Origin of the sequence: Mycobacterium sp. IS-2888, from assembly GCF_001954215.1 — a bacterium.
Lineage (GTDB): Bacteria > Actinomycetota > Actinomycetes > Mycobacteriales > Mycobacteriaceae > Mycobacterium.
Genome location: NZ_MBET01000094.1, coordinates 54,921 through 112,591 on the forward strand (window position 1 = coordinate 54,921; position 57,671 = coordinate 112,591).

Annotated in this window: 55 protein-coding genes and 1 pseudogene (1 of these 56 only partly in view); 42 read left to right on the forward strand and 14 right to left on the reverse strand. The window is 67.7% G+C overall.

The genetic code is table 11. The features are described 5' to 3' along the window. The 6 genes from mmaA2 to A5745_RS17185 form a co-directional block, all read right to left on the reverse strand. A protein-coding gene (mmaA2, locus tag A5745_RS17160; protein ID WP_076061428.1) for a cyclopropane mycolic acid synthase MmaA2 crosses the window boundary here: on the reverse strand, positions 1-286 show its start. It extends 581 nt beyond the left edge of the window; 286 of the gene's 867 nt are visible here — the first part of the coding sequence; it begins with the start codon at positions 284-286; the stop codon falls past the left edge of the window. A gap of 26 nt (positions 287-312) precedes the next feature. Beyond that, entirely contained in the window at positions 313-1,173 is an 861-nt protein-coding gene (locus A5745_RS17165) for a cyclopropane mycolic acid synthase family methyltransferase (RefSeq protein WP_076061430.1), read from the reverse strand. A gap of 92 nt (positions 1,174-1,265) precedes the next feature. Beyond that, the gene (locus tag A5745_RS17170) at positions 1,266-2,195 is read right to left on the reverse strand and encodes an alpha/beta fold hydrolase (protein ID WP_076117581.1); all 930 of its coding nucleotides are present in this window, start codon (positions 2,193-2,195) and stop codon (positions 1,266-1,268) included. A gap of 10 nt (positions 2,196-2,205) precedes the next feature. Continuing rightward, positions 2,206-3,552 (reverse strand): AarF/ABC1/UbiB kinase family protein, encoded by a 1,347-nt coding sequence (locus A5745_RS17175; RefSeq protein ID WP_139329664.1) that lies wholly within the window; start codon positions 3,550-3,552, stop codon positions 2,206-2,208. A gap of 53 nt (positions 3,553-3,605) precedes the next feature. Continuing rightward, positions 3,606-4,199, reverse strand: a complete 594-nt coding sequence (locus tag A5745_RS17180) for a DinB family protein (protein WP_076061433.1) — start codon at positions 4,197-4,199, stop codon at positions 3,606-3,608. A 2-nt stretch (positions 4,200-4,201) separates the two neighbouring features. After that, positions 4,202-4,732: a DinB family protein gene (locus tag A5745_RS17185; RefSeq protein ID WP_076117584.1), complete on the reverse strand. Its 531-nt coding sequence runs from the start codon at positions 4,730-4,732 to the stop codon at positions 4,202-4,204. An 81-nt stretch (positions 4,733-4,813) separates the two neighbouring features. Here A5745_RS17185 and A5745_RS17190 point away from each other — a divergent pair, with 81 nt between their 5' ends. From A5745_RS17190 to rplL, 5 genes and pseudogenes are all read left to right on the forward strand, one after another. Next, positions 4,814-8,992, forward strand: a complete 4,179-nt coding sequence (locus A5745_RS17190) for an NEW3 domain-containing protein (protein WP_076117587.1) — start codon at positions 4,814-4,816, stop codon at positions 8,990-8,992. Then, complete coding sequence (locus tag A5745_RS17195) at positions 8,941-9,606, forward strand: malonyl CoA-ACP transacylase (protein WP_139329665.1); 666 nt, start codon at positions 8,941-8,943, stop codon at positions 9,604-9,606. The genes A5745_RS17190 and A5745_RS17195 overlap by 52 nt, the downstream gene beginning before the upstream one ends. A gap of 6 nt (positions 9,607-9,612) precedes the next feature. Next, positions 9,613-10,521: an ROK family protein gene (locus A5745_RS17200; protein WP_076117591.1), complete on the forward strand. Its 909-nt coding sequence runs from the start codon at positions 9,613-9,615 to the stop codon at positions 10,519-10,521. Positions 10,522-10,754: 233 nt separating this feature from the next. Next, a pseudogene (rplJ, locus tag A5745_RS17205) lies at positions 10,755-11,288 on the forward strand (50S ribosomal protein L10); the annotation flags it as partial. Between the two features lie 214 nt (positions 11,289-11,502). Continuing rightward, complete coding sequence (gene rplL / locus A5745_RS17210; RefSeq protein ID WP_076061444.1) at positions 11,503-11,895, forward strand: 50S ribosomal protein L7/L12; 393 nt, start codon at positions 11,503-11,505, stop codon at positions 11,893-11,895. Between the two features lie 54 nt (positions 11,896-11,949). On the opposite strand, the gene A5745_RS17215 is transcribed toward rplL, so the two are convergent. Continuing rightward, on the reverse strand, positions 11,950-12,627 hold the full coding sequence (locus A5745_RS17215) for a TetR/AcrR family transcriptional regulator (protein ID WP_076061446.1): 678 nt from the start codon (positions 12,625-12,627) through the stop codon (positions 11,950-11,952). Positions 12,628-12,698: 71 nt separating this feature from the next. On the opposite strand from A5745_RS17215, the gene A5745_RS17220 reads away from it, so the two are divergent. From A5745_RS17220 to A5745_RS17260, 9 genes are all read left to right on the forward strand, one after another. Continuing rightward, positions 12,699-14,213, forward strand: coding sequence for a carotenoid oxygenase family protein (locus tag A5745_RS17220; RefSeq protein ID WP_076117597.1), 1,515 nt, complete (start codon positions 12,699-12,701; stop codon positions 14,211-14,213). 171 nt (positions 14,214-14,384) lie between these two features. Then, positions 14,385-15,395: an ABC transporter ATP-binding protein gene (locus tag A5745_RS17225; RefSeq protein ID WP_076061450.1), complete on the forward strand. Its 1,011-nt coding sequence runs from the start codon at positions 14,385-14,387 to the stop codon at positions 15,393-15,395. Positions 15,396-15,850: 455 nt separating this feature from the next. Then, positions 15,851-19,348: a DNA-directed RNA polymerase subunit beta gene (locus A5745_RS17230; protein WP_139329666.1), complete on the forward strand. Its 3,498-nt coding sequence runs from the start codon at positions 15,851-15,853 to the stop codon at positions 19,346-19,348. Between the two features lie 35 nt (positions 19,349-19,383). Then, positions 19,384-23,334 (forward strand): DNA-directed RNA polymerase subunit beta', encoded by a 3,951-nt coding sequence (locus tag A5745_RS17235; RefSeq protein WP_076061454.1) that lies wholly within the window; start codon positions 19,384-19,386, stop codon positions 23,332-23,334. Positions 23,335-23,470: 136 nt separating this feature from the next. After that, on the forward strand, positions 23,471-24,223 hold the full coding sequence (locus A5745_RS17240; RefSeq protein ID WP_076117599.1) for a deoxyribonuclease IV: 753 nt from the start codon (positions 23,471-23,473) through the stop codon (positions 24,221-24,223). A gap of 62 nt (positions 24,224-24,285) precedes the next feature. Beyond that, on the forward strand, positions 24,286-25,914 hold the full coding sequence (locus tag A5745_RS17245) for an acyl-CoA dehydrogenase family protein (protein WP_076117867.1): 1,629 nt from the start codon (positions 24,286-24,288) through the stop codon (positions 25,912-25,914). Beyond that, positions 25,911-26,849, forward strand: coding sequence for a crotonase/enoyl-CoA hydratase family protein (locus tag A5745_RS17250; protein WP_076061458.1), 939 nt, complete (start codon positions 25,911-25,913; stop codon positions 26,847-26,849). Before A5745_RS17245 ends, A5745_RS17250 begins: the two co-directional genes overlap by 4 nt. A 2-nt stretch (positions 26,850-26,851) precedes the next feature. Continuing rightward, complete coding sequence (locus A5745_RS17255) at positions 26,852-27,574, forward strand: PaaX family transcriptional regulator C-terminal domain-containing protein (RefSeq protein WP_076117601.1); 723 nt, start codon at positions 26,852-26,854, stop codon at positions 27,572-27,574. Next, positions 27,571-28,338, forward strand: coding sequence for a crotonase/enoyl-CoA hydratase family protein (locus A5745_RS17260; protein ID WP_076117604.1), 768 nt, complete (start codon positions 27,571-27,573; stop codon positions 28,336-28,338). Before A5745_RS17255 ends, A5745_RS17260 begins: the two co-directional genes overlap by 4 nt. Before the next feature lie 23 nt (positions 28,339-28,361). Here the strand turns inward: A5745_RS17260 and A5745_RS17265 are convergent, their stop codons facing one another. Together A5745_RS17265 and A5745_RS17270 are read right to left on the reverse strand one after the other, a co-directional pair. Then, a complete protein-coding gene (locus A5745_RS17265; RefSeq protein ID WP_076117869.1) occupies positions 28,362-28,844 on the reverse strand; it encodes a DUF3060 domain-containing protein in 483 nt (160 codons plus the stop codon). Positions 28,845-28,864: 20 nt separating this feature from the next. Continuing rightward, positions 28,865-29,233 carry a DUF3060 domain-containing protein gene (locus tag A5745_RS17270; protein WP_076061463.1) on the reverse strand — a complete coding sequence of 123 codons (369 nt, stop codon included), beginning with the start codon at positions 29,231-29,233 and terminating at the stop codon, positions 28,865-28,867. A 190-nt stretch (positions 29,234-29,423) separates the two neighbouring features. On the opposite strand from A5745_RS17270, the gene A5745_RS17275 reads away from it, so the two are divergent. The 9 genes from A5745_RS17275 (at position 29,424) to A5745_RS17315 (ending at position 38,542) form a co-directional block, all read left to right on the forward strand. After that, on the forward strand, positions 29,424-30,071 hold the full coding sequence (locus A5745_RS17275; RefSeq protein WP_076061465.1) for a TetR/AcrR family transcriptional regulator: 648 nt from the start codon (positions 29,424-29,426) through the stop codon (positions 30,069-30,071). A 186-nt stretch (positions 30,072-30,257) separates the two neighbouring features. Further along, positions 30,258-30,632, forward strand: coding sequence for a 30S ribosomal protein S12 (rpsL, locus tag A5745_RS17280; RefSeq protein WP_003879423.1), 375 nt, complete (start codon positions 30,258-30,260; stop codon positions 30,630-30,632). Beyond that, a complete protein-coding gene (gene rpsG / locus A5745_RS17285) occupies positions 30,632-31,102 on the forward strand; it encodes a 30S ribosomal protein S7 (protein WP_076061467.1) in 471 nt (156 codons plus the stop codon). The genes rpsL and rpsG overlap by 1 nt, the downstream gene beginning before the upstream one ends. Positions 31,103-31,193: 91 nt before the next feature. Further along, positions 31,194-33,299, forward strand: coding sequence for an elongation factor G (gene fusA / locus A5745_RS17290; RefSeq protein ID WP_076061468.1), 2,106 nt, complete (start codon positions 31,194-31,196; stop codon positions 33,297-33,299). Between the two features lie 95 nt (positions 33,300-33,394). Beyond that, positions 33,395-34,585 carry an elongation factor Tu gene (tuf, locus tag A5745_RS17295; RefSeq protein WP_076061470.1) on the forward strand — a complete coding sequence of 397 codons (1,191 nt, stop codon included), beginning with the start codon at positions 33,395-33,397 and terminating at the stop codon, positions 34,583-34,585. Between the two features lie 181 nt (positions 34,586-34,766). Next, a complete protein-coding gene (locus tag A5745_RS25255) occupies positions 34,767-35,540 on the forward strand; it encodes a PE family protein (RefSeq protein WP_083662963.1) in 774 nt (257 codons plus the stop codon). Between the two features lie 90 nt (positions 35,541-35,630). Beyond that, entirely contained in the window at positions 35,631-36,449 is an 819-nt protein-coding gene (locus A5745_RS17305; RefSeq protein ID WP_076061472.1) for an SHOCT domain-containing protein, read from the forward strand. Between the two features lie 49 nt (positions 36,450-36,498). Further along, positions 36,499-37,326, forward strand: coding sequence for a mycofactocin-coupled SDR family oxidoreductase (locus A5745_RS17310; protein WP_076117606.1), 828 nt, complete (start codon positions 36,499-36,501; stop codon positions 37,324-37,326). 25 nt (positions 37,327-37,351) lie between these two features. Continuing rightward, positions 37,352-38,542: an NAD(P)/FAD-dependent oxidoreductase gene (locus A5745_RS17315; RefSeq protein WP_076117608.1), complete on the forward strand. Its 1,191-nt coding sequence runs from the start codon at positions 37,352-37,354 to the stop codon at positions 38,540-38,542. On the opposite strand, the gene A5745_RS17320 is transcribed toward A5745_RS17315, so the two are convergent. The 4 genes from A5745_RS17320 to mftR all read right to left on the reverse strand — a co-directional run bounded on the left by A5745_RS17320 (position 38,539) and on the right by mftR (position 42,026). Beyond that, entirely contained in the window at positions 38,539-39,801 is a 1,263-nt protein-coding gene (locus A5745_RS17320) for a VOC family protein (RefSeq protein ID WP_076117611.1), read from the reverse strand. The two genes, A5745_RS17315 and A5745_RS17320, sit on opposite strands and share 4 nt — an antisense overlap. Further along, positions 39,798-40,316, reverse strand: coding sequence for an RNA polymerase sigma factor (locus A5745_RS17325; RefSeq protein WP_076117871.1), 519 nt, complete (start codon positions 40,314-40,316; stop codon positions 39,798-39,800). The genes A5745_RS17320 and A5745_RS17325 overlap by 4 nt, the downstream gene beginning before the upstream one ends. Positions 40,317-40,383: 67 nt before the next feature. Then, the gene (locus A5745_RS17330) at positions 40,384-41,433 is read right to left on the reverse strand and encodes a DUF2332 domain-containing protein (protein ID WP_076117613.1); all 1,050 of its coding nucleotides are present in this window, start codon (positions 41,431-41,433) and stop codon (positions 40,384-40,386) included. Continuing rightward, entirely contained in the window at positions 41,430-42,026 is a 597-nt protein-coding gene (gene mftR / locus A5745_RS17335) for a mycofactocin system transcriptional regulator (RefSeq protein ID WP_175879846.1), read from the reverse strand. The genes A5745_RS17330 and mftR overlap by 4 nt, the downstream gene beginning before the upstream one ends. 98 nt (positions 42,027-42,124) lie before the next feature. Between mftR and mftA the strand changes: the two genes are divergently transcribed. From mftA to mftG, 7 genes are all read left to right on the forward strand, one after another. Beyond that, a complete protein-coding gene (gene mftA / locus A5745_RS24460) occupies positions 42,125-42,214 on the forward strand; it encodes a mycofactocin precursor MftA (RefSeq protein ID WP_076061738.1) in 90 nt (29 codons plus the stop codon). A gap of 5 nt (positions 42,215-42,219) precedes the next feature. After that, positions 42,220-42,492: a mycofactocin biosynthesis chaperone MftB gene (gene mftB, locus A5745_RS17345; protein ID WP_175879847.1), complete on the forward strand. Its 273-nt coding sequence runs from the start codon at positions 42,220-42,222 to the stop codon at positions 42,490-42,492. Further along, entirely contained in the window at positions 42,489-43,682 is a 1,194-nt protein-coding gene (gene mftC / locus A5745_RS17350) for a mycofactocin radical SAM maturase (protein WP_076061482.1), read from the forward strand. Before mftB ends, mftC begins: the two co-directional genes overlap by 4 nt. 1 nt (position 43,683) lies before the next feature. Then, positions 43,684-44,880, forward strand: a complete 1,197-nt coding sequence (mftD, locus tag A5745_RS17355; protein ID WP_076117617.1) for a pre-mycofactocin synthase MftD — start codon at positions 43,684-43,686, stop codon at positions 44,878-44,880. Between the two features lie 153 nt (positions 44,881-45,033). Then, entirely contained in the window at positions 45,034-45,765 is a 732-nt protein-coding gene (gene mftE, locus A5745_RS17360; protein ID WP_076117619.1) for a mycofactocin biosynthesis peptidyl-dipeptidase MftE, read from the forward strand. Further along, on the forward strand, positions 45,762-47,171 hold the full coding sequence (gene mftF / locus A5745_RS17365) for a mycofactocin biosynthesis glycosyltransferase MftF (protein ID WP_076061488.1): 1,410 nt from the start codon (positions 45,762-45,764) through the stop codon (positions 47,169-47,171). The genes mftE and mftF overlap by 4 nt, the downstream gene beginning before the upstream one ends. Before the next feature lie 19 nt (positions 47,172-47,190). Further along, positions 47,191-48,630, forward strand: a complete 1,440-nt coding sequence (mftG, locus tag A5745_RS17370; RefSeq protein WP_076117621.1) for a mycofactocin system GMC family oxidoreductase MftG — start codon at positions 47,191-47,193, stop codon at positions 48,628-48,630. 659 nt (positions 48,631-49,289) lie between these two features. On the opposite strand, the gene A5745_RS17380 is transcribed toward mftG, so the two are convergent. Then, positions 49,290-50,894 carry an MFS transporter gene (locus tag A5745_RS17380; RefSeq protein ID WP_076117625.1) on the reverse strand — a complete coding sequence of 535 codons (1,605 nt, stop codon included), beginning with the start codon at positions 50,892-50,894 and terminating at the stop codon, positions 49,290-49,292. Positions 50,895-51,048: 154 nt separating this feature from the next. Between A5745_RS17380 and A5745_RS17385 the strand changes: the two genes are divergently transcribed. The 12 genes from A5745_RS17385 to rpsQ all read left to right on the forward strand — a co-directional run bounded on the left by A5745_RS17385 (position 51,049) and on the right by rpsQ (position 57,637). Further along, on the forward strand, positions 51,049-51,660 hold the full coding sequence (locus A5745_RS17385; RefSeq protein ID WP_256385487.1) for a TetR/AcrR family transcriptional regulator: 612 nt from the start codon (positions 51,049-51,051) through the stop codon (positions 51,658-51,660). A gap of 392 nt (positions 51,661-52,052) precedes the next feature. Then, a complete protein-coding gene (gene rpsJ / locus A5745_RS17395; RefSeq protein WP_003873519.1) occupies positions 52,053-52,358 on the forward strand; it encodes a 30S ribosomal protein S10 in 306 nt (101 codons plus the stop codon). Positions 52,359-52,372: 14 nt separating this feature from the next. Continuing rightward, complete coding sequence (gene rplC, locus A5745_RS17400; protein WP_076061497.1) at positions 52,373-53,026, forward strand: 50S ribosomal protein L3; 654 nt, start codon at positions 52,373-52,375, stop codon at positions 53,024-53,026. Continuing rightward, on the forward strand, positions 53,026-53,688 hold the full coding sequence (gene rplD / locus A5745_RS17405) for a 50S ribosomal protein L4 (protein WP_076061499.1): 663 nt from the start codon (positions 53,026-53,028) through the stop codon (positions 53,686-53,688). The genes rplC and rplD overlap by 1 nt, the downstream gene beginning before the upstream one ends. Further along, a complete protein-coding gene (gene rplW / locus A5745_RS17410; RefSeq protein ID WP_076061501.1) occupies positions 53,689-53,991 on the forward strand; it encodes a 50S ribosomal protein L23 in 303 nt (100 codons plus the stop codon). It begins immediately after the preceding gene. A gap of 29 nt (positions 53,992-54,020) precedes the next feature. Beyond that, entirely contained in the window at positions 54,021-54,863 is an 843-nt protein-coding gene (gene rplB, locus A5745_RS17415) for a 50S ribosomal protein L2 (protein WP_076061503.1), read from the forward strand. A 12-nt stretch (positions 54,864-54,875) separates the two neighbouring features. Further along, positions 54,876-55,157 (forward strand): 30S ribosomal protein S19, encoded by a 282-nt coding sequence (gene rpsS / locus A5745_RS17420; protein ID WP_007167837.1) that lies wholly within the window; start codon positions 54,876-54,878, stop codon positions 55,155-55,157. After that, positions 55,154-55,762 carry a 50S ribosomal protein L22 gene (gene rplV / locus A5745_RS17425; protein ID WP_076117627.1) on the forward strand — a complete coding sequence of 203 codons (609 nt, stop codon included), beginning with the start codon at positions 55,154-55,156 and terminating at the stop codon, positions 55,760-55,762. The genes rpsS and rplV overlap by 4 nt, the downstream gene beginning before the upstream one ends. Further along, on the forward strand, positions 55,762-56,589 hold the full coding sequence (rpsC, locus tag A5745_RS17430; protein WP_076061507.1) for a 30S ribosomal protein S3: 828 nt from the start codon (positions 55,762-55,764) through the stop codon (positions 56,587-56,589). The genes rplV and rpsC overlap by 1 nt, the downstream gene beginning before the upstream one ends. Before the next feature lie 3 nt (positions 56,590-56,592). Beyond that, positions 56,593-57,009, forward strand: coding sequence for a 50S ribosomal protein L16 (gene rplP, locus A5745_RS17435; RefSeq protein ID WP_076061509.1), 417 nt, complete (start codon positions 56,593-56,595; stop codon positions 57,007-57,009). After that, on the forward strand, positions 57,009-57,242 hold the full coding sequence (rpmC, locus tag A5745_RS17440; protein ID WP_076061511.1) for a 50S ribosomal protein L29: 234 nt from the start codon (positions 57,009-57,011) through the stop codon (positions 57,240-57,242). Before rplP ends, rpmC begins: the two co-directional genes overlap by 1 nt. Next, the gene (gene rpsQ / locus A5745_RS17445) at positions 57,239-57,637 is read left to right on the forward strand and encodes a 30S ribosomal protein S17 (protein ID WP_139329667.1); all 399 of its coding nucleotides are present in this window, start codon (positions 57,239-57,241) and stop codon (positions 57,635-57,637) included. The genes rpmC and rpsQ overlap by 4 nt, the downstream gene beginning before the upstream one ends. Positions 57,638-57,671: the final 34 nt, after the last annotated feature.

Below are 57,671 nucleotides of genomic sequence, written 5' to 3' on the forward strand. Positions count from 1 at the left end.
ACAGCGTCAAGCCGACGACATTCACGTCGTAGCGCTCGATGGCCCGCCGCATGGTGGCGCCCCAGCCGCAGCCGACGTCGAGCAACGTCATGCCCGGCCGCAGGCCCAGCTTGCCCAGCGCCAGGTCGATCTTGGCGATCTGAGCCTCTTCCAGCGTCATGTCCTCGCGCTCGAAGTACGCGCAGCTGTAGGTCTGCGTCGGGTCTAGGAACAAGCGGAAAAAGTCGTCAGAGAGGTCGTAGTGCGCCTGCACGTCGGCAAAGTGCGGCGTCAGTTTCTCGGCCATGGCGTGGTGCGTCCCCCGGCTAATCGTTACTTGGTGAGCGTGTACTGCGCGACGTTCGAGATCCCTTTGCGGAAAAGGTCCGCGCAGCCGGTCAGGTAGCGCATGAAGCGGTTGTAGACCTCTTCGGACTGGATGGCGATGGCGCGTTCGCGATTGGCCTGCAGATTGGCCGCCCACGTGTCCAGAGTCCGCGCGTAATGCTGCTGGAGATATTGGATCTTCTCGATCGTGAAACCGCTCTCTTGCGCCAGGTCGACGATGTCGCGTTCGCCGCACATCTGGCCGCCGGGAAAGATTTCCGTGCCGAGGAAGTGGAAGAAACGCAGGTCCGTCATCGTGATCGGGATGCCGCGCTCCTTCCACTGCGACTGCGGATACGTGAAAATGCTGTGCATCAGCATCCGGCTGTCCCCCGGAAGGGTCTTGTAGGCCCAATCCCAGAACGCGGGCCAGCGTTCCTTCTTGAACGCGTCGAAGGCCTCGAAGCTCATGATCCGATCGGCTTGGCCGTCAAACTCTTCCCAGCCCTGTAGCCGCGCCTCGGCGTGGCGCGTCGTGGGGATTTCGGCCAGCCGGGCCTTGCTGCGCTCGTAGTGATTGCGGCTCAGCGTGAGCCCGATGACATTGACGTCGTACTTCTCGACCGCGCGGACCAGCGCTCCGCCCCAGCCGCAACCTACGTCGAGCAGCGTCATGCCGGGTTCGAGGTTCAGCTTGTCCAGCGCAAGGTCCAGCTTGGCGAGCTGCGCCTCTTCCAGCGTCATGTCGTCGTTTTCGAAGTAGGCGCAGGTGTACACCATGTTGGGGTCGAGGAAGAGCGCGAAGAAGTCGTCAGAAATGTCGTAGGTTGCTTGCGACTCTTCGTAATACGGCTTCAGCTCCGCCATTAACAGACATCCTCCCGACGCCAACGGTATCAACCCTGTGAGACGTGTGTGAAATTCGGCAGGGATACCCTAAACGCCGCCCTGTCCGGGATTTAGCGGGCCTCGGCGAAGTTACTAGTCAGCACGCTGATCAGCGGATCCCACAGTTGCTGAGGCAGGTCGTGGCCCATGCCGTCGAACAAGATTAGCCGAGCGCCGCTGATGGCGCGCGCGATCGCCCGGCCACCAAAGGGCCGCATCAGCTTGTCGGAGCGGCCGTGGACCACCACCGTCGGCGCGGCGATGCGGCGGTCGTAGGGCGCCAGGCTGCCGCTGCCCAGGATCGCCGCGAAATGGCGGGCGATGCCCTGCGGGTAGTAGTTGCGGTCGTACCCCTCGGCCGCGTCGGCGCGAACCTGCTCTTCGGGCATGCGATAGCGGGGGCTGCCGATGATATTGCTGACGCGCACCGCGTTGTCGATGATCACGTCGCGCGGCGCGTTCCGCGGTGGACCCTTGAGGAGCGCGAGCAAAGCGCTCGGGGCCGGCGGCGGCAGGAACGGTGAGTTGTTGCTGGAGAACAGGATTCCCAACGTTTTCGTCCGCGTCGGGAAGCGTGCCGCGAAAACCTGGGCGATCATGCCGCCCATCGATGCCCCGACGATGTGGGCGTGCTCGAGACCCAGGTGATCGAGCAGCGCGGCGGCGTCGTCGGCCATGTCCTCCAGCGTGTATGCCGCGTTGCTGCGCAGGCCGAGCCAGGACCGGGCCAGCCGCGTCACCAGCGGCTGCCCGGAGCTGCGGTGCTCGGTCTTGCTGGACAGGCCGACGTCGCGGTTGTCATAGCGGATCACCCGCAGGCCCTGCCCAACGAGCTTCTCGCAGAACGCCGTTCGCCACAGCAACAGTTGCGCGCCCAGGCCCATGATCAGCAGCACGGGCGGGTCGGCAAGGTCGCCCATGTCTTCGTAGTAGAGCTTCACCTCGCCCGGGGCGTCGCGCGAGGTGGCCCCCGCTATCGCGTAGCCGCTGCGGATCTGCACTAGACCGCCCCTATACCTCGACGTCGGTCTGGTGCTCGCGGCTGACCTCGACCATGAAGTTCGCGAAGTATCCCGTCAGCTGCGGATCCGACATCATCTGCCACTTGGGTGCGAGCAGCTTCATGTACCGCTCGACGTAGAGGAACTGCTTGCCGATCAGGACCAGCTCCCGGGGCAGCTTGACGTCGTAGGCGTCGGCCAGGGCGGAGAGCTGGCGGCCGATGTCGGCATAGGACAACTCACCCAGGGTCTGCATGGTCAGCGGCGTGGCGAAGCGCTCCAGGTCCTTCGCGGCCTGGGCTTCGGGCTTCATGGTGCCGACGGCGCCCATCAGCACGACGATCTTGCCTGCCGCGGCGTGGTCCTTCTTCACCAGCAGCGCGTACACGAGTTCGCGCAGCAGCCAGCGGGTGCGCGGGTCGATGCGGCCCATGATCCCGAAGTCGAAGAAGACGATGCGGCCCTGGTCGTCGACGTAGAGGTTGCCCGCGTGCAGGTCGCCGTGGAACAGCCCGTGCCGCAGACCGCCCTCGAACAGGCTGAATAGCAACGCTTTAACCAGCTCGGTGCCGTCGAACCCGGCCTTGCGGATGGCGGCGGCGTTATCGATGCGGATGCCGTGCACCCGCTCCATCGTCAGCACCCGGTCGGTGGTCAGGTCCCAGTACACCTGGGGGACCCGGATGTTGCGGCCCAGCGGTGAGGCGTGCAGGTGGGACACCCAGGCCTCCATCGACTGCGCCTCCAGGCGGAAGTTCAGCTCCTCGGCCAGGTTGTCGGAAAAGTCGGCGACGACGTCTTGGGCGGACAACCGCCGGCCGAGCTTCGCCAGCTCCACCGTCTGCGCGAAGCGCTTCAGGATCTGTAGGTCCGCGGCGACGCGGCGGCGGATGCCCGGCCGCTGGATCTTGACGACGACGTCTTCGCCGCTGTGCAGGGTCGCGTAGTGCACCTGGGCGATGGACGCCGACGCGAACGGTTCTTCCTCGAAGCTGGCGAACAGCTCCGACGGCTGGGCGCCGAGCTCCTCGGCGAACAGCTTGTGCACCTCGTCCTTGTCGGCCGGTGGCACGCGGTCGAGCAGGTCGCGGAATTCGCGGGACAGCGACTCGCCGAACGCACCGGGGCTGGACGCGATGATCTGCCCGAACTTCACGTACGTCGGCCCCAGATCGGCAAAGGTCTGCGGGAGCTGCTTGATCACCTTCTGCTGCCACGGACCCCTGCCCGGCAGCTTGGTGACGACGCGAGCCGCGGTGCGGGTGACCTGCCAACCGGTGGCTGCCACCCGGGCCGCTTCGACCGGCAAGGGCACCCGGTCGAGCCTGGCCACCTCGCGGTGTTTGGTAGAACTCATTCCAGCAGTCTGCCAAACCGGCGGTGTCAAGTCGCAATTCGGTGTGAGGACACTCACTTTGCTTTCCAGGGCTGTACCCAGCCCTCGATCTGCCAGTTCTCCAGGCCGGCGATCAATTCGTACATGGTGGCGCCGTCGATGGTCTCCCGGATGATGTCGGCGTGCCCGGCGTGCCGGGCCAGCTCGTTGATCACGTGCAGGATCACCCAGCGCACCGACCATGCCGGCTGGTTTTTGGGGAACCACGGGATGTCTCGGGGAACGGGCACCGCCGCGTCGAGATCCGCGGTTTCCGCCAGCCGCAGCGATTTCTCGTTCTGCGCTTCGAACGCGCGCAGCAGCCCGTCCAGCGTCTCGTCGGGCCGCATCACGTGCTGCTCGCCGAACTCCTGGGCGATCTGCTCGAACGGGCGAGTGTCCTTCGGCGGCTCCTCCGGCGCGGCGGCGACGCGCGCCATCCAAGTGCGTTGCATCGCGGTTGCGTGCTTGACCAGCCCGCCGATCGACAGCGCACTGACCGTGGGTGCGGACCGGGCCTGCTCGTCGGTCAGGCCGTACGACACGGCGAAGTACGCGCTTTGGTGAAACGCCAAGTATTCGCGCAGGGCGCTGCGTTCGTCGGCGACGGGCGGGGCAAGTGCGGGCATTCTCAATCCTCCTGAATGGTGTGGCTGTGCAGGTAGAGGTCTCGGAGGCAGGCGATTTCGGCACCATGGTGGATCGCTTCTCGATTGATGTGCAACACCAGCTCGCTCAGCGGATAGTCGGCGTAGGGCCCTTCGGCCGGGCCGCAGCGGCGGGTCAGATCGGTGTCCGACAACGACCGCACGCCGCTGATCCACGCCGCGTACGTCTCGTCAAGTTGCCGCAGGGCGGTGGCGGCGTCGGTGGCATAGTGCCAACTCTGGTAGTCGGCGGACGGTCCACCGAAATGATGATGGGCACGCATGGCGAAAACGCCGACAATGACGTGTGCCATGCGCCACGCGATCGTGGTGAACGGTACGGGGCTGGGCGCCGGGAAGGCGAAATCTATCGACCCATCGGGATGCACGGTCCAGCAGTTGGGCACCGGCTGCCAGAAGTACTCGTCGTCGGTCAGCCCGTCCAGGCGTGGGCGCAGCTGGTTGCGCCAGTGCCAGTCGAGCTGGTCGGCCAGTTGGGTGGTCAGATCTGCCATGGCACCGAGCTTTCCACCAGCCGGTGACAGTCGTCCCTACGCGACGGCGATTTCGCGGCGCCGGCCGCGTAAAGTGCGGACATGCAGGTGATTTCGGCGGAGCCGACGGAGCTTTTCGTCGGGCCGCCGGACGCGCCGTCGCAACTGGTGCGTGTCGGCCTCGCCGGGGTGGCCGTGCCGACGCGGGTCCGCATCGACGGCGACGGTCTGCGGGGGGAGGCGGTCGCCGACGCCGGCGCCGAGTTCGTCGAGGTTCCGGTCACCGTCGACCGTCCGGTCGTCGGTCAGCGTCGCGCCGCGCGCGTGCACGCCGGCGGCGCGGGCACGCCGTTCGAGTTTGTCGTCGCCGAGCCCGGCTGGACGATGTACATGATCAGCCACTTCCACTACGACCCGGTGTGGTGGAACACGCAGGGCGCCTATACCAGCGAGTGGGCCGCGGACCCGCCGGACCGGCAGGCCAACGCCTTCGAGCTGGTGCACGCGCATCTGGAGATGGCGCGCCGCGAGCCCGAATACAAGTTCGTGCTGGCCGAGGTGGATTACCTCAAGCCGTACTGGGACACCCGGCCAGAGGACCGCGCCGATTTGCGCCGCTTCCTCGCCGAGGGCCGCGTCGAGGTGATGGGCGGCACCTACAACGAACCCAACACCAACCTCACCGGGCCGGAAACGACGATCCGGAATCTGGTGCACGGCATAGGTTTTCAGCGCGAGGTGCTCGGCGCCGATCCGGCCACCGCTTGGCAGCTCGACGTGTTCGGCCACGATCCGCAATTTCCCGGTATGGCCGCCGACGCCGGGCTGACGTCCAGTTCGTGGGCCCGCGGGCCGCACCATCAGTGGGGCCCGACCCACTCCGGCGGTGTCGAAGGCATGCAGTTCTGCAGTGAGTTCGAGTGGATCGCGCCGTCGGGTCGCGGCCTGCTGACCCACTACATGCCCGCGCACTACGGCGCGGGCTGGGGGATGGACTCGTCGACCAGCCTGCAGGAGGCGCAGGACGCGACGTACCGGTTGTTCCGTCAGCTCAAGAAGGTCGCGCTGACCCGCAATGTGCTGTTGCCGGTGGGCACCGACTACACCCCGCCGAACAAGTGGGTCACCGCGATCCACCGCGACTGGGCCCGGCGCTACACCTGGCCGCGATTCGTGTGCGCGCTGCCGCGGGAGTTCTTCGCGGCGGTGCGCGCCGAACTCGCCGAGCGGGGGTGTGCGCCGTCGCCGCAGACCCGCGACATGAACCCGATCTATACCGGCAAGGACGTGTCGTACATCGACACCAAACAAGCCAACCGGGCCGCCGAGAACGCCGTCCTGGACGCCGAGCGCTTCGCGGTGTTCGCCGCGCTGATGACCGGCGCCGAGTACCCGCAGGCGGCCCTGGCGAAGGCGTGGGTGCAGTTGGCCTACGGCGCGCACCATGACGCGATCACCGGGTCGGAATCCGACCAGGTGTACCTGGACCTGCTGACCGGCTGGCGCGACGCGTGGGAGCTGGGCCGCGCGGCCCGCGACAACTCGCTGGCGTTGCTGTCCGGCGCGATCGATACCGGCGGACGTTCGGTCGTGGTGTGGAATCCGCTGACACACCAGCGCACCGACATCGTCACCGCCCGGCTCGATTCGCCGGTCGCGGCGGGGGTGCGGGTGCTGGGTCCCGGCGGCGAGGAGTCGCCCGCGCACGTCGAGGACGACGGCCGCTCGGTCACCTGGCTGGCCAGCGATGTGCCTTCGCTGGGCTGGCGGGCTTATCGGCTGGTGCCTGGCGGCGAAGTGGCCGGCTGGGAACCCGTGCCCGGATCCGAGATCGCCAACGAGCACTACCGGCTGGCGGTCGACGCGGCGCGCGGCGGGGCGGTCTCCTCCCTGGTTCAGGACGGTCGCCAGCTGATCGCGGCCGGCCGGGTGGGCAACGAACTTGCCGTCTACGAGGAATACCCGGCGCACCCGACGCAGGGCGAGGGCCCGTGGCACCTCCTGCCCAAGGGGCCGGTGGTGTGCTCGTCGGAATCGCCCGCGCGCGTGCGGGCCTACGCCGGCCCGCTCGGTCAGCGGCTGGTGGTGCGCGGCGGTATCGGCACCCTGCTGCGCTACACCCAAACCATCACCCTGTGGCGGGGCGTCGCGCGGGTGGACTGCCGCACCACCATCGACGAGTTCACCGGGGAAGACCGCTTGTTGCGCCTGCGCTGGCCGTGCCCGGTTCCCGGCGCCATGCCGGTCAGCGAGGTGGGTGACGCCGTCATCGGGCGGGGTTTCGCCCTGCTGCACGACGGGTCGCAGTCGGTGGACACCGCGCGCTACCTGTGGACGCTGGACAACCCGGCCCACGGCTGGTTCGGGCTTTCGTCGGCGGCCCGGGTCCGGGTTTCGAACTCGGCCGTGCGGGCGGTAGCCGTGGCCGAGGTGGTGTCGCCGGCCGAGTCGACATCGGGACCGCTGGCCCGCGAGCTGATGGTCGCGCTGGTCCGCGCCGGCGTCACGGCCACCTGCAGCGGCGCCGACCAACCGCGCTACGGCCGCCTCGACGTCGACTCCAATCTGCCCGACGTGCGGATCGCCCTGGGCGGGCCCGGCCGCAACGCCTTCACCAAAGCTGTTCTCGCCGAGGCGGATCCGGACTACACCGCCGAACTCGAACGCCAGCTGGCCGAGACCGGACGGGCCCGGGTGTGGGTGCCGGCGGCGACGCCATTGGCACAGGTGTGGGTGCCCGGCGCCGACCTGCGCGGGGTCCGCGCCCTGCCGGTGCTGGTGATCGCCGGCTCCGACGACACCAACCTGGACGACGAAATCGCCGCGGTGGCAACGGATCTCGGCGATGCCGAAATCGAGGTCACCCAGCAGGCGCCGGCGGCGATGGAGCCCTTCGAGGACCGCACTGTCGCGCTCCTCAACCGGGGCGTGCCGAGCTTCGCCGTCGACATCGAAGGCACCCTGCACACCGCGCTGATGCGGTCGTGCACCGGCTGGCCGTCGGGCGTCTGGATCGACGAGCCCCGCCGCACCGCGCCCGACGGCTCGAACTTCCAACTGCAGCACTGGACACACGATTTCGACTACGCGCTGGTCGGCGGCGACGGGGACTGGCGGCGGGCCGGAATTCCGGCGCGCAGCGCGCAGTTCGCCCAACCGCTGCTCGCCGTCGTCGCGGGCGAGGGGCGGGGCGAGCTGCCGCCGACCGGATCGCTGCTGCGAGTCGACCCCGCCGACGCGGTGCACCTCGGGGCGCTCAAGGCGGCAGGCAACCCGCTGACCGCGGGCAGCGCGAAGCCGGTCGACCCCGCCGCGGTGGCCCTGCGGCTGGTGGAAACCCGCGGCGCACCCGCCCGCGTCAGCATCGGTTCGGCGCTGGGCAAGGTGAGTGCGCTCGAGCTCGCCGACCTCCTGGAGACGCCGCGGGGACGAAAACGATCGATCGACCTGCGCGGCTATCAGCTCGCCACCGTGCTGGCCCGGCTTGACGTGCCGTTCTCCGGCGGCGGCGACGGCCGGCCCGTCGCGCTGGCCCCGAACGCCGAGGCCGCCCAGCCGCTTTACGCGCGCTATTGGCTGCACAATCGCGGACCCGCGCCGCTCGGCGGCCTGCCCGCGGTCGCCCACCTGCATCCGCGCCTCGTTACCGCGCGGCCCGGCGACAGGGTGGGGTTCCGGCTCACCGCGGCCAGCGACTGCAGCGATTCCGCGCTGCAGGGCGCGGTGGCGGTGGTGTGCCCGGACGGCTGGTCGGCCACACCCAGCGAGCGGCCGCTGACGCTGTGCAGCGGCGAGTACCGCGAGACCGACGCGGTGGTGGACGTCCCGGCGAACGCACCACCCGGCCTGTACCCGTTCCGCGCCCAGCTGCGCCTCTCCGGGGATTCGGTGCCGGCCGCGTGGCAGCAGGCGGTCGAGGACGTGGCGGTGGTGGCCGTCGGCGTGGACGCAGTCGACCTCGCCGACCTGCTCTACCTCGTCGACGGGCCCGCCGACGTCACGCTGCGCGCCGGCGACACGGCCCGATTGACCGTCACGGTCGGCACCCACGCCTGCGCGGAGGTCGCGCTGGAGGCGCATCTGATCAGCCCGTGGGGCACTTGGGAGTGGATCGGCCCGGCCGCGCTCGGCGCGGCCCTGCCCGCACGCGGCATGGTCGAGCTCGCCTTCGCCGTCACCCCGCCGGCATGGCTGGAACCCGGCCAGTGGTGGGCGCTGGTCCGAGTCGGGTGCGCCGGCCGGCTCGTCTACTCCCCGGCGGTGAAGGTGACGGTGAAGTGAGCGCCCGACTGGTCGCGACCGTCGCCGGCACGCCGATTGGGGTCGACGAGGTCGACGCCCGCGAGGCGCGGTTGCGCAGCGGTCCGCGCGCGGCCGCGCTGCCCGCCGGCGGCACCAGCGAGGGACGGCAGCTGCGGCGCTGGCTCACCCAATTGATCGTGACCGAAAGAGTCGTCGCGGTCGAGGTGGCCGCGCGCGGCCTGACCGCGGGGGACGCCCCGGCCGAGACGGAGCTACTGCCCGACGACACGGCCCGGCTGGAGATCGGGAGCGTGGCCGCGGCCGCGCTGGCCGATCCGGCCGCGCGGGCCCTGTTCGCCGACGTCACCGCCGCGGTCCGGGTCAGCGACCAAGACGTGGCCGACTATCACGCCCGCAACCCGCTGCGGTTCGCCGCGCCGCGCCCGGGCCGTCACGGCTGGCGCGCCCCGTCGCGGGTCGGCCCGCCGCTGGGACAGGTGCGGTCCGCGATCGCCGAGCATCTGCGCGGCGCCGCGCGGCGGCGCGCCTTCCGGGTGTGGCTCGACGCGCGCACCGCGGAGCTGGTGCGGCTCGCTCCCGGCTACGAGCATCCCGGCGATCCCCACCAGCCCGACAACACCCACAGGCACTGATCGCCGATGCTCACCCTCTGCCTGGACATCGGCGGCACCAAGATCGCCGTCGGCCTGGCCGACGACGACGGCACGCTGGTACACACGGCCATCCGACCGACCCCGCCCGGCGGGTCGGCCGAGGAGATCTGGGCCGCGGTCGCGGCAGCGATCGCCGACGCCCTCCGCGCGGCCGACGGCGGGGTCGCCGCGGTCGGCATCGCGTCGGCCGGCTCGATCGACCTGCACACCGGGTGCGTCAGCCCGATCAACATCGGGTCCTGGCACGGCTTCCCGTTGCGGGACCGCGTCGCGGCAGCGGTGCCCGGCGTGCCCGTGCGGCTGGGTGGTGACGGCACGTGCATGGCCCTGGGCGAGCACTGGCGCGGCGCCGGACGCGGGGCGCGCTTCCTGCTGGGCATGGTGGTGTCCACCGGCGTGGGCGGTGGGTTGGTGTTCAACGGCGCCCCCTACACCGGGCGCACCGGCAATGCCGGCCACGTCGGTCACGTGGTGGTCGACCCGGACGGCCTGCCCTGCACCTGCGGCGGCCGCGGCTGCGTCGAGACCGTTGCGGCCGGCCCGCCGCTGGTGCGTTGGGCCCGGGCCAACGGCTGGTCCGCGCCGCCCGGTGCCGGCGCCGAGCAGCTGGCCGACGCCGCGACGCGCGGCGACGCCGTGGCGCTGCGGGCGTTCGACCGGGCCGCCAGTGCGCTCGCGGCGATGATCGCCTCGGTGGCGGCGGTCTGCGACCTCGACCTCGCCGTCGTCGGGGGAGGAGTGGCGAAATCCGGTCGCGTGCTTTTCGACCCGCTGCGGGCGACACTGGCCGACTACGCCGGACTGGATTTTCTGCACGGCCTGCGGGTGGTGCCCGCCGAGCTTGGCGGCGAGGCCGGTCTCGTCGGCGCGGCCCGGCTTGCGCGTTTTGGCTGATCGCGGGTGGTCACGCTATTGTGGTTGCCGATCCACCGAAGACCGTCGGTCACCGAGCAATCGGTTGAAGGTCCGGGAACATCCCGGCGGCCCACGCAGGAGGACGAGGCATTACCGCCGGCGTGCGCCGGCGCATTTCAACGCCCCGGCCGCTTCCTGCGCCGGGGCGTTCGTCGTTCTCCGGTGATCACAGACCACAAGTCGCACTAGGACTTTCACCACAGGAGGTATGCATGGCAAAGGCTGACAAGGCCACCGCCGTTGCAGACATCGCCGAGCAGTTCACCGGCTCGACGGCCACCTTGATCACCGAATACCGCGGTTTGACGGTGGCCAACTTGGCCGAGCTGCGGCGGTCTCTGGCGGGGTCGGCCACCTACTCGGTGGCCAAGAACACGCTGATCAAGCGTGCGGCGTCGCAAGCCGGGATCGAGGGTCTCGACGAGCTGTTCGTCGGCCCGACGGCCATCGCGTTCGTCACAGGTGAGGCGGTTGACGCCGCCAAGGCCCTCAAGAAGTTCGCCAAGGACAACAAGGCGCTGGTCATCAAGGGCGGCTACATGGATGGCCACCCGTTGACGGTCGCCGAGGTCGAGCGCATCGCGGACCTGGAGTCCCGCGAGGTGTTGCTGGCCAAGCTGGCCGGCGCGATGAAGGGCAACATGGCCAAGGCGGCCGGCCTGTTCAACGCGCCCGCTTCGCAGGTTGCTCGCCTGTTGGCCGCACTGCAGGAAAAGAAGCCCGCCGAACCCGCTGCCGCGGCCGAACCCGCCGCCGAAGCGCCCGCCGAAGCGCCCGCCGAACCCGCCGCCGAAGCGCCCGCCGAAGCGCCCGCCGAACCCGCCGCCGAAGCGCCCGCCGAACCCGCCGCCGAAGCGCCCGCCGAAGCACCCGCCGAAGCCCCCGCTGCCGAGGCATCCACCGAGACACCGGCTGAAGCCGAATAACCCAACCCAAACCAACCCAGGAAGGACCCACACCATGGCAAAAATCTCCACCGACGACCTGCTCGACGTCTTCAAGGAAATGACCCTGTTGGAGCTCTCGGACTTCGTCAAGAAGTTCGAGGAGACCTTCGAGGTCACCGCGGCCGCGCCCGTCGCGGTCGCCGCGGCCGGTCCCGCAGCCGGTGGCGCACCGGCCGAGGCCGCCGAGGAGCAGTCCGAGTTCGACGTCATCCTCGAGGCCGCCGGCGACAAGAAGATCGGCGTGATCAAGGTTGTCCGCGAGATCGTCTCCGGCCTGGGCCTCAAGGAGGCCAAGGACCTGGTCGACGGCGCACCCAAGCCGCTGCTGGAGAAGGTCGCGAAGGAGGCCGCCGACGAGGCCAAGACCAAGCTCGAGGCCGCCGGCGCCACCGTCACCGTCAAGTAGTCCACTGCACGAAACCCCCGGACTTTCTTCGGAAGGCCCGGGGGTTTCGTCTGCTTAGCCGGCGCGGATTGCCGCGTGCCGCGACTGCTCGATCCGCTCGGGTGAATCTCCCAGGGCGACAAGCAGATTCGTCGTGATCGCACCAAGCACCGGCCCGACGGCCTCGCCTTCGTTGCCATAGAAACCCGCGAGTTCGAGCATCACGAACCCGTGAATCAGCGCCCAGAACTGGGCCGCGGTCGCCACAACCGAGGCGTCGTCGTCCGCGGAACACGCGGTGATCCGGCCCGCCAGCACCGACCGGTGCACAGCCCGCACGACGTGCGCGAAGCTGGGTTGATGCTGCTCGATCTCGGCGATGGTCAGCGTCAGGACGTTCCCCGCGGGCGCGTTGATGCCGTGGGCGCTGGTACTGCCGAACATCAGCCGGTACATGTGCGGCCGCTCGATGGCATAGCGGCGATACGCGGCCCCGACGGCCATCAGATCCGCCACCGGGTCGTCCGTCCGAGGCACTGTCAGCGCCGTGTCGAACTGACGCAACCCTTCTTGCGCGACCTCGGCGATCAGCGACCGCATCCCGCCGAAGTGCGTGTACACCGCCATCGTCGAGGTCCCCGCGGCACCGGCCACCTTGCGGGTCTGCAGCGCGTCGGGCCCGTCGTCGTCGAGCAGGCAGACGGCCGCGTGGAGCAGCTCGTCGCGCACGGTCCGTTCCGTCTGCGAAGTCATCCTTGCCATCTTCTCATCGGGGGCGTACGTTGCCAATAACAGCGAAATAACAATGTTATAGGAGCTCAGCCGTGACCGTCGCGCACACTGTCAAGTCCCGCAACCCGTACCTCGAGGGCTTCCTGGCGCCGGTGAGCGCCGAAGTGACCGCGACCGACCTGCCGGTCACCGGGCACATCCCCGAACACCTCGACGGGCGCTACCTGCGCAACGGGCCCAACCCGGCCGCCGAGGTCAACCCGGCCATCTACCACTGGTTCAGCGGCGACGGCATGGTGCACGGCGTCGCGCTGCGCGACGGCAAGGCGTGCTGGTACCGCAACCGCTGGGTGCGCACTCCGCCCGTATGCGCCGCGCTGGGTGAACCGGCGCCCACCGGACTGGACCCGCGGATCGGAATGCTGTCGGTGGGACCCAACACCAACGTGCTGGCCCACGGCGGCCGGACATTGGCACTCGTCGAGGGAGGCGGCGCCAATTACGTGCTCACCGACGACCTGGACACCGTGGGGCCGTGCGATTTCGACGGAACCCTGTTCGGTGGTTTCACTGCGCATCCGCACCGCGACCCGGTGACCGGCGAATTGCACGCGCTGTCCTACTCGTTCGCACGCGGACGGACCGTGCAGTACTCGGTGATCGACACCCAGGGACGCGCGCGGCGGACCGTCGACATCGAGGTCAGCGGGTCGCCGATGATGCACGACTTCTCGCTGACTGACAAATACGTGGTGATCTACGACCTGCCGGTGACGTTCGACCCGATTCAGACCTTGCCGATGGAGGTGCCGCGCTGGCTGAACTCGCCCACCCGGCTGGTACTGCAATCCGTGCTCGGTAGGGTCCGCATTCCCAGCCCGATCGCGACGATGATCAACCGCAATCCGCAGCCGATCAACAAAATGCCCTACAGGTGGAACGACAACTATCCGGCGCGCATCGGGGTCATGCCGCGCGAGGGCGGCAATAAGGACGTCCGCTGGTTCGACATCGAACCCTGCTACGTCTACCACCCGCTCAACGCCTATTCCGAGATGCGGGACGGCACAGAGGTTTTGGTGCTCGACGTGGTCCGCTACTCACGGATGTTTGACCGGGACCTTCGTGGTCCGGGCGACAGCCGGCCCACGCTCGACCGCTGGACAATCGACCTGGCGACCGGTGCGGTGAGAAGCGAACGCCGCGACGATCGGCCGCAGGAGTTTCCGCGCATCAACGAGACCCTGCTGGGGGGGCCGCACCGGTTTGGCTACACCGTCGGCGTGGACGGCGGGTATCTCTCGGGCGGCGCATCGGACATGTCCACCGCGCTGTACAAGCACGACTACGCGACGGGATCCAGCACCGTGGCCGACCTGGACCCCGCCCTTTTGATCGGCGAGATGTCATTTGTGCCCAACCCCGGCTCCGACCCGCGCAAGACCGGCGAGGACGACGGCATCCTGATGGGCTACGGCTACCACCGCGGCAGCGACGAAGGCCAGCTGATCTTGCTGGATGCGCAAACTCTCGCGTCGATAGCGACGGTGCATCTGCCGCAGCGAGTGCCGATGGGCTTCCACGGCAACTGGGCGCCGGCCAGCTAACCCCGGCTTAGACACGTGTTGACCAGCGCCGCGGCGCTGCGTTTCAACTTGGGCAATTTTTGCCCCGGGTGCTGTCCAACCCTGATGCGGCGCGTCGGGCGTGCGCTACAGTGACTCAAGCCACAACAAACGGGCAGGTTGCGGGCACGAGCGTCGACGGAAGGATTCCCCATGGGCGTCGCTATCGAGGTGAATGGACTCACGAAGTCCTTCGGTTCCTCGAGGATCTGGGAAGACGTGACGTTGGATATCCCCGCCGGGGAGGTCAGCGTCCTGCTGGGGCCGTCGGGTACCGGCAAATCGGTGTTCCTCAAGTCCCTCATCGGTCTGCTGCGCCCGGAACGCGGCTCGATCATGATCGACGGCACCGACATCATCGAATGCTCGGCTAAGGAGCTCTACGAGATCCGCACGCTGTTCGGCGTCATGTTTCAGGACGGCGCGCTGTTCGGCTCGATGAATCTGTATGACAACACGGCGTTCCCGTTGCGTGAGCACACCAAGAAGAAGGAAAGCGAAATCCGTGACATCGTCATGGAGAAGCTGGAAATGGTCGGTCTTGGTGGTGACGAGAAGAAGTTCCCCGGCGAGATCTCCGGCGGTATGCGCAAGCGCGCGGGCCTGGCCCGCTCATTGGTCCTCGACCCGCAGATCATCCTGTGTGACGAGCCCGACTCGGGTCTGGACCCCGTCCGCACCGCCTACCTGAGCCAGCTGATCCTCGACATCAACGCCCAGATCGACGCCACCATCCTGATCGTCACGCACAACATCAACATCGCCCGCACCGTGCCGGACAACATGGGCATGCTGTTCCGCAAGCACCTGGTGATGTTCGGCCCCCGCGAGGTCCTGCTGACCAGCGACGAGCCCGTGGTGCGGCAGTTCCTCAACGGCCGGCGCATCGGGCCGATCGGCATGTCGGAGGAAAAGGACGAGGCCACCATGGCCGAAGAGCAGGCCATGGTCGACGCGGGCCACCACTCCGGCGGCGTCGAGGAGATCGAGGGGGTGCCGCCGCAGATCGTCGCGACGCCGGGCATGCCCGAGCGCAAAGCGGTCGCGCGGCGCCAGGCCCGCGTGCGCGAGATCCTGCACACCCTGCCCAAGAACGCCCAAGCGGCGATCCTCGACGACCTCGAGGGCACCCACAAATATCAGGCGCACGAGTTCGGCGGCTAGCGCGGCCGCAGCACCGAACGCATCGCCCGACCAGCACGGTTTGGCGGGTTTGGTCGGCGCGCGCGCACGGTAGGCCGCGACCCGAAATTTTCACGATAACTTCGCGCAACTTGCCGCCCTTCCTCTTGACGACGGGGCGCAAACGGGTCAGTCTGTTGGGCAGCATGTGCCCACGGGAACGCAAGATGCCTGCCAGCGCCGATGTTCCCTGGATGGGTACTTGAGGAATGCGCGCGCCTGCGCTATTGTTGGACGTTGCGCTGGCTACTTCCTGCCCACCTCACCCGCCACTCGACACCGTGGTCTTAGCCTGAGCCCCCTCTTCGGCCCAGCTATTTAGTTGCGCGCGTGAGATCTGGGCAGATCGTTCGCCGGCCTAACCGACACAATTCGCGGCGAACAGGCCCGGTGGCCCCGGTTCTCGTGAGTCGCACGAGGTGCTGGAAGGATGCATCTTGGCAGATTCCCGCCAGAGCAAGCGTCGCCACAAAAGTTCCACCAATGGCTCCGTGCCTGGAGCACCCAACCGAATTTCCTTCGCCAAGCTCCGCGAACCGCTCGAGGTTCCGGGGCTTCTTGACGTGCAAACCGACTCGTTCGAGTGGTTGATCGGCTCGCCGCGCTGGCGCGAAGCCGCAGCGGCACGCGGAGACGTGAAGCCGGTGGGTGGCCTCGAAGAGGTGCTCTACGAGCTCTCTCCGATCGAGGACTTCTCCGGCTCGATGTCGCTGTCGTTCTCCGACCCCCGGTTTGACGAGGTCAAGGCGCCGGTCGACGAGTGCAAAGACAAGGACATGACGTACGCGGCCCCGCTGTTCGTCACCGCGGAGTTCATCAACAACAACACCGGCGAGATCAAGAGCCAGACGGTGTTCATGGGTGACTTCCCGATGATGACCGAGAAGGGCACGTTCATCATCAACGGCACCGAGCGTGTCGTCGTCAGCCAGCTGGTGCGCTCACCGGGTGTGTACTTCGACGAGTCGATCGACAAGTCCACCGAGAAGCTGCTGCACAGCGTCAAGGTGATCCCCAGCCGCGGCGCGTGGCTGGAGTTCGACGTCGACAAGCGCGACACCGTCGGCGTGCGCATCGACCGCAAGCGCCGCCAGCCCGTCACCGTGCTGCTCAAGGCGCTCGGTTGGACCAACGAGCAGATCACCGAGCGGTTCGGGTTCTCCGAGATCATGATGTCCACGCTGGAGAAGGACAACACCGCCGGCACCGACGAGGCGCTGCTGGACATCTACCGCAAGCTGCGTCCGGGCGAGCCGCCGACCAAGGAGTCCGCGCAGACGCTGCTGGAGAACCTCTTCTTCAAGGAGAAGCGCTACGACCTGGCCCGCGTCGGCCGTTACAAGGTCAACAAGAAGCTCGGCCTGCACGCCGGTGAGCCGATCACCAGCTCGACGCTGACCGAAGAAGACGTCGTCGCCACCATCGAATACCTGGTACGCCTGCACGAGGGGCAGGCCACGATGACCGTCCCCGGCGGCACCGAGGTGCCGGTGGAGACCGACGACATCGACCACTTCGGCAACCGCCGGTTGCGCACCGTGGGCGAGCTGATCCAGAACCAGATCCGGGTCGGCATGTCGCGGATGGAGCGTGTCGTCCGCGAGCGGATGACCACCCAGGACGTCGAGGCGATCACGCCGCAGACGCTGATCAACATCCGGCCGGTGGTCGCGGCGATCAAGGAGTTCTTCGGCACCAGCCAGCTGTCGCAGTTCATGGACCAGAACAACCCGCTGTCGGGTCTGACGCACAAGCGCCGGCTGTCGGCGCTGGGCCCGGGTGGTCTGTCGCGTGAGCGCGCCGGGCTGGAGGTCCGCGACGTGCACCCGTCGCACTACGGCCGGATGTGCCCGATCGAGACCCCGGAGGGTCCGAACATCGGTCTGATCGGGTCGCTGTCGGTGTACGCGCGGGTCAATCCGTTCGGCTTCATCGAGACGCCGTACCGCAAGGTGGTCGACGGTGTGGTCAGCGACGAGATCGAATACCTGACCGCCGACGAGGAGGACCGCCACGTGGTGGCGCAGGCCAACTCGCCGATCGACGACGACGGTCGCTTCACCGAGGCGCGCGTCCTGGTCCGCCGCAAGGCGGGCGAGGTCGAGTACGTGTCCTCGTCCGAGGTCGACTACATGGACGTCTCGCCGCGCCAGATGGTGTCGGTGGCCACGGCCATGATTCCGTTCCTCGAGCACGACGACGCCAACCGTGCCCTGATGGGTGCCAACATGCAGCGCCAGGCGGTTCCGCTGGTGCGCAGCGAGGCGCCGCTGGTGGGTACCGGCATGGAGCTGCGTGCCGCGATCGACGCCGGCGACGTCGTCGTCGCCGAGAAGGCCGGTGTCATCGAGGAAGTCAGCGCCGACTACATCACCGTGATGGCCGACGACGGCACCCGGCACACCTACCGGATGCGCAAGTTCGCCCGCTCCAACCACGGCACGTGCGCCAATCAGTCGCCGATCGTGGACGCCGGGGATCGGGTGGAGGCCGGCCAGGTGATCGCCGACGGTCCCTGCACCGACAACGGCGAGATGGCGCTGGGCAAGAACCTGCTCGTCGCGATCATGCCGTGGGAAGGCCACAACTACGAGGACGCGATCATCCTCTCCAACCGCCTGGTTGAGGAGGACGTGCTCACCTCGATCCACATCGAGGAGCACGAGATCGACGCCCGCGACACCAAGCTGGGCGCCGAGGAGATCACCCGGGACATCCCGAACGTCTCCGACGAGGTGCTCGCCGACCTCGACGAACGCGGCATCGTGCGCATCGGCGCCGAGGTTCGTGACGGCGACATCCTGGTCGGCAAGGTCACCCCGAAGGGGGAGACCGAGCTGACGCCGGAGGAGCGGCTGCTGCGCGCGATCTTCGGTGAGAAGGCCCGGGAGGTCCGCGACACCTCGCTGAAGGTGCCGCACGGTGAGTCCGGCAAGGTGATCGGCATTCGGGTGTTCTCCCGCGAGGACGACGACGAACTGCCGGCCGGCGTCAACGAACTGGTCCGCGTCTACGTCGCCCAGAAGCGCAAGATTTCCGACGGCGACAAGCTGGCCGGACGGCACGGCAACAAGGGCGTGATCGGCAAGATCCTGCCCGTCGAGGACATGCCGTTCCTGCCGGACGGCACGCCGGTGGACATCATCCTGAACACCCACGGTGTGCCGCGACGGATGAACATCGGCCAGATCCTGGAGACGCACCTCGGTTGGTGCGCGCACAGCGGCTGGAAGGTCGACACCGGCAACGGGGTTCCCGACTGGGCGGCCAAGTTGCCCAAGGAACTGCTGGACGCGGAGCCGAACGCCATCGTGTCGACGCCGGTGTTCGACGGTGCCCAGGAAGCCGAGTTGCAGGGGCTGTTGTCGGCCACGCTGCCCAACCGGGACGACGAAGTGCTGGTGGACGCCGACGGCAAGGCAGTGCTGCTCGACGGCCGCAGTGGTGAGCCGTTCCCGTACCCGGTGACCGTTGGCTACATGTACATCATGAAGCTGCACCACCTGGTGGACGACAAGATCCACGCTCGCTCCACGGGGCCATACTCGATGATCACCCAGCAGCCGCTCGGTGGTAAGGCACAGTTCGGTGGCCAGCGTTTCGGTGAGATGGAGTGCTGGGCCATGCAGGCCTACGGTGCCGCGTACACGCTGCAGGAGCTGCTGACCATCAAGTCCGACGACACCGTCGGTCGGGTCAAGGTGTACGAGGCGATCGTCAAGGGCGAGAACATCCCGGAGCCGGGTATCCCCGAGTCGTTCAAGGTGTTGCTCAAGGAGCTGCAGTCGCTGTGCCTCAACGTTGAGGTGCTCTCGTCCGACGGCGCGGCGATCGAGCTGCGCGAGGGCGAGGACGAGGACCTGGAGCGGGCAGCCGCGAATCTCGGAATCAACCTGTCCCGCAACGAATCCGCGTCCGTTGAGGACCTGGCTTAACTAGTTACTAAACCCGCAAGGGGAAAGGGAGTTACGTGCTCGACGTCAACTTCTTCGATGAACTCCGTATCGGCTTGGCCACCGCGGAGGACATCAGGCAATGGTCTTACGGCGAGGTCAAGAAGCCGGAGACGATCAACTACCGCACGCTGAAGCCTGAGAAGGACGGCCTGTTCTGCGAGAAGATCTTCGGACCGACTCGCGACTGGGAGTGCTACTGCGGCAAGTACAAGCGCGTCCGCTTCAAGGGCATCATCTGTGAGCGCTGCGGCGTCGAGGTGACCCGCGCCAAGGTGCGCCGCGAGCGGATGGGTCACATCGAGTTGGCCGCTCCGGTGACGCACATCTGGTACTTCAAGGGTGTGCCCTCGCGCCTGGGGTACTTGCTCGACCTCGCGCCGAAGGATCTCGAGAAGATCATCTACTTCGCCGCGTACGTGATCACCTCCGTCGACGAGGAGATGCGGCACAACGAGCTGTCCACGCTCGAAGCCGAAATGGTGGTGGAGCGCAAGGGCGTTGAGGACCAGCGCGACGCCGAGCTGGAGGCCCGTGCGCAGAAGCTCGAAGCCGACTTGGCCGAGCTGGAGGCCGAGGGCGCCAAGGCCGACGCCAGGCGCAAGGTTCGCGACGGCGGCGAGCGGGAGATGCGCCAGATCCGTGACCGCGCCCAGCGTGAGCTGGACCGGCTGGAGGACATCTGGAGCACCTTCACCAAGCTGGCCCCCAAACAGCTGATCGTCGACGAGAACCTCTACCGCGAACTGGTCGACCGCTACGGCGAGTACTTCACCGGCGCCATGGGCGCGGAGTCGATCCAGAAGTTGATCGAGAACTTCGACATCGATGCCGAGGCCGACTCGCTGCGTGACGTCATCCGAAACGGCAAGGGGCAGAAGAAGCTTCGTGCGTTGAAGCGCCTCAAGGTGGTCGCCGCGTTCCAGCAGTCGGGCAACTCGCCGATGGGCATGGTGCTCGATGCCGTCCCGGTGATCCCGCCGGAGCTGCGCCCGATGGTGCAGCTCGACGGTGGCCGGTTCGCCACCAGCGACCTCAACGACCTGTATCGCCGCGTGATCAACCGGAACAACCGGCTCAAGAGGCTGATCGACCTCGGTGCGCCCGAGATCATCGTCAACAACGAGAAGCGGATGTTGCAGGAGTCAGTGGACGCGCTGTTCGACAACGGTCGTCGCGGCCGCCCGGTCACCGGGCCGGGTAACCGCCCGCTGAAGTCGCTGTCGGATCTGCTCAAGGGCAAGCAGGGCCGGTTCCGCCAGAACCTGCTCGGTAAGCGCGTCGACTACTCGGGCCGTTCGGTCATCGTGGTCGGCCCGCAGCTCAAGCTGCACCAGTGCGGTCTGCCCAAGCTGATGGCGCTCGAGCTGTTCAAGCCGTTCGTGATGAAGCGGCTCGTGGACCTCAATCACGCGCAGAACATCAAGAGCGCCAAGCGGATGGTGGAGCGTCAGCGTCCCCAGGTGTGGGATGTCCTCGAAGAGGTCATCGCCGAGCACCCGGTGCTGCTGAACCGCGCGCCCACCCTGCACCGGCTGGGTATCCAGGCCTTCGAGCCGATGCTGGTGGAAGGCAAGGCGATTCAGCTGCACCCGTTGGTGTGTGAGGCGTTCAACGCCGACTTCGACGGTGACCAGATGGCCGTGCACCTGCCGTTGAGTGCGGAGGCGCAGGCCGAGGCGCGCATCCTGATGCTGTCTTCGAACAACATCTTGTCGCCCGCGTCGGGCCGGCCGCTGGCCATGCCCCGACTGGACATGGTGACCGGGCTGTACTACCTGACCACCGAGGTCGAGGGCGACACCGGCGAATACGTCCCCGCTGCCAAGGACCGTCCGGAGACCGGCGTGTACGCCTCGCCCGCCGAGGCGATTATGGCGGCCGACCGCGGCGTGCTGTCGGTGCGGGCCAAGATCAAGGTGCGGCTGACCCAGCTGCGTCCGCCCGCCGAGCTCGAGGCCGAGCTGTTCGGCGAGTCCGGCTGGCAGCCGGGTGACGCATGGATGGCCGAGACCACGCTTGGTCGGGTGATGTTCAACGAGCTGCTGCCGCTGGGGTATGCGTTCGTGAACAAGCAGATGCACAAGAAGGTGCAGGCCTCCATCATCAACGACCTGGCCGAGCGCTACCCGATGATCGTGGTCGCGCAGACCGTCGACAAGCTCAAGGACGCCGGTTTCTATTGGGCGACCCGCAGTGGTGTCACGGTGTCGATGGCCGACGTCTTGGTGCCGCCGCGCAAGAAGGAGATCCTCGACCAGTACGAGGAGCGGGCCGACAAGGTCGAAAAGCAGTTCCAGCGTGGTGCTTTGAACCACGACGAGCGCAACGAGGCGCTCGTGGAGATCTGGAAGGAAGCCACCGACGAGGTGGGTCAGGCGCTGCGGGAGCACTACCCCGCCGACAACCCGATCATCACCATCGTCGACTCGGGTGCCACGGGTAACTTCACGCAGACCCGAACGCTGGCCGGCATGAAGGGTCTGGTGACCAACCCGAAGGGTGAGTTCATCCCGCGTCCGGTCAAGTCGTCGTTCCGCGAGGGCCTGACCGTGCTGGAGTACTTCATCAACACTCACGGCGCTCGAAAGGGCTTGGCGGACACCGCGTTGCGTACCGCCGACTCGGGTTACCTGACCCGTCGCCTGGTGGATGTCTCTCAGGACGTAATCGTCCGCGAGCACGACTGCGAGACCGAGCGCGGCATCGTGGTCGAGCTGGCCGAGATCCAGCCCGATGGCACCCTGATCCGCGACCCGTACATCGAAACCTCGGCGTACGCACGGACTTTGGGCACCGACGCGGTCGACAAGGACGGCAACGTCGTCGTCGCTCGCGGCGAGGACCTGGGTGACCCGGAGATCGACGCGCTGCTGGCGGCCGGCATCACATCGGTCAAGGTGCGCTCGGTGCTGACGTGCACCACGGGCACCGGCGTCTGTGCGACCTGCTACGGGCGCTCCATGGCCACCGGCAAGCTGGTGGACATCGGCGAGGCCGTCGGCATCGTCGCCGCCCAGTCCATCGGTGAGCCCGGCACCCAGCTGACCATGCGCACCTTCCACCAGGGTGGTGTCGGTGAGGACATCACCGGTGGTCTGCCACGCGTGCAGGAGCTGTTCGAGGCCCGCGTGCCGCGCGGCAAGGCGCCGATCGCCGACGTCACCGGCCGGGTCCGTCTCGAGGACGGTGAGCGCTTCTACAAGATCACCATCGTTCCCGACGACGGCGGCGAGGAAGTCGTCTACGACAAGCTCTCCAAGCGGCAACGGTTGCGTGTGTTCAAGCACGACGACGGTTCCGAGGGAGTGCTGTCCGACGGTGACCACGTCGAGGTGGGCCAGCAGCTGATGGAAGGCTCGGCCGACCCGCACGAGGTGCTGCGCGTGCAGGGCCCCCGCGAGGTGCAGATCCACCTGGTCCGCGAGGTCCAGGAGGTCTACCGCGCACAGGGTGTGTCGATCCACGACAAGCACATCGAGGTGATCGTTCGCCAGATGCTGCGCCGGGTCACCATCATCGACTCGGGCGCGACGGAGTTCCTGCCCGGCTCGCTGATCGAGCGTGCGGGGTTCGAGGCGGAGAACCGCCGCGTGGTGGCCGAGGGCGGCGAGCCCGCCGCCGGCCGTCCGGTGCTGATGGGCATCACGAAGGCGAGCCTCGCCACCGACTCGTGGCTGTCCGCGGCGTCGTTCCAGGAGACCACGCGAGTGCTGACCGATGCGGCGATCAACTGCCGCAGCGACAAGCTCAACGGTCTCAAGGAGAACGTGATCATCGGAAAGCTGATCCCGGCCGGTACCGGTATCAACCGCTACCGCAACATCCAGGTGCAGCCCACCGAGGAGGCCAGGGCCGCGGCGTACACGATCCCGTCCTACGAGGATCAGTACTACAGCCCGGACTTCGGCCAGGCCACCGGTGCCGCCGTTCCGCTGGACGACTACGGGTACAGCGACTACCGGTAAGTCAGTACGAAAAGCCCCCGCCGTGTGCGGGGGCTTTTTCGTCCGCCGAACGTGTACTGGCTGCGACTTTTCGGGCGAAATATCGCACTGAGTGCACGCTCGCCACCCGTCGCAACCCCTCACTAGACTGGCCGACGTGCTTATCGGTTCACATGTCCACCAAGACGATCCCCTGGCCGCCGCACAGGCGGACGGCGCCGACGCGGTGCAGTTCTTCCTCGGCAACCCGCAGAGCTGGAAGAAGCCGAAGCCGCGCGACGACGCCGCGGCGCTCAAGGCGTCGACCATCCCGCTGTACGTCCACGCGCCGTACCTCATCAACGTCGCATCGGCCAACAACCGCATCCGCATCCCGTCGCGAAAGATATTGCAGGACACCTGCGACGCCGCCGCCGCAATCAACGCGACGGCGGTGATCGTGCACGGCGGCCACGCCGACGACAACGACATGGAGGCCGGCTTCGAGCGCTGGGTCAAGGCGCTGGACTACCTCGAAACGGATGTGCCGGTGTACCTGGAGAACACGGCGGGCGGTGACCACGCGATGGCCCGCCACTTCGACACGATCGGGCGGCTCTGGGATCACATCGGAGACAAGGGAATTGGCTTCTGTCTGGACACCTGCCATGCCTGGGCCGCGGGCGAGGAGCTGGTCGACGCGGTCGACCGGATCAGGACCCTGACCGGTCGCATCGATCTGGTGCACTGCAACGACTCGAGGGATGCGGCGGGCTCGGGCGCCGACCGCCACGCCAACCTGGGCAGCGGCCAGATCGATACCGACCTTCTCGTGGCGGCGGTCAAGGCCGCCGATGCGCCGGTGATCTGCGAAACCGCCGACGCGGGCCGCAAGGACGACATCGCCTTCCTGCGGGAGAAGACCACCTAGTCAAAGCCTCAGCCGCTATTACACCTCTTGTGCGGCTGTCGGAAAAATGTAACATGGACGGCATGCCCGATACCCATGCCGTCACCAACCAGGTTCCCCCGCTGGAGAACTACAACCCCGCGACGTCCGCCGTCCTCGTCGAGGCCCTGATCCGCGAGGGCGGGCAATGGGGCATCGACGAGGTGACGGAGGTGGGCGCGATCGCGGGTAGCCGCGAAGCCCAGCGCTGGGGTGAGCTCGCCGACCGCAACCGGCCCATCCTGCACACCCACGACCGCTACGGTCACCGCATCGACGAGGTCGAGTACGACCCGGCCTACCACGAGCTCATGCGCACCGCGATCGGGCACGGCCTGCACGCCGCGCCGTGGGCCGACGAGCGGCCGGGCAACCATGTGGTGCGAGCCGCCAAGATGTCGGTCTGGAATGTCGAGCCCGGACACACCTGCCCGGTCTCGATGACCTACGCCGTCGTCCCGGCGCTGCGCTACAACCCGGAATTGGCGTCGGTTTACGAGCCGTTGCTGACCAGTCGCGAATACGACCCCGAACTCAAGCTGGCCACCACCAAGCGGGGCATCACGGCCGGCATGTCGATGACGGAGAAGCAAGGCGGTTCCGACGTGCGCGCCGGCACCACCGAGGCAACCCCCAACGGCGACGGCAGCTACAGCCTGACCGGTCACAAATGGTTCACCTCGGCGCCGATGTGCGACATCTTCCTGGTGCTCGCGCAGGCCCCGGGCGGTCTGTCCTGCTTCCTGCTGCCGCGGATACTGCCCGACGGCAGCCGCAACCGAATGTTCTTGCAGCGCCTCAAGGACAAGCTCGGCAACCACGCCAACGCCTCGAGCGAGGTCGAATACGACGGCGCCATCGCGTGGTTGGTGGGTGAGGAGGGCCGCGGCGTGCCGACCATCATCGAGATGGTCAACCTCACCCGGCTGGACTGCACCCTGGGCAGCGCCACCAGCATGCGCACCGGCCTGACCCGTGCCATCCACCACGCCCAGCACCGAAAGGCGTTCGGCGCCTACCTGATTGACCAGCCGTTGATGCGCAATGTGCTGGCCGACCTGGCGGTGGAGGCCGAGGCCGCCACCATCGTCGCGATGCGGATGGCCGGTGCCACCGACAAGGCGCTGCGCGGGGACGAAAGGGAGGCGTTGCTGCGCCGCATTGGCTTGGCGGCCAGCAAGTACTGGGTGTGCAAGCGCGCCACCCCGCACGCCGCCGAGGCGCTCGAGTGCCTGGGCGGCAACGGCTATGTCGAGGACTCGGGCATGCCGCGCCTGTTCCGTGAGGCGCCGCTGATGGGCATCTGGGAGGGCTCGGGCAATGTCAGCGCACTGGACACGTTGCGCGCCATGGCAACTCGCCCCGAATGCGTCGAGGTGCTGTTCGCCGAACTCGACGAAAGCACCGGCCAGGATCCGCGACTGGGCCGCCACGTCGAGGGGCTGCGGCAAGACCTGACCGACCTGGACGCAATCCAGTATCGCGCCCGTAAGGTGGCCGAGGACATCTCGCTGGCGCTGCAGGGGTCGCTGCTGGTGCGCCACGGCCATCCCGCCGTCGCCGAGGCCTTCCTGGCCACCCGGCTGGGCGGCCAGTGGGGTGGTGCGTACGGCACCATGCCGACCGGCCTGGACCTCGCGCCCATCCTCGAGCGTGCTCTAGTAAAGGGATGACTCACGCCATCAGGCCTGTCGATTTCGACAACCTGAAGACGATGACCTACGAGGTCACCGACCGGGTTGCCCGCATCACCTTCAACCGGCCAGAGAAGGGCAACGCCATCGTCGCCGACACCCCGCTGGAGCTCTCGGCGTTGGTGGAGCGTGCCGATCTCGACCCGAACGTGCACGTCATCCTCGTGTCCGGTCGGGGTGAGGGTTTCTGCGCCGGCTTCGACCTGTCCGCCTATGCCGACCGGACCGGTTCGGCCGGCGGGACGGGTGCGTACGCGGGCACGGTGCTCGACGGCAAGACGCAGGCGGTCAACCACCTGCCGGATCAGCCGTGGGACCCGATGATCGACTACCAGATGATGAGCCGCTTCGTGCGCGGCTTCTCCAGCCTGATGCATGCCGACAAGCCGACTGTGGTCAAGGTCCACGGCTACTGCGTGGCGGGCGGCACCGACATCGCGCTGCACGCCGACCAGGTGATCGCGGCCGCCGACGCCAAGATCGGCTACCCGCCGACGCGGGTGTGGGGGGTCCCGGCGGCGGGCCTGTGGGCGCACCGGCTAGGTGACCAGCGCGCCAAACGCCTTCTGCTGACCGGTGATTGCATCACCGGTGCGCAAGCCGCCGAATGGGGCCTGGCCGTCGAGGCGCCCGATCCGAAAGACCTCGACGAGCGCACCGAGCGGCTGGTGGAGCGGATCGCCGCGGTTCCGGTCAACCAGCTGATCATGGTCAAGCTCGCGCTGAATTCCGCTCTGCTGCAACAGGGTGTGGCGACCAGCAGGATGGTCAGCACCGTGTTCGACGGTGTTGCCCGGCATACGCCGGAGGGCCACGCCTTCGTCGCCGATGCGGTCGAGCACGGCTTCCGGGACGCGGTCAAGCATCGCGACGAGCCCTTCGGGGACTACGGCCGTCAGGCGTCACAGGTGTAGCCATGCCCAACATGACGGCGCGTTCGGTGGTGCTCAGTGTGCTGCTCGGCGCCCACCCCGCCTGGGCCACGGCCAGCGAATTGATCAGGCTGACAAACGATTTCGGCATCAAGGAGGCGACGTTGCGGGTCGCCCTGACCCGCATGGTCGGCGCCGGCGACCTGATCCGCTCCGCCGACGGCTACCGGCTGTCGGATCGCCTGTTGGCCCGCCAGCGCAGGCAGGACGATGCCATCGATCCACGGGTCCGGGCCTGGCGCGGAGACTGGGTCCTCCTGATCGTGACCAGCGTGGGCAACGATGCGCGTACCAGAGCGGCGCTGCGAACCGCCATGCACAGCAAGCGCTTTGGCGAACTTCGCGAGGGCGTTTGGATGCGGCCGGACAACCTGGAGCTGGACCTGGATCGCACGCTCGAAGCCCAGGTGCGGACGCTGACGGCGCGCGACGACGCCCCGGCCGAGCTGGCCGGGCGGTTGTGGGATCTGCCCGCGTGGGCGCACACCGGGCACCGGCTGCTCGACGAGATGGCCGCCGCCCCGGACGTTCCCGCCCGCTTCATGGTGGCCGCTGCGACCGTGTGGCACCTGCTCACCGATCCCGTGCTGCCCGACGAATTGCTGCCGTCCGACTGGCCGGGTGCCCGGCTGCGCGCGGCGTACCACGACTTCGCCGCGGAGCTACTCAAGCGACGCGAACCGACCCAACTCCAGGAGGCGACATGAGTGACCCGGTGCGAGTGGAGCGCAATGGCCCGGTGACGACGGTGATCATCAACCGGCCGGAGGCGCGCAACGCCGTCAATGGTCCGACGGCCGCGGCGCTGTACGCGGCTTTCGAGCAATTCGACCGGGACGACTCGGCGTCGGTGGCCGTGCTGTGGGGCGACGGCGGAACCTTTTGCGCGGGAGCCGATTTGAAGTCCTTCGGCACGGCAGACGCCAACGCGGTGCACCGGACCGGTCCCGGGCCGATGGGCCCGTCGCGAATGGTTCTTTCCAAGCCGGTGATCGCCGCGGTCAGCGGCTACGCCGTCGCCGGGGGTTTGGAGTTGGCGTTGTGGTGCGACATGCGGGTGGCCGAGGAGGACGCCGTGTTCGGCGTCTTCTGCCGCCGCTGGGGCGTGCCGCTGATCGATGGCGGCACCGTGCGGCTGCCGCGGCTGATCGGGCACAGCCGGGCCATGGACATGATCCTCACCGGCCGCGGTGTCAAAGCCGACGAAGCGCTCGCGATGGGATTGGCGAATCGGGTTGTGCCCAACGGCCGGGCCCGGCAGGCGGCCGAGGACTTAGCAGCCGAATTGGCCGCCCTGCCGCAGCAGTGCCTGCGCTCGGATCGGCTGTCGGCGCTGCATCAGTGGGGCCTGCCGGAATCCGCGGCGCTGGACGGCGAATTCGCCAGCATTTCCCGGGTCGCCGCGGAGGCGCTGGAGGGGGCGGGCCGATTCGCCGGGGGAGCAGGCCGACACGGCGCGCCCGCGAATTAGGGAGGCCGTCAACAGCTTTCGCCTCAGCCGCCCTTGTTGATGGTGTTGCCGGAGCCGTGGTTTGAGACCTTTGGATCGCCGTCTTTATAGGTGATGGTGTTGTCGGTTCCTAGCACTGTGAGTTTGGTGTTGATCTTGTCGATCGTGATCTTGTTGTTGGCGCCGCCGATGTCTACCTTCTCGCAGGTGCCGGTCACGGTCAGCGTGTTGTTCGAACCGAGCACGTTCAGCGATTTGCCGCTGGCGCAGTCGAGCGTGGCAGTGGTTCCCATCGATCCGTAGTTCAGCGTGTTGCCGATCTCGACCGATGCGGTCGTGCTCGCGCCGCTGGTGCTCGTGGCACCCGCGCTCGTCGTCGTGGTCGCGCTGCTCGCGGTCGTCGTGGCGGATCCGCCGGGCGGGTTGGCCGTCGAACTACAGCCGGCCAGCACCAGGGCCGCGAGCGCGGGCGCCAGCGCGAAGGCGGCCAGGCCGCGTGGGTGCTCAATGTTCAGGGTTGCACGCATCATTCGTCGATTCCCTTGTCTCAGGCGGGCACCTGCTGGAGCCGGTTGGTCATGCCCAGTTCGCGGCCGCGGTCCCACAGTATCGGCGCACCGTTGTGGTAGAAGACCGTCTGGTTGTAGCCGTACACGGTGATGTCGTGCGTCACCGAGTCCGCGATGACGGTATTGCCCGAACCCATCACGGTCACGGCCCAACAGTTGCCCATCGCGTTGACGGTGTTGTTGGTGCCGTTGACGATCAGGGTGGCGTCATTGCAGTCCAGCGTCTGCTCGACGCCCTGGCCGACGACGTGGGTGTCGCCGTTCTTGGCGTGGGCCGGGGGTACCCCGGCGCCCAGCGAAACGATGACACAGGTTGCAAGCGACCCGGCGACGGTTGTCCACCTCACTGCCGGCCCCCTTCGCTTCGGCTGATGTTCGCTGGACTGAGCGTACGTGCATTTGCCTGCTCGATGGCAGACTTTTTTCTCCCACATCGCCGCGCCGGCGCCCCGGCCTGGCCGGAGCCGTTTCGCGCCGCCGTCAACTAGAGTCATTAGTTGACCTCCAACCGTTCAGTGAAATCGAGGTGCGGTCGCCATGACAGCTCAGCCGGAACAACCGCCAGCCGGCGGGCGACAACGCGCCGGGAGGTCCGCCTCCCGTCCGGCCAAGCTGAGCCGCGACGGCATCGTCGACGGCGCGCTGACCTTCCTGGACCGGGAGGGCTGGGACTCGCTGACCATCAACGCGCTCGCGACGCAGCTGGGCACCAAGGGCCCGTCGCTCTACAACCACGTGGACAGCCTGGAGGACCTGCGGCGCGCGGTGCGGATCCGGGTCATCGACGACATCATCACGATGCTGAACCGCGTCGGCGAGGGGCGCGCCCGCGACGACGCGGTGCTGGTCATGGCCGGTGCCTACCGCAGCTACGCCCACCACCATCCGGGGCGCTACTCGGCGTTCACCCGGATGCCGCTGGGCGGTGACGACCCCGAGTACACCGCCGCCACCCGCAACGCGGCGGCGCCCGTGATCGCGGTGCTGTCCTCCTACGGACTGGACGGGGAGGAGGCGTTCTACGCGGCGCTCGAATTCTGGTCCGCGCTGCATGGCTTCGTGTTGCTGGAAATGACCGGTGTGATGGACGACATCGACACGGATGCGCTGTTCTCCGACATGGTGCTGCGCCTCGCGACGGGCCTGGAAAGGCGGACGGCGCACAAGGGCGCGAACCCGACCTAAGCCACTTTGACCTGCACGACCAGCGGCGGGTATTGTGGTTGCTCGTGCCTGGCGGCTTACGGCGCCTGACGTAAGGAAGTGGATGCCGGGCGAATTCGCATGTCCACGATGCAACGGATGAATCCGGTGCTGAGCGCATGCGACACCACCCGTGCTAGCAAGACGCCGAACACAGAAAGCCGGTAGATGCCAACCATTCAGCAGCTGGTCCGCAAGGGTCGTCGGGACAAGATCGGCAAGGTCAAGACCGCGGCTCTGAAGGGCAGCCCGCAGCGCCGTGGCGTATGCACCCGCGTGTACACCACCACCCCGAAGAAGCCGAACTCGGCCCTTCGGAAGGTCGCGCGCGTGAAGCTGACGAGCCAGGTCGAGGTCACCGCCTACATCCCCGGCGAGGGCCACAACCTGCAGGAGCACTCGATGGTGCTGGTGCGTGGAGGCCGAGTCAAGGACCTGCCCGGTGTGCGGTACAAGATCATCCGCGGTTCGCTCGACACCCAGGGCGTCAAGAACCGCAAGCAGGCTCGCAGCCGTTATGGCGCCAAGAAGGAGAAGAGCTAATGCCGCGCAAGGGGCCCGCGCCCAAGCGTCCGCTGGTCAACGACCCTGTCTACGGATCGCAGCTGGTCACTCAGCTGGTCAACAAAGTTCTGCTCAAGGGGAAGAAATCGCTGGCCGAGCGCATTGTTTATGGAGCGCTCGAACACGCCCGGGACAAGACCGGCACCGATCCCGTCATCACCCTCAAGCGTGCTCTGGACAACGTCAAGCCCGCCCTGGAGGTGCGCAGCCGCCGCGTCGGTGGTGCGACCTACCAGGTGCCCGTCGAGGTGCGGCCGGACCGGTCCACCACGCTGGCGCTGCGCTGGCTTGTCAGCTTCTCGCGGCAGCGCCGGGAGAAGACCATGATCGAGCGGCTGGCAAACGAGATCCTGGATGCCAGCAACGGCCTCGGGGCCTCCGTCAAACGGCGTGAGGACACCCACAAGATGGCCGAGGCAAACCGCGCGTTTGCGCACTATCGCTGGTAGGGGCCGGAACGGCGCCAACCGGCAGTGCTGCCGGCCGGGCGCAAACCGACAGCGAATTAACTAAGCAACCGGAAAGAGTGGGAAGACTTCTGTGGCACAGAAGGACGTGCTGACCGACCTGAGCAAGGTCCGCAACTTCGGCATCATGGCGCACATCGATGCCGGCAAAACGACGACCACCGAGCGGATCCTGTACTACACCGGCATCAACTACAAGATCGGTGAGGTCCATGACGGCGCCGCCACCATGGACTGGATGGAGCAGGAGCAGGAACGCGGAATCACCATCACCTCCGCGGCCACGACGACGTTCTGGAAAGACAACCAGCTCAACATCATCGACACCCCGGGACACGTCGACTTCACCGTCGAGGTGGAGCGCAACCTGCGCGTGCTCGACGGGGCCGTTGCCGTGTTCGACGGCAAGGAGGGTGTCGAGCCGCAGTCCGAGCAGGTCTGGCGGCAGGCCGACAAGTACGACGTCCCCCGCATCTGCTTCGTCAACAAGATGGACAAGATCGGTGCGGACTTCTACTTCTCGGTCCGCACGATGGAGGAGCGCCTCGGCGCCAACGCGGTGCCGATCCAACTGCCGATCGGCTCGGAGAACGAGTTCGAGGGCATCGTCGACCTGGTCGAGATGAACGCCAAGGTGTGGCGCGGTGAGACGAAGCTCGGCGAGACCTACGACACCGTCGAGATCCCGGCCGACCTGGCCGAAACGGCCGAGGAATACCGGACCAAGCTGCTCGAGGTCGTCGCGGAGACGGACGAGGAGCTGCTGGAGAAGTACGTCGGCGGCGAGGAGATCACCGTCGACGAGATCAAGGCCGCGATTCGCAAGCTGACCATCGCGTCGGAGATCTACCCCGTGCTGTGCGGCAGCGCGTTCAAGAACAAGGGCGTGCAGCCCATGCTCGACGCCGTCGTGGACTACCTGCCGTCGCCGCTGGACGTGCCGCCGGCCGTCGGCCACGCGCCGGGCAAGGAGGACGAGGAGGTCGTGCGCAACGCGACGACCGACGAGCCGTTCTCCGCGCTGGCGTTCAAGATCGCCACGCACCCGTTCTTCGGCAAGCTGACCTACATCCGCGTCTACTCGGGCACCGTCGAGTCCGGCAGCCAGGTCATCAACGCCACCAAGGGCAAGAAGGAGCGGCTGGGCAAGCTGTTCCAGATGCACTCCAACAAGGAGAACCCGGTCGAGCGCGCGTCGGCGGGTCACATCTACGCGGTGATCGGCCTCAAGGACACCACCACCGGTGACACCCTGAGCGACCCGAACCAGCAGGTCGTGCTGGAGTCGATGACGTTCCCCGCCCCGGTGATCGAGGTGGCCATCGAGCCCAAGACCAAGAGCGACCAGGAGAAACTGTCGCTGTCGATCCAGAAGCTCGCCGAAGAGGACCCGACGTTCAAGGTGCACCTCGACTCCGAGACCGGCCAGACCGTCATCGGCGGCATGGGCGAGCTGCACCTGGACATCCTGGTGGACCGGATGCGCCGCGAATTCAAGGTCGAGGCCAACGTAGGCAAGCCGCAGGTGGCCTACAAGGAGACCATCAAGCGCGTCGTGCAGAACGTCGAGTTCACCCACAAGAAGCAGACGGGCGGCTCGGGCCAGTTCGCGAAGGTCATCATCAACCTCGAGCCGTTCACCGGCGAAGACGGTGCGACCTACGAGTTCCAGAACAAGGTCACCGGTGGCCGCATCCCGCGCGAGTACATCCCGTCGGTGGATGCCGGTGCGCAGGACGCCATGCAGTACGGCGTGCTGGCCGGCTACCCGCTGGTGAACCTGAAGGTCACCCTGCTCGACGGCGCGTACCACGAGGTCGACTCTTCGGAGATGGCGTTCAAGATCGCGGGGTCGCAGGTACTGAAAAAGGCTGCGGCGCAAGCCCAGCCGGTGATCCTCGAACCGATCATGGCGGTCGAAGTGACCACACCCGAGGACTACATGGGTGACGTGATCGGCGACCTGAACTCCCGCCGTGGCCAGATCCAGGCCATGGAGGAGCGGGCCGGTGCGCGCGTCGTTCGGGCACACGTGCCGCTGTCCGAGATGTTCGGCTATGTCGGCGACCTGAGGTCCAAGACGCAAGGCCGGGCGAACTACTCCATGGTGTTCGACAGCTACGCCGAAGTCCCGGCGCAGGTGTCGAAGGAGATCATTGCGAAGGCGACGGGCGAGTAGACAAAACGCTACGAGTAAGCTGACGCGGTCACCGCGGCACAACGGAAATCATCAACACTGCTTAACAAGCACCAAACAAGTCGGAGGACACAAAAGTGGCGAAGGCGAAGTTCCAGCGGACCAAGCCCCACGTCAACATCGGGACCATCGGTCACGTTGACCACGGCAAGACGACCCTGACCGCGGCTATCACCAAGGTCCTGCATGACAAGTTTCCGGACCTGAACGAGTCGAAGGCGTTCGACCAGATCGACAACGCTCCCGAGGAGCGTCAGCGCGGTATCACGATCAACATCGCGCACGTCGAGTACCAGACCGACAAGCGCCACTACGCGCACGTCGACGCCCCTGGTCACGCTGACTACATCAAGAACATGATCACCGGTGCCGCCCAGATGGACGGCGCGATCCTGGTGGTCGCCGCGACCGACGGCCCGATGCCGCAGACCCGCGAGCACGTGCTGCTGGCCCGCCAGGTCGGTGTGCCTTACATCCTGGTGGCCCTGAACAAGGCCGACGCCGTGGATGACGAGGAGCTGCTCGAGCTGGTCGAGATGGAGGTCCGCGAACTGCTGGCCGCCCAGGAGTTCGACGAGGAGGCCCCGGTGATCCGGGTCTCGGCGCTCAAGGCGCTCGAGGGCGACGCCAAGTGGGTCGAGTCCGTCGAGGAGCTGATGGCCGCGGTCGACGAGTCGATCCCGGACCCGGTCCGCGAGACCGACAAGCCGTTCCTGATGCCCGTCGAGGACGTCTTCACGATCACCGGCCGCGGCACCGTGGTCACCGGTCGTGTCGAGCGCGGCGTGATCAACGTGAACGAGGAAGTCGAGATCGTCGGCATCCGCCCGGAGACCACCAAGACCACGGTCACCGGCGTGGAGATGTTCCGCAAGCTGCTCGACCAGGGCCAGGCCGGCGACAACGTCGGGCTGTTGCTGCGTGGCATCAAGCGTGAGGACGTCGAGCGCGGCCAGGTCGTGACCAAGCCCGGCACCACCACGCCGCACACCGAGTTCGAGGGCCAGGTCTACATCCTGTCCAAGGACGAGGGCGGCCGGCACACGCCGTTCTTCAACAACTACCGTCCGCAGTTCTACTTCCGCACCACCGACGTGACCGGTGTGGTGACGCTGCCGGAGGGCACCGAGATGGTGATGCCCGGTGACAACACCAACATCACGGTGAAGCTGATCCAGCCCGTCGCCATGGACGAGGGTCTGCGATTCGCGATCCGCGAGGGTGGCCGCACCGTCGGCGCCGGCCGGGTCGTCAAGATCATCAAGTAAGTCTGTTCCGCAAAGCCCGGATTGCCGCTCTCGGCAGTCCGGGCTTTGTGCGTTCCAGCCAGGGACGAAGCTGGCCAAAAAGTCGCAAAAGCCCGGGTAGGGGCCTACGATTTGGTTTGTCCAGTCTGCGGTTGGCGGCCGGGTGCTTTCCTGACCGCCGTGGCCTGGTCGGAGGGTCCAGATGTCGTATGTAAACGCGACGCCCGCATACGTGGCGGCGGCGGCATCCGACTTGGCCAACATCGCCTCCACGATCGGCTCAGCAAACGCCGCCGCGGCGGTGCCGACGTCCAGCGTGCTGCCGCCCGGCGCCGACGAGGTCTCGGCGAGCATCGCCGCGTTGTTCGGCACACACTCCCAGGTCTACCAGCAGCTCAGCGCCCAGGCGGCGCTGTTCCATCAGCAGTTCGTGCAGTTGATGAGTTCCAGTGGGGCCGAGTACGCCGCCACCGAGGCCGCAAATGCGGGGCCCCTGCAGGCCGCCGGGCAAACCGCTCTGGGAACGGTGGGCTCGGCGGGTTCGATGGTGGCCGGGGTGCCGGCGGCGGCGACGGCCGGGCTGACGGGCGCACCGGCGGCCGCGGCACCGGCGGCAAACCTGGCGGCGGCGGTGTCGCCGGCGCCCGCGGGCCCGGCGGCGCCCCCAGCGGCGGCCGCACCGCTCGCGGCGACTCCGGTGCGGCCCGGGCCGCTGGCCCCGGCCGGCGCGCCGCCGGGCGCGGTGCAGCCGGAAACCCATTCCCCGACGCAGGCGACGCTCGTGCACAGCACCCAGCCCGCCGCGGGCGCGGAGGCGGAAACGCCGGAGGCCCCTCCGGCCTCCGCGATGCCGGCACCGCTCGCGGCATCGGCGGCGGCATCCGCCGCTGTTTCGCCGGCAAAGCGTGCTTTTTCTCCGGCGGCGGGAGCAGGGGCGTCGTTCACGGGGCAGCCGGCGCACCAGGCGCCGCAGTGACACCCGGACGGGGTTTGCACGGATGACGCGCGCCGGGGGGACCGCGGGCGTTAATCTGGCACGGATTCCCAGCAAGGCGAGGAGAGACACGTGTTTGCGCGCTACCTGAAGACCCAGTTAGTGGTGTTGCTGTGCGGCGGCCTGGTTGGGCCGATCTTTTTGGTCGTCTACTTCACGATGGGGCTGGGCAGCCTGCTGTCGTGGATGTTCTATGTCGGCCTACTCATCACGGTGGCCGATGTGTTGATCGCGCTCTGGCTGACCAATTTCGGGGAGAAGTCGGCCGCCAAGACGGCCGAACTCGAGCAGCACGGGGTGCTGGCGCTCGCTCAAATCACCGGACTGACCGAAACGGGAACCCGGATCAACGAGCAACCGCTGGTGAAGGTGGACCTGCACATCGCCGGGCCCGGATTCGTGCCGTTCGACAGCCAGGACCGCGTGATCGCCAGCGTGACCCGGCTGGGCAACCTCACCGCGCGCAAGCTCGTCGTCCTGGTCAACCCCACCACCCAGGAATACCGGATCGACTGGGAGCGAAGCGCTTTGGTCAACGGGTTGGTGCCCGCCCAATTCACCGTGGCCGAAGACAACCGGACCTACGACCTCAGCGGGCAGGCCGGCCCGCTGATGGAGATTTTGCAGATCCTCAAGGCCAACAACGTCCCGATCAATCGGATGGTCGACATCCGGTCGAATCCGGCATTGCGGCAGCAGATCCAGGCCGTGGTGCGCCGGGCGGCCGAACAGCAGCCACAACCCGCGGGCGCGGGCGCGCCGGCCCCTCCGCCACCGCCGCAAGCGTCGATCGCCGACCGGCTCGCCGAGCTCGAGAAGCTGCGGGCCAGCGGTGCCCTGAGCGACGAGGAATACACCAACCGGCGGACTCAGATCATCTCGGAGATCTGAATCTCGGCCGAGTTAGAACACGTTCCAGTTTCGCTGCTAGCCTGTCTTCGTGGCTGCACAGGTTGGATCACTACAAGGACGGGTGGCATTCGTCACCGGCGCCGCCCGCGCCCAGGGGCGCTCGCACGCGGTGCGACTGGCCCGCGAGGGCGCCGACATCATCGCGCTCGATATCTGCGCGCCGGCGTCGGACACCCTGACCTACACGCCGGCCACGCCCGAGGATCTCACCGAGACCGTCCGCCTGGTGGAAGCCGAGGGACGCAAGGTGCTGGCCCGCGAGGTGGACATCCGCGACGACACCGCCCTGCACCAACTGGTGGCCGACGGCGTCGAACAATTCGGCCGCCTCGACGTTCTGGTCGCCAACGCCGGTGTACTGGGCTGGGGCCGGGTCTGGGAACTCACCGATGAGCAGTGGGACACCGTCATCGGGATCAACCTGACCGGCACCTGGCGCACGCTGCGCGCCACGATCCCGGCGATGATCGAGGCCGGCAACGGGGGATCCATCATCGTCGTCAGCTCGTCGGCGGGCATCAAAGCGACGCCCGGCAACGGCCACTACGCGGCCAGCAAGCACGGGCTGACCGCGCTGACCAACACCCTGGCGATCGAGCTCGGCGAATACAACATCCGGGTCAACTCCATCCACCCGTACTCGGTCGATACCCCGATGATCGAGCCGGAGGCGATGATGGAGATCTTCGCCAAGCACCCCCGCTTCGTGCACAGCTTTCCGCCAATGCCGTTGCAGTACAAGGGGTTCATGACGGCCGACGAGGTATCCGACGTCGTGGTGTGGCTCGCCGGCGACGGCTCGGGCACGTTGTCGGGCACCCAGATCCCTGTCGACAAGGGTGCCCTGAAGTACTAGCGGGCCAGCGTGGTAAGAACTCCACGTGACCGAAAAGGGCTTCGAAAAGGGGGTCGTGATCGTCGGCGGCGGGCTCGCCGGTGCGCGGACGGCCGAGCAACTGCGTCGATCCGACTACTGCGGTCGCATCACCATCGTCAGCGACGAGGTTCACCTGCCCTACGATCGCCCGCCGTTGTCCAAGGAAGTACTGCGCAAAGAGGTCGACGACGTCGCCCTCAAACCGCGCGAGTGGTACGACGAGAACGACATCACGCTGCGGTTGGGCTCGGCCGCCACACGTCTCGACACGACCGCGCAGACCCTGACCCTCGACGACGGCACAGAGCTGGGCTACGACGAGCTCGTCATCGCGACCGGCCTGGTGCCGCGGCGCATTCCGGCGTTCCCCGACCTCGAGGGCATTCGGGTGCTGAGATCGTTCGACGAGAGCATGGCCCTGCGCCAGCACGCATCGCAGGCGCAGCGGGCCGTGGTCATCGGCGCCGGCTTCATCGGCTGTGAGGTCGCGGCGAGCCTGCGCAGCCTGGGCGTCGACGTCGTGCTGGTCGAGCCGCAGCCGACCCCGCTGGCATCGGTGCTCGGCGAGCAGATCGGTGAGCTGGTGGCGCGGTTGCACCGCGACGAAGGTGTCGACGTTCGCCTCGGTGTCAGCGTGGCGGAAGTGCGCGGCGATTCCCACGTCGACACCGTGGTACTCACCGACGGCACCGAACTGGCGGCCGACCTGGTGGTGGTCGGCATCGGCTCACGACCGGCGACCGAGTGGCTCGAGGGCAGCGGCGTCGAGGTCGACAACGGCGTCATCTGCGACGAGGCCGGGCGCACCACCGCGCCCAACGTGTGGGCGCTGGGCGACGTCGCCTCGTGGCGCGATGCAACGGGACACCAAGCGCGCGTGGAACATTGGAGCAACGTCGCCGACCAGGCCCGGGTGGTGGTGCCGGCGATGCTCGGCCAGGACATGCCGTCCGCCGTGGTCGTCCCGTACTTCTGGAGCGACCAGTACGACGTCAAGATTCAGTGCCTGGGCGAGCCGGAGGCCACCGACATCGTGCACGTGGTCGAGGACGACGGGCGCAAGTTCCTGGCCTACTACGAGCGCGACGGGGTTGTCGTCGGCGTGGTGGGCGGCGGGATGCCCGGCAAGGTAATGAAGGTCCGCGCCAAGATCGCCGCCGCGACGCCCATCTCGGAAATTCTGAATCCCGCCTAGAACTCGCCCAGGTAGAAGCGCGCGCCCTGATCGTCGATGCATTCGGCGGAGACGCCGTACGGCTGACGGGCCGGCTCGGCCAGCACGGTGCCGCCCGCTTCCCGCACGCGTGCGACGGCCACCTCGATGTCCGCCACAGTCCACATCGGCACGGTGATCGAACCGCGGCCGCCGCCGGCGGCACCGGCCATCGGATGCGTTCCCACCACCTGCCAGCCGTCCGCAATTCGGCCGGGTTCGAATGTCCAACCCAGCACCTGCCCGTAGAAATCGCGGAAGCCGGCCGAATCCGGCACCTCGTAGGTGACATACGACAGCTCGCCGGGTCCAGATCCGTTGAGTTCCGGGCGCTTTTGCCCCGCGGCCGGTTGGTACACCGCGAACGGCGCACCCTGTGGGTCGGTGGCGTCGAGCACGGTGCCATAGCCGGTGTCACGGATTTCGCCCGGGACCCCACCCGCCGCGGCGATCGCCGTCCGAGCGGCCGCTACGTCGTCGACGGCGTAGCAGCAGAACAGGGTGGGCGGTCCGGTGCTGGCCGAAATCCCGGTCGGCAGTTCGGTATTCGTGACCTGATGTGCCGAGGGATCGTATGCCCAGCCCAGCACGTGACCGTAGAAGGCGGCCGCCCGCTCGGCGTCGGGGACCCACATCGAGACGTAACCGATGTCGCCGTGGCGGATGCCGGCAACCGTCGGGCCGGACAGCATCCAGCGATGGCCGAACGGGTCGATGATGGTGGCGCTGCGCGACCCGTAGTTCTCGTAGATCTCGCGTTGGACGGCGGCGCCGTGTTCACGCGCCTTCTGCAGGGCCGCATCGGTGTCATCGACGCGCAGCATCAGGCTGACCGAAACCGAGCCGGGCACAGGCGCTTTGAGCCCGAGCTCGGGATACTCGTCGGCGAGATACAGCACGCCGCCAGCGATCGCCAGTTCCGCGTGACCAATTCGCCCGTCGTCCATCACAATTGGTTCGCCAACCACCGCCGCGCCGAAAGCGTCCGTGTACCAGGCGATGGCCGCACGCGCGTCCGCCACACTGAGGTAGGGCAACGCCGCCGGGCGCGGATCCCGCTGGGGCGTGGACGGTTCGGTCAACTCGGAAATTGTGCCAGCGGTACCGCTCATGACAACTCCTTCCGGAAGGGATAGTGCGGATTCCAGCCGGCGGCGCAGCCGGGCGGCGAACGCCGGATCGGGTTGGACCGGAAGGTCATCGGTGTGCAGCACGCTCAATGGATCGTTGAGTTGACTCACGACGTGCCTCCTTCCGGATATTGCTGTCTGAAAGCGCGCCGGGCGCGGACCAGGAGCGCCTCGGTGGCATGGACGGTGCGGCCGATCAGCTCGGCGCATTCGGGCACCGAGCAGTCGTCCATGTAGCGCAGCACGAGCACCGTGCGATGGGGCTCTGCCAGCCGGGCCAGCACCGCTTCGGCGATCATGCGATCCAGCTCGGCGTCCCAGTCGTCGGCCGCAGCACCGACCGGTTCGGGTGGCTCGGCCATCGGCACCGTCGGCCGGGCCGCCCGGCGCCGATAGTGGTCGGCCAGCTTGTGCCGCGCCACGCCGAGCAACCACGGCACCGAGATCGCCGGCGCGTCGCTCCTGCGCGCGGCGTCCATCGCCGCGAGGAACGTCTCCGACGTCAGGTCCTCGGCCGCATCGCCACAGCGACGGGCGAAGTAGCCGTACACCACCGGCAACGCCTCGTCGTACAGCGCCAGCAGCTCGCGTCGAGGATCCGATCGGTGGTCCGCTTCGGCGCTCACACCCTCATCGTCGTCGCGGCTGGCCAAACTCCGACGCGGTGTGCGCGAAAATCTTTGGCGATTGCCTCTATTGCCAGTTCACCGGCGGGCCGTGCGGATGGCATTCGCCCAGAATGTCCAGCTCGCCACCCGGCCAGCGACGGGCCCGCACCAGGAACTTGACGGGTGTGCCGGGCCCGTCGCGCGTGGGTTCCAGGGTCAGGTGGGCGAACGGCGCGGAGGCGGTGGCACGCGCTCCGAGCGCGTCGACGCCGCTGCGAATCGTGGCGCGTTCGTCGGCGGCGAGATATTGCCAGGTGATCGAATGCCACAGCACGGTCAGCGCGCCGTCGGCCAGCGTCAGGTCCGCGACCGCGTCGCCGGCCCGCCGGCGGTGCAGTCGCGCGGGCACCGCGCGCGCGACGGCGATGGCGCCGCGCAGCCGATCCAGCCGGGCGGCCTGGTCGGGCCAGACGTAGCTCAGCGCGGTCATTTCCCCGTCGGCCGCGGTGACGTCAATGGGCGCGATGTCGTAGCCGTGGCGCTCCACGATCCGCACCGTGCCATCGGGCGGCGGCCGCCCGCGCCAGGCGTCGTCGATGGTCACCGGCGAGCCGGCCGGTCCCCACCCGCCGCCGGCGTAGCGGTAGTGGTAGTGGTCGGCACGCAGGTTCAGCCCGGCGCTCGATCCGATCTCGAAAAGCCTTACCGGCAAAGCGAATCCGCGATCCAGCCGCAGCAGGCCGCCGATCAGTGCGGCGGAGCGGCCCACCTCGTTGGTCTGCGGTGGTTGGGCGAGCGCATCGCGCAGTGCGTCGGCATGGTCGCCCGCGACGTGGGTGATTGCGGGCCACGCGGGTTCGGCGTCCCAGGTGCCGCCGGTGCTGGGATACCAGCGGCGCAACTCCGCGGCCCGGCCGTCGAGCACCAACCGGTGCAGGCCGCCCAGCAGCCGAAGCGGCAGGGCTTCACGCGCCGGATCGTCTTCGTGGCCGGCGAGGATGCTCGCGAATACACCCCCGGCCTCGACGTCGGCGGCCACAAGTTCGAACAGCTCGTCGTACATCGGGGATCCCGACGCGCCGCAGAACCGCCCCTGCGACCGCAGGGTGTGCACCAGGTGCGCGGTGCCGCTCATCGCCCAAGCCTCCCCAGCCCGGCGCCGACGACGTCGAAGGCGTTGCCGAGCGCGGTCGGCAACGTGACGGATCCGTCGCCCAGCCAATGCTCATAGGCCGACAACGCGACGGCGAGCATACTCCAGGCGACCGTCTGGGGCAGCAGGTCGGTCGTCTTGAGGCCCGAGCGCCGGGCGACGAATTCGGCGATCACCTCGCGCCAGCCGGCGTACATCGTCATCGAATAGGCCTGCAGTTCCGGCGTTTGCAGGATGACCCGCATGCGCTGGCGATGCCGGACGCTCTCGGACTCGTCAAAAGTGTTGAAGGCCAACAGCGCCGCGCGCAGCGCCCGGCCCAGCGGGACGCGCGGGTCGACGTTGTCCAGCAGATCCCGTAGGTGCGCGAGGTGGATATCGAACTCGCCCCAGGGGATGGCGTTCTTGGACGCGTAGTAGCGAAACAGTGTGCGGCGGGAGATGCCGGCGGCCTGCGCGACGTCGTCGACGCTCACCTCGGCGAAACCCCGGGCGGTGAACAACTCGATGGCGACGTCGGTGATGTGTTCCGGTGTCGTCGAGCGGCGCCGGCCCACCCGCGACTGCGGCAGCATCAGACCCGCCCTTCCATTTCGGCACTCGATGCCATATTCTGACGACGATTGTGACAAGATCGACGATCGTTGTCGAGACCTGACGAGAGGCAATGCACATGGACCGCGAGACCGACACGGACACCGAGCTCGTTACCGAGACTCTGGTCGAAGAGGTGTCCATCGACGGGATGTGCGGGGTCTACTGACTCCCGTGCTCGACCCCGACCGCGGCTGGCGGTTGCACCCTCAGGTGGCGGTTCGCCCGGAACCCTTTGGCGCACTGCTGTATCACTTCGGCACCCGCAAGCTGTCCTTTCTGAAGAACCGCACCATTCTCGAGGTGGTGCGGACGCTGGCCGACCATCCGGACGTCCGGTCCGCCTGCCGCGCGGCCGGGGTGGACGACTCGGGCCAGCAGCCGTATCTGCACGCGCTGGGTGTGCTCGCCGAATCCAACATGCTGGTGCCTCAGGAGGCTTCATGACGCTGGCCGTACCGCGACTTATCGAGCAATTCGAGCATGGCCTGGACGCCCCCATCTGCCTGACCTGGGAGCTGACGTACGCGTGCAACCTGGCCTGCGTGCACTGCCTGTCCTCCTCGGGCAAGCGGGACCCGCGCGAGTTGTCCACCCGTGACTGCATGGACATCATCGACGAGCTGGAGCGCATGCAGGTGTTCTACGTCAACATCGGCGGCGGGGAACCCACTGTGCGGCCTGATTTTTGGGAGCTCGTCGACTACGCCACAGCGCACCACGTCGGCGTCAAGTTCTCCACCAACGGGGTCCGGATCACGCCGGAGGTCGCGGCGCGGTTGGCGGCCAGCGACTACGTCGACGTCCAGATTTCGCTCGACGGTGCCACCGCCGAGGTCAACGACGCCGTCCGCGGGCCGGGGTCGTTCGCGATGGCGGTGCGGGCGCTGGAGAACCTGGCCGCCGCGGGCTTCCGTGACGCGAAGATCTCCGTCGTGGTGACCCGGCACAACGTCGACCAACTCGACGAATTTGCCGCGCTGGCAAGCCGTTACGGTGCGACCCTGCGGATCACCCGGCTCCGTCCGTCGGGGCGCGGCGCGGACGTCTGGGACGAGCTGCACCCCACCGCCGCCCAGCAGGTGCAGCTCTACGACTGGCTGGTCGCCAAGGGGGAGAAGGTGCTCACCGGCGACTCGTTCTTTCATCTGTCGCCGCTCGGCTCCTCCGGCGCCCTGGCCGGCCTCAACATGTGCGGGGCCGGGCGGGTGGTCTGCCTGATCGACCCGGTGGGCGACGTGTACGCCTGCCCGTTCGCCATTCACGATCGCTTCCTCGCGGGAAACGTGTTGTCCGACGGCGGTTTTGACAACGTCTGGAAGAACGCCCCGCTGTTTCGCGAGTTGCGTGAACCGCAGTCCGCGGGCGCGTGTGGCAGCTGCGGGCACTACGACAGCTGCCGGGGCGGGTGCATGGCGGCGAAGTTCTTCACGGGCCTGCCGCTGGACGGCCCGGATCCAGAATGCGTCCAGGGGCACAGCGTCGCGGCGCTGGACCGGACGCGCGAAACACCCCGGCCCCGGGCCGACCACTCGCGCGGGGTGCGCCAGCCGGTGCCGTTGACACTGACCATGCGACCTCCGGCCCAAACGCCGGCAAATCCGCCGGCGCGCCTTTGCAACGAAAGCCCGCTATAAAATGGCCGACGAATGGTTTGAAACAGTCGCCATCGCCCAGCAACGCGCTAAGCGGCGGTTACCAAAATCCGTTTATTCCTCACTGATTTCAGCGAGCGAAAAAGGAATTACGGTCTCCGACAATGTCGAAGCCTTCAGTGAGCTGGGCTTTGCACCGCATGTGATCGGTGCGCAGGAAAAGCGTGACCTGTCGACCACCGTTATGGGACAAGATATTTCGCTGCCAGTAATCATCTCGCCGACCGGCGTGCAGGCGGTTGACCCCGACGGTGAGGTTGCTGTCGCGCGTGCCGCGGCCGCGCGAGGAACGGCGATGGGGCTTTCGTCGTTTGCTAGCAAACCCATCGAAGATGTCGTCGCAGCAAACCCCAAAGTCTTCTTCCAGGTGTATTGGCTCGGCGGGCGGGACGCGATCGCCGAGCGGGTGGAACGGGCGCGCCAGGCCGGGGCGGTCGGGCTGATCGTCACCACCGACTGGACGTTCTCGCATGGCCGCGACTGGGGCAGCCCCAAGATTCCCGAGGCGATGAACCTGCGGACCATCCTGCGGTTGTCGCCCGAGGCGATCCTGCGGCCGCGCTGGCTGTGGAAGTTCGGCAAGACGGGCAGGCCACCGGAGCTGCGGGTGCCGAACCAGGGCCGCCGCGGCGAGCCCGGGCCGCCGTTCTTCGCCGCCTACGGGGAATGGATGTCGACGCCCCCGCCGACCTGGGAGGACATTGCCTGGCTACGGGAACTGTGGGGTGGGCCGTTCATGCTCAAGGGCGTGATGCGCGTCGACGACGCGAAAAGAGCCGTGGACGCGGGTGTTTCGGCGATATCGGTGTCCAACCACGGCGGCAACAACCTGGACGGTACGCCGGCGTCGATCCGCGCCCTGCCCGCGGTGGTCGCCGCGGTCGGCGACCAGGTGGAGGTGTTGCTGGACGGTGGCATCCGGCGGGGCAGCGACGTCGTCAAGGCGGTGGCCCTGGGGGCGCGCGCCGTGATGATCGGCCGCGCCTATCTGTGGGGCCTCGCGGCGGCCGGCCAGACCGGCGTCGAAAACGTTCTCGACATCCTGCGCGCGGGCATCGACTGCGCGCTGATGGGCCTCGGGCACTCCTCTGTGCACGCGTTGGGTCCGGACGATGTCGTGGTGCCCGCCGGTTTCACGCGGGTGCTGGGAGTTCCGGGTGCGCGGGACGCGCGGCCCTAATTCGGGTCAAACCGGGCAGCTTTCCCCACATAGTTGACGTGAAAATCGTGGTACCGACGTGGCGACCGTGACGGACGAGCCGAAAATCGCACCGATCGGTGAACGGCCGAGAAAAAAATTTGCTTTGAACGTACAACAATTGGTGCACGCCAGGTGAATTCGTCCTACCATCAGCCAGTGCCCGCACTCGGCGAATTAGGAACTGTGACGTCGAGCCAGCTATTAAACACCTCGCCGCCGCTATTTATCCCGCTGGGATCGACCGAACAGCACGGTCCACACCTGCCGTTGGATACCGACACCAGGATCGCGACCGCGGTCGCCCGGGGGGCTGCCACGCGGCTCGCGCAAGAGTGGTTGGTGGCTCCGGCCATCGCCTATGGCGCCAGCGGCGAGCATCAAAGTTTCGCGGGAACGATCTCGATCGGCACCGAGGCCCTGACGATGATGCTGGTGGAGTATGGCAGGTCAGCCGCGTGCTGGGCCCGGCGCCTGGTCTTTGTCAACGGCCACGGCGGCAATGTCGGCGCACTGAACAAGGCGGTGGCCACGCTGCGCGCCGAAGGCCGGGACGTCGGGTGGTCGCCATGCGCCGCGGCGGGTGGTGATGCCCATGCGGGCCATACCGAAACGTCACTGTTGCTCCATATCTCGCCGACCGACGTGCTGACCGGCCGGTGGCTGCCGGGCAACCGTGCGCCCCTGCCAGAGTTGCTCGAACCGATGCGCCGCGGCGGAGTCGCGGCGGTCAGCCGCGTGGGTGTGCTGGGGGACCCGACCACCGCCACCGCCGCCGAGGGCGAGCGCATCTTGGCGGAGATGGTCGACGGGTGTGTGCGTCGAGTCGCCCGGTGGGCGCCCGGGCCCGACGGGATGCTGGCATGAGTGGGCCCCGCCTCCCGGACGGGTTCGCCGTGCAGGTCGATCGCCGCGTACGGGTGCTCGGCGATGGCTCGGCCCTGCTGGGTGGCTCGCCGACCCGTCTGCTGAAGCTGGCACCCGCCGCTCAGGACATGCTCGCCGATGGCCGACTGAAGGTCCGCGACGACCTCAGCGCCCAGCTGGCGCGCACCCTGCTGGACGCCACGGTGGCCCATCCGCGGCCCGCGGGTGGGCCGTCGCACCGCGACGTAACCGTGGTAATTCCGGTGCGGAACAACGTTTCTGGTGTCCGTCGCCTGGTGAGCTCGCTGCGCGGGCTGCGCGTCATCGTGGTCGACGACGGCTCGTCACCCGCCATTGAGCCCGAGGACTTCGTCGGCGCCCACTGCGACATCGAGGTGCTGCGCCACCCGTATAGCAAGGGCCCGGCGGCGGCCCGCAACACCGGGCTGGCCGCCTGCGCCACCGACTTCGTCGCCTTCCTGGACTCCGACGTCTCGCCGCGCCGCGGCTGGCTGGAGGCCTTGCTCGGTCATTTCTGCGACCCCACCGTCGCCCTGGTCGCGCCGCGCATCGTCGGCCTGTCCCACAGCGAGAACCTGGTGGCGCGCTACGAGGCCGTGCACTCGTCGCTGGACCTCGGGGAGCGCGAAGCCCCGGTGTTGCCCCACAGCACGGTGTCGTATGTGCCCAGCGCGGCGATCATCTGCCGCCGCTCGGCGATCGGCGATGTCGGGGGATTCGACGAGTCAATGCAGTCCGGCGAGGACGTCGACCTGTGCTGGCGGCTCATCGAAGCGGGCGCGCGGCTGCGCTACGAGCCGATCGCGCTGGTCGCCCATGATCACCGCACCGAACTACGGGATTGGTTGGCGCGCAAGGCTTTTTACGGCGGCTCGGCGGCCCCGCTGTCGGTGCGCCACCCGGACAAGACGGCGCCGGTGGTGATATCCGGCTGGGCCCTGATGGCCTGGATACTCATGGCCCTCGGGACGAGCCTTTCGCGGATGGCGTCGCTCGTGGTCGCCATCCTGACGGGTCGCCGGATCGCCAAAGCCATGCGCACCGCCGAGACCTCGGTCGCCGACGTGCTGCTGATCGCGGCCCGCGGCTTGTGGTCGGCGGCCCTGCAGCTGGCGTCGGCCCTGTGCCGGCACTACTGGCCCCTGGCGCTGCTGGCGGCCATCGTGTCGCGACACTGTAGGCGGGTCGTGCTCGTCGCGGCCGTCATGGACGGCGTGGTGGACTGGCTCAGCCGCCGGGACGCCAACGACGACGACGAGCCGATCGGCTTGCTGACCTACCTGTTGCTCAAGCGGGTCGATGACCTGGCCTACGGCCTGGGGCTGTGGTGGGGTGTAGTGCGCGAGCGCAACCTGCGCGCGCTCAAACCGCAGATTCGGAGTTAGCCGTCGCCTTGGCTTCGCCTTGAGTAGAGCCGTCCCGCACAGCGATGTGCTGATCGTCGGCGCGGGAAGTGCTGGATCGGTTGTCGCCGAACGTCTTTCCGCGGACCCCAGCCGCATGGTGACCGTCCTGGAAGCCGGGCCCGCGCTCGCCGATCCGCAATTACTGGCTCAGGCCACCAACGGGTTGCAACTGCCGATCGGGGTCGGCAGCCCGCTGGCGCTGCGCTACCTGACCCGGCTCACCGACCGGCACGCTCTCCAGCTGCCGATCGTGCGCGGATCCACGGTCGGTGGCTCGGGGGCGATCAACGGCGGTTACTTCTGCCGCGCGTTGCCGCGCGACTTCGATCGCGCCGCGATACCCGGCTGGGCGTGGTCGGATGTGCTCAGCCATTTTCGCGCCATCGAGACGGACCTGGATTTCGACGGTCCGGCCCACGGCGACAGCGGTCCCATCCTGGTGCGTCGAACACGCGAAATGACCGGCACCACTGAACTTTTCATCGCTGCCGCCGAACGTGCGGGCTTTTCCTGGATCGCCGACCTCAACGATTGTGGGCCGGAACTGGTCTCGGGCGTGGGCGCGGTCCCGCTCAACATCGTCGACGGCGTGCGCATCGGATCGGGTGTCGGATATCTGTTGCCCGCCCTTGGGCGGTCGAACCTGACCTTGCTGGCGGCGACGCGGGCCGCGCGATTGCGTTTCTCCGGTGCGGGCGTGGTGGGGGTGGACGCGATCGGCCCGGACGGGCCGATCAGTCTGAGCGCCGATCGAATCGTATTGTGTGCCGGCGCGATTCAGTCTGCCCACCTGCTGATGCTCTCCGGCATCGGCGACGAGTCGATGCTGCGCGCCGCCGGCGTGCCGCTGGTGGCGCCCCTACCGGTCGGAATGTTCTGCAGCGACCACCCCGAGTGGGTGCTGCCGACCAATTGGACGGTGGCCCCGGGCCGGCCCGTCGTGGAGGTCATCCTCAGTACCGCGGAGGGGCTTGAGATCAGGCCATACACGGGTGGGTTCGTCGCCATGACCGGCGACGGCACCGCGGGCCATCCGGATTGGCCGCACATCGGGGTGGCGCTGATGGAGCCCCGCTGCCGCGGACGGATCACGCTCACCTCGCCCGACGCCCGCGTCGCGCCGCGGATCGAGCACCGCTACGACAGCGACCCCGACGACGTCGCGGCGCTGCGCCGGGGCAGCGAATTGGCACGCGAATTAGCCGGTGCGGCAACCCATGTCGGGTCGCCAGTGTGGTCGACGTCCCAGCACCTGTGTGCCAGCGCACCGATGGGCGCCGAGGGCGACCCGCGGGCGGTCGTAGATCACCGCTGCCGGGTGCGCGGCGTGGACAACCTATGGGTGATCGACGGGTCCGTCCTGCCCACGGTCCCCAGCCGCGGTCCGCACGCCACGATCGTGATGCTCGGGCACCGGGCGGCCGAGTTCGTTGAATGAGGGCGGGTCCCGGCCCGCTGAAAGTCGGGCCGGGCACGACCCGCCCTCGAGAGAGCGAACGTTCGTGCGGTCCACGTAGATGGCCACGACAAGTGGCGATGCGCGCGCAGGAGTGCGTCAGCGCGACTATGCGTCGCAATATTCGCGGACGGCGCGACGGCCGCTCCCTTTCGTTGTGTCGTGATTCTCTGTCCGATCACCCCCTCGCATGGTGAATACCGCTGGCAGGGTACGCATCACGACCAAATCGGAGGTGAGCGTTCCCGCGCCCAGACGGCGCCGACTGGGCGCCGCGGTCGCAGCCGGCCGTGCTGAGCGGTCAAGGGGTGTGACGTCGGCATGGTGGTGACCACGGTGCGAACTCGGCGCCGACTGCGCAGGCGTGCGCGAAGCCCACAGGTGGCATGGTGAACCGGCGCGCTCGAGCGCCTCAGGCGGATCCACTCGGCCTCCACAATCGCCGCCGCCTCGAACACCGCCGGGCATACCGGTTCAACCACCGCGGGCGCGTCGCCGCGCACCGTGGGCACGTCCATCAACATCACATCCACCCCACCTGCGAGATGATCTGTACCTGTCGATATATATTTCTGATACCAGAACAAACACATCGTTTCAAGTATCCGAACGAACTTAATTGGTGCCGGGTTAGCCGAAGCCTAGGGGCTCGTTGTTGTTCTCCCGCACAACATTTGGGAGCGGAGCCGGCGCACCGGCCGCAGCTGCCGACCGTCGCGTCCGGGGGCCCACAGCCCGATCAGGAGCGCGGCGAACGCGACTATCGCGGCCATCGCGATCGTGGAAGCGTGCATGGCCGCCAGGAATGCGGCCTTGCTGATCTCGGCCAACGCCGTCCCCTGCGGTCCGAGCCTGCCGGCCACTTCGACCGCTTTGGCCAGCGAGTCGGTAGCGGGGCCGCGGACCGGCGCGGGAAAGGTCGCCAGTTTCGGCGCGAGCTCGTGGGAATACCGTCCGGCCAGGATCGAGCCGGCCACCGCGATTCCCAGCGCCCCGCCCATCTCGCGCGACGTGTCGTTCACCGCGGAGGCGACGCCCTGCTTCTCGTCGGGAACCGCCCCCATGATCGCCGAGGTCGTCGGCGCGGTGCACATGCCGATGCCGGTGGCCAATATCAGTGTTGGCCAGGCAAATTCGACGTACGTCGAATGCAGGGTCAGAAAGGACATGCACGCGAAGCCAACCGCCATCAACAGCGTGCCGATGAATAACACAAGGCGCAGGCCCAATTTCGGCACATACCAGAAGGACAACGCGGAGAAAATGGCCAACGGGACCATGAACGGACCGAAGGCCAATGACGTCGTCAGCGCCGAGTAGCCCATGATCTGCTGGACGTACTGCATGCCGATGAAGAAGAACCCGAAGGTTGCGCCGAACAGAATGACGATCGCCGCGACACCGGTGGCGAAATTGGGATCGGCGAACAACCGAACGTCCAGCAGCGGGTGCCGCCTGCGCAGTTCGACCACCCCGAAAACCACCGCGGCGACGACGCCCACGGCTATTCCGCCCCACACCAGCGGATCACTCCACCCGCGCTCGGGCGCGTCCAGAATGGCAAACACGGCGATCGCCACCGCCGCACCGATGAGGACCGCACCGAGCCAATCGACTCGGGGAGCGTGGGTTTCGCGAGACGAGGACACCGTGCATCCGAGGGCGAAGATCAGCAGTCCGGCGGCGCCCAGCGACCAGAAGATGGCGTGCCAATCCCAAAACCGAAGCAGCAGACCGGAACCGAGCATGCCGAGGACTCCGCCGGAACCGGCCGTGCCGGCCCAGATACCGACGGCCTTCATCCGGTCTTCCTTCGGGTAGGCCACGGTCAGCAGCGACAGCGTCGCGGGCATCACAAAGGCGGCGCCGATACCGGCCACTGCCCGGCCCGCGATGATCTGCAGCGGATTGTGCAATATCGCCGGCGCCGCCGAGCCGAGTGCGAACACCACCAAGCCGGCGAGCAGCGCACCCCGCCGGCCATAACGGTCTCCGATCGCCCCGGCCGGAAGCAGCAGGCAGGCCAGCGCCAGCGTGTATCCGTCCACGATCCAGGTCAGTTGCGTCTGCGTCGCCGAGGTGGCCACCGCGAGGTCCCCCAGCGCGGTGTTCAGCGCGGTCATCGACCCGACGACCAGCGCGACACCCATGCAGGCGACGGTCAGCGTCCAAGTGCGCGCTCGGGGACTACCGCCGATGCTCGCCACATCAGTACGCTGGTCAGGCCGGATAAGTGTTGCGACCATAGAAAAGCGCCTCCCCTCGGGGGCGTAGAGGTTTTGAGACTAATGGTCTTGTACGTAGACCGATAGTCTTGTTTTCAAACGGTTTCAAACAGGGAGGTGGCTCACAATTACCGAGGCGACTACCGATCCCCGTCCCGCGCGGTCCCGGGCTCGCTTGCTCGAGGCCGCGGCGGCGCTGCTGCGCTCGGGGGGTCCCAGCGCGGTGACCGTCGATGCGGTCACCCGAAGCGCCAACGTAGCGAGAGCCACTCTGTATCGCCACTTTCCCAGCGGAAACGATTTGCTGGCGGCGGCGTTCAACAGCCTCATACCGCCGTCACCGGCGCCCCCGGACGAGGGCTCCCTGCGGGATCGGCTGATCGCGATCGTGCTGGCCCAAGCCGAAGCGGTGGCCCAGGCGCCGGCCGTCATGACCGCCATGTCCTGGTTGGCCCTCGGGCGCGACCTCGAAGAGATGCCGGGGCCCCGGCACGCCCGCGGCGCCGACAGCTCCTCGATCACCACGTTGCGGGAACGCATCGCCGCGCAGTACGCGGCGCCGTTCGACGCCGTATTCGACAGCCCGGAGGCCGCCGCGGAGCTCGGGGAAGTCGACCGATCGCGCGCCATCGCGCTGCTGATCGGCCCGCTGGTGCTGGGGCGCTTGTCCACCCTGCCGGACTTCGACTACCGGGAGTGTGCGCGCGCCGCCGTCGACGGCTTCCTGCACGTTCAGCGGGCGCAGCACAGATCCGCCGCGGCGAGTGCCGAATCGGAGGGCGCCTGACCCCGATTCGGCCACGGCAAACGGGGGTCTGACCACCGGATTCACCGCCGGACGGGGCCATGCCGGCGAGGTTTGCCCGAGATTTGGCCAGAGCCGCGGTCGTCAGGCATACTGTTCGGGTTGCCTTGCGCCGGGTTCACGCCTGGCCGGGCATACGACCAGCGCCCAACCGGGCGCGTCCGGTCCCATCCTTGGAACGCGACTATTTGGCCGCGAACGAGGCTGCGTCAGGGTGACACACCCGACCGCGGGGGCCGGTGGACCACGACAGGTAAACAGCGGCGCAGTATCCGGCGCGACGCTCGATCGGCCCTGACCGGCCGGGTCGATTCGGCGCGCCGGGGGCACCAGGTCCGGACCCGGACCTTAAGTGGAGTGAGGGTAGGAGAAGCGTGGCGGGACAGAAGATCCGCATCAGGCTCAAGGCCTACGACCATGAGGCTATCGACGCATCGGCGCGAAAGATCGTCGAGACCGTCGTCCGTACGGGTGCCAGCGTCGTAGGGCCGGTGCCGCTGCCGACTGAGAAGAACGTGTATTGCGTCATCCGCTCTCCGCATAAGTACAAGGACTCGCGAGAGCACTTCGAAATGCGGACGCACAAGCGGTTGATCGACATCCTCGATCCCACGCCGAAGACCGTTGACGCGCTCATGCGCATCGATCTTCCGGCCAGTGTCGACGTCAACATCCAGTAGGAGATCCAGAACTCATGGCAAGAAAAGGCATTCTGGGTACCAAGCTGGGCATGACGCAGGTGTTCGACGAGAACAACCGGGTCGTCCCGGTGACCGTGGTCAAGGCGGGCCCGAACGTGGTGACCCGCATCCGCACGCCGGAGCGCGACGGCTACAGCGCCGTGCAGCTGGCGTACGGGGAGATCAGTCCGCGCAAGGTCAACAAGCCGGTGACGGGCCAATACAGCGCGGCGGGCGTCAACCCGCGCCGCTTCCTGGCCGAGCTGCGCCTGGACAACCCGGACGCGGCGGCCGAATACGAAGTCGGCCAGGAGTTGACGGCCGAGATCTTCGCCGACGGTGCCTATGTCGACGTGACGGGCACGTCCAAGGGCAAGGGCTTCGCCGGAACCATGAAGCGGCACGGCTTCCGCGGTCAGGGCGCCAGCCACGGCGCCCAGGCGGTGCACCGGCGGCCGGGTTCCATCGGCGGCTGCGCCACCCCGGCGCGCGTCTTCAAGGGCACCCGCATGGCCGGCCGGATGGGCAATGACCGGGTGACCGTGCAGAACCTGTTGGTGCACAAGGTCGATACCGAGAACGGCGTGCTGTTGATCAAGGGCGCGATCCCCGGCCGCACCGGTGGACTCGTGATGGTTCGCAGCGCGATCAAACGAGGTGAGAAGTGATGGCAGCCAACACCCTGAAGATCGACGTCAAGACGCCCGACGGCAAGGTCGAGGGCTCCGTCGAGCTGCCCGCCGAATTGTTCGATGCGCCAGCCAATATCGCGCTGATGCACCAGGTCGTCACCGCCCAGCGGGCGGCGGCCCGGCAAGGCACGCACTCGACCAAGACGCGCGGCGACGTCCGCGGCGGCGGCCGCAAGCCCTACCGGCAGAAGGGAACCGGACGGGCCCGGCAGGGTTCGACGCGGGCCCCGCAGTTCACCGGTGGTGGTGTCGTGCACGGCCCCAAGCCGCGCGACTACAGCCAGCGCACGCCCAAGAAGATGATCGCCGCTGCACTGCGCGGGGCGTTGTCCGACCGGGCACGCAACGGGCGCATCCACGCGGTCACCGAGCTGGTGTCGGGTCAGACCCCATCCACCAAGAACGCCAAGGCATTTCTGGGCACCCTCACCGACCGCAAGCAGGTGCTGGTCGTCATCGGCCGCAGCGACGAGGCCGGTGCGAAAAGCGTGCGCAACCTGCCCGGTGTGCACATCCTGGCGCCCGATCAGCTCAATACCTATGACGTGCTTCGCTCCGACGACGTGGTGTTCAGCGTTGAGGCGCTGCGCGCCTACATCGCCGCCGGCACGAGTTCTGCCGAGGAGGTAACGGCGTAGATGGCGACCATCACTGACCCCCGCGACATCATCCTGGCTCCGGTCATCTCCGAGAAGTCCTACAGCCTGCTCGATGACAACGTGTACACCTTTGTGGTGCACCCGGATTCGAATAAGACGCAGATCAAGATCGCCGTCGAGAAGATCTTCTCGGTCAAGGTCGCATCGGTGAACACGGCGAACAGGCAGGGCAAGCGGAAGCGCACCAGGACCGGTTACGGAAAGCGCAAGAACACCAAGCGCGCCATCGTCACGCTGGCGCCGGGCAGCAAGCCGATCGACCTGTTCGGAGCACCGGCCTAGCCGCGCGCGAGAGAAAGACACGATTAGACATGGCAATTCGCAAATACAAGCCGACGACCCCGGGCCGTCGCGGCGCCAGCGTGTCCGATTTCGCCGAGATCACGCGGTCGGAGCCGGAGAAGTCGTTGGTGCGCCCGCTGCACGGCCATGGTGGGCGCAACGCCCACGGCCGCATCACCACCCGCCACCGCGGTGGCGGTCACAAGCGCGCCTACCGGGTGATCGACTTCCGCCGCAACGACAAAGACGGAGTCAACGCCAAGGTCGCGCACATCGAGTACGACCCGAACCGCACCGCGAACATTGCGCTGCTGCACTTCCTCGACGGCGAGAAGCGCTACATCATTGCCCCGCAAGGACTCTCGCAGGGTGACGTGGTGGAATCCGGCGCCAACGCCGACATCAAGCCGGGCAACAACCTGCCGTTGCGCAACATCCCGGCCGGCACCTTGGTGCACGCCGTGGAGCTGCGGCCGGGCGGTGGCGCGAAGCTCGCGCGGTCGGCCGGGTCGAGCATCCAGCTGCTCGGCAAGGAGGGCAGCTACGCGTCGCTGCGCATGCCCAGCGGCGAGATCCGCCGGGTCGACGTGCGCTGCCGCGCAACGGTCGGCGAGGTGGGCAACGCCGAGCAGGCAAACATCAACTGGGGCAAGGCCGGTCGCATGCGGTGGAAGGGCAAGCGTCCTTCCGTCCGGGGTGTGGTCATGAACCCGGTTGACCACCCGCACGGCGGTGGTGAGGGCAAGACCTCCGGTGGCCGTCACCCGGTCAGCCCGTGGGGTCAGCCCGAGGGCCGCACCCGCCACCCGAATAAGCAAAGCAACAAGCTCATCGTCCGGCGCCGGCGCACCGGCAAGAAGCACTCGCGGTAGGAGTAGCGAACCATGCCACGCAGCCTGAAGAAGGGTCCGTTCGTCGACGACCACCTGCTCAAGAAGGTGGACGCGCAGAACGAGAAGAACACCAAGCAGGTCATCAAGACCTGGTCGAGGCGTTCGACGATCATTCCGGACTTCATCGGCCACACCTTCGCCGTGCACGACGGGCGCAAGCACGTCCCGGTGTTCGTCACCGAGGCGATGGTCGGCCACAAGCTCGGTGAGTTCGCGCCGACGCGAACCTTCAAGGGGCACATCAAGGACGACCGAAAGGCCAAGCGTCGATGAGCACCACTACGGAATTTCCCTCGGCGGTCGCCAAGGCGCGATTCGTCCGGGTGTCGCCGAGAAAGGCGCGCCGGGTCATCGACCTGGTTCGCGGCCGCTCGGTGGCCGACGCGCTGGACATCCTGCGCTGGGCGCCGCAGGCCGCGAGCGAACCGGTCGCCAAGGTGATCGCCAGCGCCGCGGCCAACGCGCAGAACAACAACGGGCTGGACCCGGCGACCCTGGTGGTCGCCACCGTCTACGCCGACGAGGGCCCGACTTCCAAGCGCATCCGTCCGCGCGCCCAGGGCCGCGCGTTCCGAATCCGCAGGCGCACCAGCCACATCACCGTTGTGGTGGAGAGCCGTCCGGCCAAGGACCAGCGGTCCGCGAAGTCGACCAGGGCGCGCCGCGCCGAGGCCAGCAAGGCCGCCGCGAAGGCCCCGGCGAAGAAGGCCGCCGCCAAGAAGGCGCCGGCCAACAAGGCTCCCACCAAGAAGGCTCCCGCGAAATCGGCGGCCAAATCCCCGGCCAAGAAGGCTCCCGCCAAGAAGGCGGCGGCCAAACCAGAGGCCAAATCCGCGGAAGCCGGAGAGACTTCTGAAGCGAAGGGAGGCTCCGACTAGTGGGCCAAAAGATCAATCCGCACGGCTTCCGGCTCGGGATCACCACCGACTGGAAGTCGCGCTGGTACGCCGACAAGCAGTACGCGGAGTACGTCAAGGAAGACGTCGCGATCCGTCGGCTGCTGTCCACCGGCCTGGAGCGCGCCGGGATCGCCGACGTGGAGATCGAGCGCACCCGCGACCGCGTCCGGGTGGACATCCACACCGCGCGTCCCGGCATCGTCATCGGCCGCCGCGGCACCGAGGCCGACCGGATCCGCGCCGACCTGGAGAAGCTGACCGGCAAGCAGGTGCAGCTCAACATCCTCGAGGTCAAAAACCCTGAGTCGCAAGCACAATTGGTGGCTCAGGGCGTCGCCGAGCAGCTGAGCAACCGGGTGGCGTTCCGCCGCGCGATGCGCAAGGCCATCCAGTCGGCGATGCGTCAGCCCAACGTCAAGGGCATCCGGGTGCAGTGCTCCGGCCGCCTCGGCGGCGCGGAGATGAGCCGCTCGGAGTTCTACCGCGAGGGCCGCGTGCCGCTGCACACCCTGCGCGCCGACATCGACTACGGCCTCTACGAAGCCAAGACCACCTTCGGCCGGATCGGCGTGAAGGTGTGGATCTACAAGGGCGACATCGTCGGCGGCAAGCGCGAATTGGCCGCCGCAGCACCGGCCGGCGCCGACCGTCCGCGCCGCGAGCGGCCGTCGGGCACCCGCCCGCGCCGCAGTGGCGCCTCGGGCACCACGGCGACCAGCACCGAGGCCGGCCGCGCTGCGGGCGCCGAGGAGACCCCCGCCCCCGAGGCCGCGGCGCCCGTTGAACCGCAGAGCACGGAGAGCTGAATCATGTTGATTCCCCGCAAAGTCAAGCACCGCAAGCAGCACCACCCCCGCCAGCGCGGCATCGCCAGCGGCGGTACGCAGGTGAACTTCGGCGACTACGGAATCCAGGCGCTCGAGCACGCCTACGTCACCAACCGACAGATCGAGTCCGCGCGTATCGCGATCAACCGCCACATCAAGCGTGGCGGCAAGGTGTGGATCAACGTCTTTCCCGACCGCCCGCTGACCAAGAAGCCCGCGGAGACCCGGATGGGTTCGGGTAAGGGTTCGCCGGAGTGGTGGATTGTCAACGTCAAGCCGGGCCGGATCCTGTTCGAGCTCAGTTACCCGAACGAGCAGACCGCCCGTGCGGCGCTCACCCGCGCGATCCACAAGCTGCCGATCAAGGCACGCATCGTTACCCGAGAGGATCAGTTCTGATGGCAGTGGGAATTTCGCCTGGCGAACTGCGTGAGCTCACCGACGACGAGTTGACCGAGCGCCTGCGCGAATCCAAGGAGGAGCTGTTCAACCTCCGCTTCCAGATGGCGACTGGGCAGCTCAACAACAACCGCCGGCTGCGGACCGTGCGCCAGGAAATTGCGCGCGTCTACACCGTGCTGCGGGAACGAGAACTGGGCCTGGCTTCCGGGCCCGACGGTAAGGAATCGTGATGGCAGAATCCAAGACCGCGTCCAAGGCCGCCGCAAAGAAGGCCCCGGCGAAGGCGGCGGCGAAGGCCGCTCCTAAGCGCGCCGCCGCGCAGGACACCGCGGCGAAGGACAAGGGCCCCAAGCACACGCCGGCCGCCCCGAAGACCCGTGGCCGGCGCAAGACACGCATCGGTTACGTGGTGAGCGACAAGATGCAGAAGACCATCGTGGTCGAGCTGGAAGACCGCATGCGGCACCCGCTGTACGGCAAGATCATCCGAACCACCAAGAAGGTCAAGGCGCACGACGAGAACAGCACCGCCGGCATCGGAGACCGGGTCGCGCTGATGGAGACGCGTCCGACCTCGGCGACCAAACGCTGGCGGCTCGTCGAGATCCTCGAGAAGGCCAAGTAGTCCCGAACGAACCCTCGGCGAGCAGTCGCAAAAG

What these genes read in the sequence shown, in the direction of transcription:
- rplC (WP_076061497.1), top strand. Translation starts at nt 52,373, where the DNA reads ATGGCAAGAAAAGGCATTCTGGGTACCAAGCTGGGCATGACGCAGGTG.
- A5745_RS17185 (WP_076117584.1), bottom strand. Translation starts at nt 4,732, where the DNA reads ATGGCAGATCTGACCACCCAACTGGCCGACCAGCTCGACTGGCACTGG.
- A5745_RS17245 (WP_076117867.1), top strand. Translation starts at nt 24,286, where the DNA reads ATGCCCGATACCCATGCCGTCACCAACCAGGTTCCCCCGCTGGAGAAC.
- mftD (WP_076117617.1), top strand. Translation starts at nt 43,684, where the DNA reads ATGGCCGACGAATGGTTTGAAACAGTCGCCATCGCCCAGCAACGCGCT.
- rplD (WP_076061499.1), top strand. Translation starts at nt 53,026, where the DNA reads ATGGCAGCCAACACCCTGAAGATCGACGTCAAGACGCCCGACGGCAAG.
- A5745_RS17190 (WP_076117587.1), top strand. Translation starts at nt 4,814, where the DNA reads ATGCAGGTGATTTCGGCGGAGCCGACGGAGCTTTTCGTCGGGCCGCCG.
- rplW (WP_076061501.1), top strand. Translation starts at nt 53,689, where the DNA reads ATGGCGACCATCACTGACCCCCGCGACATCATCCTGGCTCCGGTCATC.
- A5745_RS17265 (WP_076117869.1), bottom strand. Translation starts at nt 28,844, where the DNA reads ATGCGTGCAACCCTGAACATTGAGCACCCACGCGGCCTGGCCGCCTTC.
- A5745_RS17380 (WP_076117625.1), bottom strand. Translation starts at nt 50,894, where the DNA reads ATGGTCGCAACACTTATCCGGCCTGACCAGCGTACTGATGTGGCGAGC.
- A5745_RS17225 (WP_076061450.1), top strand. Translation starts at nt 14,385, where the DNA reads ATGGGCGTCGCTATCGAGGTGAATGGACTCACGAAGTCCTTCGGTTCC.
- A5745_RS17200 (WP_076117591.1), top strand. Translation starts at nt 9,613, where the DNA reads ATGCTCACCCTCTGCCTGGACATCGGCGGCACCAAGATCGCCGTCGGC.
- mftC (WP_076061482.1), top strand. Translation starts at nt 42,489, where the DNA reads ATGACGCTGGCCGTACCGCGACTTATCGAGCAATTCGAGCATGGCCTG.
- A5745_RS17165 (WP_076061430.1), bottom strand. Translation starts at nt 1,173, where the DNA reads ATGGCGGAGCTGAAGCCGTATTACGAAGAGTCGCAAGCAACCTACGAC.
- A5745_RS17330 (WP_076117613.1), bottom strand. Translation starts at nt 41,433, where the DNA reads ATGAGCGGCACCGCGCACCTGGTGCACACCCTGCGGTCGCAGGGGCGG.
- rpmC (WP_076061511.1), top strand. Translation starts at nt 57,009, where the DNA reads ATGGCAGTGGGAATTTCGCCTGGCGAACTGCGTGAGCTCACCGACGAC.
- A5745_RS17175 (WP_139329664.1), bottom strand. Translation starts at nt 3,552, where the DNA reads ATGAGTTCTACCAAACACCGCGAGGTGGCCAGGCTCGACCGGGTGCCC.
- rpsS (WP_007167837.1), top strand. Translation starts at nt 54,876, where the DNA reads ATGCCACGCAGCCTGAAGAAGGGTCCGTTCGTCGACGACCACCTGCTC.
- A5745_RS25255 (WP_083662963.1), top strand. Translation starts at nt 34,767, where the DNA reads ATGTCGTATGTAAACGCGACGCCCGCATACGTGGCGGCGGCGGCATCC.
- mftF (WP_076061488.1), top strand. Translation starts at nt 45,762, where the DNA reads ATGAGTGGGCCCCGCCTCCCGGACGGGTTCGCCGTGCAGGTCGATCGC.
- rpsG (WP_076061467.1), top strand. Translation starts at nt 30,632, where the DNA reads ATGCCGCGCAAGGGGCCCGCGCCCAAGCGTCCGCTGGTCAACGACCCT.
- mftA (WP_076061738.1), top strand. Translation starts at nt 42,125, where the DNA reads ATGGACCGCGAGACCGACACGGACACCGAGCTCGTTACCGAGACTCTG.
- A5745_RS17275 (WP_076061465.1), top strand. Translation starts at nt 29,424, where the DNA reads ATGACAGCTCAGCCGGAACAACCGCCAGCCGGCGGGCGACAACGCGCC.
- A5745_RS17180 (WP_076061433.1), bottom strand. Translation starts at nt 4,199, where the DNA reads ATGCCCGCACTTGCCCCGCCCGTCGCCGACGAACGCAGCGCCCTGCGC.
- rplL (WP_076061444.1), top strand. Translation starts at nt 11,503, where the DNA reads ATGGCAAAAATCTCCACCGACGACCTGCTCGACGTCTTCAAGGAAATG.
- A5745_RS17260 (WP_076117604.1), top strand. Translation starts at nt 27,571, where the DNA reads ATGAGTGACCCGGTGCGAGTGGAGCGCAATGGCCCGGTGACGACGGTG.
- rpsL (WP_003879423.1), top strand. Translation starts at nt 30,258, where the DNA reads ATGCCAACCATTCAGCAGCTGGTCCGCAAGGGTCGTCGGGACAAGATC.
- mftR (WP_175879846.1), bottom strand. Translation starts at nt 42,026, where the DNA reads ATGCTGCCGCAGTCGCGGGTGGGCCGGCGCCGCTCGACGACACCGGAA.
- A5745_RS17215 (WP_076061446.1), bottom strand. Translation starts at nt 12,627, where the DNA reads ATGACTTCGCAGACGGAACGGACCGTGCGCGACGAGCTGCTCCACGCG.
- rplV (WP_076117627.1), top strand. Translation starts at nt 55,154, where the DNA reads ATGAGCACCACTACGGAATTTCCCTCGGCGGTCGCCAAGGCGCGATTC.
- A5745_RS17255 (WP_076117601.1), top strand. Translation starts at nt 26,852, where the DNA reads ATGCCCAACATGACGGCGCGTTCGGTGGTGCTCAGTGTGCTGCTCGGC.
- A5745_RS17250 (WP_076061458.1), top strand. Translation starts at nt 25,911, where the DNA reads ATGACTCACGCCATCAGGCCTGTCGATTTCGACAACCTGAAGACGATG.
- rplP (WP_076061509.1), top strand. Translation starts at nt 56,593, where the DNA reads ATGTTGATTCCCCGCAAAGTCAAGCACCGCAAGCAGCACCACCCCCGC.
- rplB (WP_076061503.1), top strand. Translation starts at nt 54,021, where the DNA reads ATGGCAATTCGCAAATACAAGCCGACGACCCCGGGCCGTCGCGGCGCC.